General features: G+C 56.3%; 46 protein-coding genes and 5 pseudogenes (2 of these 51 only partly in view). 29 read left to right on the plus strand and 22 right to left on the minus strand.

What is annotated here, in order from left to right; genetic code table 11:
- A protein-coding gene (hemB, locus tag CAter10_RS01645) for a porphobilinogen synthase (RefSeq protein WP_061535114.1) crosses the window boundary here: on the minus strand, window positions 1–689 show its 5' portion. It extends 325 nt beyond the left edge of the window; the window shows 689 of its 1,014 coding nt (coding positions 1–689); the start codon lies at window positions 687–689; its stop codon lies off the left edge, out of view.
- Between the two features lie 439 nt (window positions 690–1,128).
- Window positions 1,129–1,842, minus strand: a complete 714-nt coding sequence (yihA, locus tag CAter10_RS01650; RefSeq protein WP_061532030.1) for a ribosome biogenesis GTP-binding protein YihA/YsxC — start codon at window positions 1,840–1,842, stop codon at window positions 1,129–1,131.
- A 210-nt stretch (window positions 1,843–2,052) separates the two neighbouring features.
- Between yihA and CAter10_RS01655 the strand changes: the two genes are divergently transcribed.
- From CAter10_RS01655 to CAter10_RS01680, 6 genes are all read left to right on the plus strand, one after another.
- On the plus strand, window positions 2,053–2,718 hold the full coding sequence (locus tag CAter10_RS01655; protein ID WP_061532031.1) for a c-type cytochrome: 666 nt from the start codon (window positions 2,053–2,055) through the stop codon (window positions 2,716–2,718).
- 71 nt (window positions 2,719–2,789) lie between these two features.
- Window positions 2,790–4,919: a cytochrome c biogenesis protein ResB gene (locus CAter10_RS01660; RefSeq protein ID WP_061532032.1), complete on the plus strand. Its 2,130-nt coding sequence runs from the start codon at window positions 2,790–2,792 to the stop codon at window positions 4,917–4,919.
- Between the two features lie 87 nt (window positions 4,920–5,006).
- Entirely contained in the window at window positions 5,007–6,152 is a 1,146-nt protein-coding gene (gene ccsB, locus CAter10_RS01665; protein WP_061535115.1) for a c-type cytochrome biogenesis protein CcsB, read from the plus strand.
- 4 nt (window positions 6,153–6,156) lie between these two features.
- A complete protein-coding gene (locus tag CAter10_RS01670) occupies window positions 6,157–6,825 on the plus strand; it encodes an HAD family hydrolase (protein ID WP_231879124.1) in 669 nt (222 codons plus the stop codon).
- Window positions 6,826–6,909: 84 nt separating this feature from the next.
- A complete protein-coding gene (msrP, locus tag CAter10_RS01675) occupies window positions 6,910–7,890 on the plus strand; it encodes a protein-methionine-sulfoxide reductase catalytic subunit MsrP (RefSeq protein ID WP_061532033.1) in 981 nt (326 codons plus the stop codon).
- Between the two features lie 19 nt (window positions 7,891–7,909).
- On the plus strand, window positions 7,910–8,566 hold the full coding sequence (locus CAter10_RS01680) for a protein-methionine-sulfoxide reductase heme-binding subunit MsrQ (RefSeq protein WP_061532034.1): 657 nt from the start codon (window positions 7,910–7,912) through the stop codon (window positions 8,564–8,566).
- Here CAter10_RS01680 and CAter10_RS01685 read toward each other — a convergent pair.
- Window positions 8,533–9,300 carry a transporter gene (locus CAter10_RS01685; RefSeq protein ID WP_061532035.1) on the minus strand — a complete coding sequence of 256 codons (768 nt, stop codon included), beginning with the start codon at window positions 9,298–9,300 and terminating at the stop codon, window positions 8,533–8,535. The genes CAter10_RS01680 and CAter10_RS01685 overlap by 34 nt on opposite strands.
- Window positions 9,301–9,439: 139 nt before the next feature.
- Complete coding sequence (gene lptM, locus CAter10_RS24435; RefSeq protein WP_128082956.1) at window positions 9,440–9,670, minus strand: LPS translocon maturation chaperone LptM; 231 nt, start codon at window positions 9,668–9,670, stop codon at window positions 9,440–9,442.
- A 74-nt stretch (window positions 9,671–9,744) separates the two neighbouring features.
- Here lptM and cyaY point away from each other — a divergent pair, with 74 nt between their 5' ends.
- From cyaY to CAter10_RS01720, 6 genes and pseudogenes are all read left to right on the plus strand, one after another.
- Window positions 9,745–10,071, plus strand: a complete 327-nt coding sequence (cyaY, locus tag CAter10_RS01695) for an iron donor protein CyaY (protein ID WP_061532037.1) — start codon at window positions 9,745–9,747, stop codon at window positions 10,069–10,071.
- Window positions 10,072–10,268: 197 nt separating this feature from the next.
- Complete coding sequence (locus tag CAter10_RS01700; RefSeq protein WP_061536900.1) at window positions 10,269–11,690, plus strand: hypothetical protein; 1,422 nt, start codon at window positions 10,269–10,271, stop codon at window positions 11,688–11,690.
- 3 nt (window positions 11,691–11,693) lie between these two features.
- The gene (locus CAter10_RS01705) at window positions 11,694–12,350 is read left to right on the plus strand and encodes a hypothetical protein (RefSeq protein ID WP_061535117.1); all 657 of its coding nucleotides are present in this window, start codon (window positions 11,694–11,696) and stop codon (window positions 12,348–12,350) included.
- A gap of 28 nt (window positions 12,351–12,378) precedes the next feature.
- Complete coding sequence (locus tag CAter10_RS01710) at window positions 12,379–13,518, plus strand: DUF2827 domain-containing protein (RefSeq protein WP_061532039.1); 1,140 nt, start codon at window positions 12,379–12,381, stop codon at window positions 13,516–13,518.
- Window positions 13,519–13,546: 28 nt separating this feature from the next.
- On the plus strand, window positions 13,547–14,692 hold the full coding sequence (locus CAter10_RS01715; RefSeq protein ID WP_061532040.1) for a DUF2827 domain-containing protein: 1,146 nt from the start codon (window positions 13,547–13,549) through the stop codon (window positions 14,690–14,692).
- Window positions 14,689–15,824 (plus strand): annotated as a pseudogene (locus tag CAter10_RS01720) (DUF2827 domain-containing protein). Before CAter10_RS01715 ends, CAter10_RS01720 begins: the two are co-directional and overlap by 4 nt.
- A gap of 82 nt (window positions 15,825–15,906) precedes the next feature.
- Here CAter10_RS01720 and CAter10_RS01725 read toward each other — a convergent pair.
- A pseudogene (locus CAter10_RS01725) lies at window positions 15,907–18,218 on the minus strand (penicillin-binding protein 1A).
- 428 nt (window positions 18,219–18,646) lie between these two features.
- Between CAter10_RS01725 and CAter10_RS01730 the strand changes: the two are divergent.
- From CAter10_RS01730 to CAter10_RS01765, 8 genes and pseudogenes are all read left to right on the plus strand, one after another.
- Window positions 18,647–19,726: a pilus assembly protein PilM gene (locus CAter10_RS01730; protein WP_231879128.1), complete on the plus strand. Its 1,080-nt coding sequence runs from the start codon at window positions 18,647–18,649 to the stop codon at window positions 19,724–19,726.
- A pseudogene (locus CAter10_RS01735) lies at window positions 19,726–20,375 on the plus strand (PilN domain-containing protein). Before CAter10_RS01730 ends, CAter10_RS01735 begins: the two are co-directional and overlap by 1 nt.
- 10 nt (window positions 20,376–20,385) lie before the next feature.
- Window positions 20,386–21,044: pseudogene (locus CAter10_RS01740) on the plus strand (type IV pilus inner membrane component PilO).
- Between the two features lie 100 nt (window positions 21,045–21,144).
- On the plus strand, window positions 21,145–21,588 hold the full coding sequence (locus tag CAter10_RS01745) for a pilus assembly protein PilP (RefSeq protein WP_335340179.1): 444 nt from the start codon (window positions 21,145–21,147) through the stop codon (window positions 21,586–21,588).
- Entirely contained in the window at window positions 21,585–23,771 is a 2,187-nt protein-coding gene (gene pilQ, locus CAter10_RS01750; protein ID WP_231879129.1) for a type IV pilus secretin PilQ, read from the plus strand. The genes CAter10_RS01745 and pilQ overlap by 4 nt, the downstream gene beginning before the upstream one ends.
- 75 nt (window positions 23,772–23,846) lie before the next feature.
- Window positions 23,847–25,574, plus strand: a complete 1,728-nt coding sequence (aroKB, locus tag CAter10_RS01755; RefSeq protein ID WP_061532042.1) for a bifunctional shikimate kinase/3-dehydroquinate synthase AroKB — start codon at window positions 23,847–23,849, stop codon at window positions 25,572–25,574.
- A complete protein-coding gene (locus tag CAter10_RS01760; RefSeq protein ID WP_061532043.1) occupies window positions 25,571–26,722 on the plus strand; it encodes a deoxyguanosinetriphosphate triphosphohydrolase in 1,152 nt (383 codons plus the stop codon). Before aroKB ends, CAter10_RS01760 begins: the two co-directional genes overlap by 4 nt.
- A gap of 84 nt (window positions 26,723–26,806) precedes the next feature.
- Window positions 26,807–27,496, plus strand: coding sequence for a DUF4197 domain-containing protein (locus CAter10_RS01765; protein WP_061532044.1), 690 nt, complete (start codon window positions 26,807–26,809; stop codon window positions 27,494–27,496).
- Window positions 27,497–27,628: 132 nt separating this feature from the next.
- Here the strand turns inward: CAter10_RS01765 and hpf are convergent, their stop codons facing one another.
- The 7 genes from hpf to CAter10_RS01800 form a co-directional block, all read right to left on the minus strand.
- Window positions 27,629–27,979 carry a ribosome hibernation-promoting factor, HPF/YfiA family gene (gene hpf / locus CAter10_RS01770; RefSeq protein WP_061532045.1) on the minus strand — a complete coding sequence of 117 codons (351 nt, stop codon included), beginning with the start codon at window positions 27,977–27,979 and terminating at the stop codon, window positions 27,629–27,631.
- Between the two features lie 155 nt (window positions 27,980–28,134).
- The gene (locus tag CAter10_RS01775; protein WP_061532046.1) at window positions 28,135–29,616 is read right to left on the minus strand and encodes an RNA polymerase factor sigma-54; all 1,482 of its coding nucleotides are present in this window, start codon (window positions 29,614–29,616) and stop codon (window positions 28,135–28,137) included.
- 144 nt (window positions 29,617–29,760) lie between these two features.
- A complete protein-coding gene (gene lptB, locus CAter10_RS01780; protein WP_197467169.1) occupies window positions 29,761–30,519 on the minus strand; it encodes an LPS export ABC transporter ATP-binding protein in 759 nt (252 codons plus the stop codon).
- Entirely contained in the window at window positions 30,516–31,058 is a 543-nt protein-coding gene (gene lptA, locus CAter10_RS01785) for a lipopolysaccharide transport periplasmic protein LptA (RefSeq protein ID WP_061532047.1), read from the minus strand. The genes lptB and lptA overlap by 4 nt, the downstream gene beginning before the upstream one ends.
- 53 nt (window positions 31,059–31,111) lie before the next feature.
- Window positions 31,112–31,669 carry an LPS export ABC transporter periplasmic protein LptC gene (gene lptC, locus CAter10_RS01790; RefSeq protein WP_061532048.1) on the minus strand — a complete coding sequence of 186 codons (558 nt, stop codon included), beginning with the start codon at window positions 31,667–31,669 and terminating at the stop codon, window positions 31,112–31,114.
- A 31-nt stretch (window positions 31,670–31,700) separates the two neighbouring features.
- On the minus strand, window positions 31,701–32,303 hold the full coding sequence (locus CAter10_RS01795) for a KdsC family phosphatase (RefSeq protein ID WP_061532049.1): 603 nt from the start codon (window positions 32,301–32,303) through the stop codon (window positions 31,701–31,703).
- Complete coding sequence (locus CAter10_RS01800; RefSeq protein WP_061535120.1) at window positions 32,303–33,334, minus strand: KpsF/GutQ family sugar-phosphate isomerase; 1,032 nt, start codon at window positions 33,332–33,334, stop codon at window positions 32,303–32,305. The genes CAter10_RS01795 and CAter10_RS01800 overlap by 1 nt, the downstream gene beginning before the upstream one ends.
- Before the next feature lie 129 nt (window positions 33,335–33,463).
- Here CAter10_RS01800 and CAter10_RS01805 point away from each other — a divergent pair, with 129 nt between their 5' ends.
- Window positions 33,464–35,452, plus strand: a complete 1,989-nt coding sequence (locus CAter10_RS01805) for a monovalent cation:proton antiporter family protein (RefSeq protein ID WP_061535121.1) — start codon at window positions 33,464–33,466, stop codon at window positions 35,450–35,452.
- Between the two features lie 110 nt (window positions 35,453–35,562).
- The gene (locus CAter10_RS01810; RefSeq protein WP_128082957.1) at window positions 35,563–36,705 is read left to right on the plus strand and encodes a PepSY-associated TM helix domain-containing protein; all 1,143 of its coding nucleotides are present in this window, start codon (window positions 35,563–35,565) and stop codon (window positions 36,703–36,705) included.
- Between the two features lie 24 nt (window positions 36,706–36,729).
- On the opposite strand, the gene CAter10_RS01815 is transcribed toward CAter10_RS01810, so the two are convergent.
- From CAter10_RS01815 to CAter10_RS24440, 5 genes and pseudogenes are all read right to left on the minus strand, one after another.
- On the minus strand, window positions 36,730–37,983 hold the full coding sequence (locus tag CAter10_RS01815; protein ID WP_061532051.1) for an FAD-dependent oxidoreductase: 1,254 nt from the start codon (window positions 37,981–37,983) through the stop codon (window positions 36,730–36,732).
- Between the two features lie 25 nt (window positions 37,984–38,008).
- Window positions 38,009–38,788 carry a phytanoyl-CoA dioxygenase family protein gene (locus tag CAter10_RS01820; RefSeq protein WP_061532052.1) on the minus strand — a complete coding sequence of 260 codons (780 nt, stop codon included), beginning with the start codon at window positions 38,786–38,788 and terminating at the stop codon, window positions 38,009–38,011.
- Between the two features lie 67 nt (window positions 38,789–38,855).
- The gene (gene uvrA, locus CAter10_RS01825; protein WP_061532053.1) at window positions 38,856–41,729 is read right to left on the minus strand and encodes an excinuclease ABC subunit UvrA; all 2,874 of its coding nucleotides are present in this window, start codon (window positions 41,727–41,729) and stop codon (window positions 38,856–38,858) included.
- A 213-nt stretch (window positions 41,730–41,942) separates the two neighbouring features.
- Window positions 41,943–43,580: a tetratricopeptide repeat protein gene (locus tag CAter10_RS23290; RefSeq protein WP_257722431.1), complete on the minus strand. Its 1,638-nt coding sequence runs from the start codon at window positions 43,578–43,580 to the stop codon at window positions 41,943–41,945.
- Between the two features lie 70 nt (window positions 43,581–43,650).
- A pseudogene (locus tag CAter10_RS24440) lies at window positions 43,651–44,289 on the minus strand (tetratricopeptide repeat protein); the annotation flags it as partial.
- Window positions 44,290–44,403: 114 nt separating this feature from the next.
- On the opposite strand from CAter10_RS24440, the gene CAter10_RS01845 reads away from it, so the two are divergent.
- Both CAter10_RS01845 and CAter10_RS01850 read left to right on the plus strand, forming a co-directional pair.
- Window positions 44,404–45,603: an MFS transporter gene (locus tag CAter10_RS01845; RefSeq protein ID WP_128083172.1), complete on the plus strand. Its 1,200-nt coding sequence runs from the start codon at window positions 44,404–44,406 to the stop codon at window positions 45,601–45,603.
- Window positions 45,604–46,193: 590 nt separating this feature from the next.
- Entirely contained in the window at window positions 46,194–46,454 is a 261-nt protein-coding gene (locus CAter10_RS01850) for an enoyl-CoA hydratase/isomerase family protein (protein WP_257722357.1), read from the plus strand.
- 69 nt (window positions 46,455–46,523) lie between these two features.
- Here the strand turns inward: CAter10_RS01850 and CAter10_RS23300 are convergent, their stop codons facing one another.
- The 3 genes from CAter10_RS23300 to CAter10_RS24445 all read right to left on the minus strand — a co-directional run bounded on the left by CAter10_RS23300 (window position 46,524) and on the right by CAter10_RS24445 (window position 49,489).
- Entirely contained in the window at window positions 46,524–48,062 is a 1,539-nt protein-coding gene (locus CAter10_RS23300; protein WP_236905470.1) for a DEAD/DEAH box helicase, read from the minus strand.
- Window positions 48,059–48,913, minus strand: coding sequence for a TOTE conflict system archaeo-eukaryotic primase domain-containing protein (locus tag CAter10_RS23305; RefSeq protein WP_236905471.1), 855 nt, complete (start codon window positions 48,911–48,913; stop codon window positions 48,059–48,061). The genes CAter10_RS23300 and CAter10_RS23305 overlap by 4 nt, the downstream gene beginning before the upstream one ends.
- Before the next feature lie 132 nt (window positions 48,914–49,045).
- Window positions 49,046–49,489 (minus strand): helix-turn-helix domain-containing protein, encoded by a 444-nt coding sequence (locus tag CAter10_RS24445; protein ID WP_061532059.1) that lies wholly within the window; start codon window positions 49,487–49,489, stop codon window positions 49,046–49,048.
- Window positions 49,490–51,365: 1,876 nt separating this feature from the next.
- Between CAter10_RS24445 and CAter10_RS23020 the strand changes: the two genes are divergently transcribed.
- The 5 genes from CAter10_RS23020 (at window position 51,366) to CAter10_RS21735 (ending at window position 56,555) form a co-directional block, all read left to right on the plus strand.
- On the plus strand, window positions 51,366–53,927 hold the full coding sequence (locus CAter10_RS23020) for an NACHT domain-containing protein (RefSeq protein WP_205630278.1): 2,562 nt from the start codon (window positions 51,366–51,368) through the stop codon (window positions 53,925–53,927).
- 172 nt (window positions 53,928–54,099) lie between these two features.
- Window positions 54,100–54,384, plus strand: a complete 285-nt coding sequence (locus CAter10_RS23025) for a hypothetical protein (protein ID WP_205630279.1) — start codon at window positions 54,100–54,102, stop codon at window positions 54,382–54,384.
- The gene (locus CAter10_RS23030) at window positions 54,381–55,319 is read left to right on the plus strand and encodes a hypothetical protein (RefSeq protein ID WP_205630280.1); all 939 of its coding nucleotides are present in this window, start codon (window positions 54,381–54,383) and stop codon (window positions 55,317–55,319) included. The genes CAter10_RS23025 and CAter10_RS23030 overlap by 4 nt, the downstream gene beginning before the upstream one ends.
- 142 nt (window positions 55,320–55,461) lie before the next feature.
- Complete coding sequence (locus tag CAter10_RS01875; protein ID WP_061532061.1) at window positions 55,462–56,190, plus strand: metallophosphoesterase family protein; 729 nt, start codon at window positions 55,462–55,464, stop codon at window positions 56,188–56,190.
- A gap of 20 nt (window positions 56,191–56,210) precedes the next feature.
- A complete protein-coding gene (locus tag CAter10_RS21735; RefSeq protein ID WP_164840401.1) occupies window positions 56,211–56,555 on the plus strand; it encodes a zinc-binding dehydrogenase in 345 nt (114 codons plus the stop codon).
- On the opposite strand, the gene CAter10_RS01885 is transcribed toward CAter10_RS21735, so the two are convergent.
- Both CAter10_RS01885 and CAter10_RS01890 read right to left on the minus strand, forming a co-directional pair.
- Window positions 56,539–56,964: a hypothetical protein gene (locus CAter10_RS01885; protein WP_061532063.1), complete on the minus strand. Its 426-nt coding sequence runs from the start codon at window positions 56,962–56,964 to the stop codon at window positions 56,539–56,541. The two genes, CAter10_RS21735 and CAter10_RS01885, sit on opposite strands and share 17 nt — an antisense overlap.
- A gap of 134 nt (window positions 56,965–57,098) precedes the next feature.
- Window positions 57,099–57,671 carry the 3' portion of a D-2-hydroxyacid dehydrogenase gene (locus CAter10_RS01890; protein ID WP_128082959.1) on the minus strand. Its footprint extends 390 nt past the window's final position, so the window shows 573 of its 963 coding nt (coding positions 391–963); the start codon falls outside the window, past its right edge; its stop codon occupies window positions 57,099–57,101.

Here is a 57,671-nt window from a genome sequence, read left to right on the forward strand (position 1 = left end):
TTCTTGTTGCTTTTGCCCAGCGTTGCCGAAGAGCCGACCGCATCGCGGAACGGTCCGTAGAACGCCGACGCATATTTGGCCGAGTACGCCATGATGCGTGTGTAGATGTGGTGATGCGATTCGAGAGCGGTACGGATCGCGCCGATACGACCGTCCATCATGTCAGACGGCGCAACGATATCGACCCCGGCTTCAGCCTGGACCAGTGCCTGTTTCACCAGGATCGCGCAGGTTTCATCATTGAGTACATAGCCGTCGGCATTCAGCACGCCATCCTGGCCGTGGCTGGTGTAAGGATCGAGGGCGACATCAGTCAGGATGCCTAGTTCCGGAAAGCGCTGCTTCAATTCACGCACCGCGCGCGGAACCAATCCCTGCGGATTGGTGGCCTCGATGCCGTCGGGAGTTTTCAGGGACGGGTTGATGACGGGAAACAGAGCAATGACGGGAATGCCCAAGGCCACGCATTCTTCGGCGACGTGCAGCAGCAAGTCTATCGAGAGGCGTTCAACGCCAGGCATCGAGCTGACTTTTTCGCGCTGGTTCTTGCCGTCCAGGATAAATACAGGATAGATCAGGTCGGCGCAGGTGATGGTATTTTCCCGCATCATGGCGCGCGAAAAAGCATCCTTGCGCATGCGGCGCATGCGGATAGCTGGGAATTGAGCAGTTTTCTGAGAGAGTGGCATGACGGTTTCTGACATATTGGGTGAGTGGAGTGTTGAACAGGTTCAAGGTCGCGCATTCTCCCGCTCATCGAACTTGCCAGGTTTCAATTCGATCTGGCGGTCGTCGATTGCCGGATCCGCCTGCAACATCGTGGCAGATAGTGCGTCCGAGTACTTGAATCCATTTTCGACTAATATTTTCGCCGAAAAGTAAAAAAATCGTGAACTTTTTCCGGCGGACCTTCTCCTAGCAATAGGTGCATCATTCGCCTCCCGCTTCCCTCCCTGAGCGGGGCCGTATCGCTTTTGGTGATAAGGCATTGTGCCCTGGAGATATTCCCCTTTCTCCAGGGCTTTTTTATTTGCGATTCTTGTTGTCGAGTCGCTTCTTGCTCCGTTTCTTGCCTCGTTCCTGCTTGTCTTTCATTCTACATCCCGATCTGCTGTCGGGTGCCGTCGCTTACTCTTCCTGATCACCTGCCGCATCTGCATCGCCATCCAGATCGTCCATGTTAGTTAGTCCGGCCAGTTCAAGGATGCGGTCATTGGCTTCTTCCAGGCCGTTGCGATTCAACGCCGAAAACAATTGGGCGGTAAACGGCAACTGCTGATTGTTTTCGTCGACGTAGCTGGCGAGGAAAGTGCGAGCCTGGCGCAGCGCGTTGGTGGCATCGTTGCGATTTAGTTTATCTGACTTGCTTAAAATGCAATGAATCGGTTTTCCGGTCGGCGCAAACCATTCGACCATTTGTACGTCAAGCTCGGTAAACGGGCGGCGTGAATCGACGATCAGCACCAGTGCGGCCAGCTGCTGGCGGCGCCGGACATAATCGCCCAATAATTGTTGCCAATGCAACTTGGCCGAGCCGGAGACTTCCGCATAGCCGTAACCGGGCAGATCGACCAGCAGGGCGCGGATTTCGTCGATCTTGGTTTCATCCTTGCGGTGCTGAGCGACATGCGCGCCGCCAATTGAAAAATAGTTAATATGCTGCGTACGGCCAGGGGTTTTCGACGCAAATGCCAATTTCTTCTGGTTGCACAGCAGGTTGATGGCGGTCGATTTGCCGGCGTTGGAGCGGCCGGCGAATGCGATCTCGGGGACTTGCAAAGTTGGCAAGTCACGAAGATGATTGACCGTGGTGAAGAAGCGGGCTTGCCAAAGTAGGGACATGGAGTGAGCAGAAAATGCGGTAAGGGGAGGCAAAAATGCCGGAAAGCTATTGTACAATAAGGGGTTATGTACTGGTGCTGAGGTTGACTATGCAAAGTATGCGACTGAGGGTCATAGGAGACTAGGCAATCGGCTGTAACAGGTGGGATCGATCATCGTATCGTCGCCGTTCGGGCAGAATTTTAAAAACAAGTCACTCAGGGTGTGTGAATGAACCGTGCGTTTTTTCCAGTAGTGAAGTCTCTCCTCGTCGCAGTACTGGCCCTTTCCTCTGTTGCTTACGCAGCGGATGAACCGAAAGCCGCTCCTGCCAAAGCCGATCCCGCCAAGGGCGAAGCACTGTATACAAACGGTGACGCCGCTCGCAACATCACGGCTTGCGTGTCTTGCCATGGCGCCGCCGGCGCTTCGACCATTACTTCGAACCCGAAGCTGGGCGGCCAGCACGCCGCCTATATCCACAAGCAATTGACTAATTTCCAGGGTGCGGATCGCAACAATCCGATCATGTCGCCATTGGCCAAATTGCTGACTGACGATGAAATGAAGAATATTGCAGCCTATCTGGATGCGCAGCCCGCCAAGCCGGGAGCCGCGAAAGACAAGGATACGGTGGAACTGGGCAAGAAAATCTATCGTGCCGGCATTGCCGAGAAGAGTGTTCCGGCCTGTGCCGGTTGCCATAGCCCTAACGGTGCTGGCATCCCGAATCAGTTTCCGCGGATCGGCGGACAGCATCAGGACTATACTGTGACGGAATTGACCAATTTCCGCAGCGGAGTACGCAAGAACGGGCCGATGATGGCAACGATCTCCAAGCGCATGTCGGACGATGAAATCAAGGCAGTTGCCGATTACATCGCAGGCCTCAAATAAAATAATAAGAAATAGCGAAAGAAGGGGTGGCTTAGGCCACCCCTTTTTCCTTTGAAAAAGATTGATTTGCCATGAGCACAAGTAATAACGAAATCAGTACCGCAGGCATACAGCTGAAGACTAGCCGTCGTTGGCTGGCCGATGCGGTTGAACTGTTGTCATCGATGCGTTTTGCCATCAGCTTGCTGACGATTATCGCCATCGCTTCGGTGATCGGTACCGTGCTCAAGCAGAATGAGCCGATGCCTAACTACGTCAACCAGTTCGGTCCATTCTGGTTTGAGGTTTTCGGCAAGCTGGGGTTGTACGCGGTGTATTCGTCATGGTGGTTCCTGCTGATCATGACTTTCCTGGTGATTTCCACTTCCTTATGCATCGCCCGCAATGCGCCGAAGATGCTGAAGGACATGCGTAGCTGGCGCGAGAATGTCCGTGAACAATCGCTGCGCAATTTCCACCATAAGGCGGAGTGGACATCGGCAGTCGCGCCCGCCTTGCTGGCGCAGCAGCTACAGGCGCGGATCGCCGCCAAGGGCTACAAGACCAAGCTGGTGGCGAAGGACAACGCGACACTGATCAGCGCCAAGCAGGGCGCAGCCAACAAATGGGGTTATATCTTCGCTCACAGTGCGATCGTTATCATCTGCCTGGGCGGGCTGCTGGATTCCGATTTGCCGATCCGTGCGCAGCAGTGGATCTATGGCAAGACGCCGTTCAACGGTAACGGCATCATCGCCGAGATCCCGGAAGAACATCGTCTCGGCCTTGGCAACCCGACCTTCCGCGGCAATACGTTGATTCCGGAAGGCTCAGCGAGCAGCACCGCCATCATTCCGCAGAAGGATGGCGTGATGATCCAGGATCTGCCATTCACGATCCAGCTGAAAAAATTCATTATCGATTTCTACAGCACCGGCATGCCCAAGCTGTTCGCCAGCGAAGTCGTGATCCGCGATAACGCCGATGGCCATACTTTTCCTGCGACAATCAAGGTCAACCAGCCATTGATTTACAAGGGAATTGCCGTCTATCAATCCAGTTTCGAGGACGGAGGCAGCAAGCTCAAACTGACCGCTTACCCGATGGCCGGCGCCAGCGAGACCAGCTTTCCGCTGGCCGGCGAAGTCAACGGCACGACGCCGTTAGTCAACAACGGCAATACCGACTATACGATTGAATGGTCTGGTTTCCGGCCGTTTAACGTGGAAAATATGGCGCAATCGGGTGACGATTTGCGCGCGGTGACCAAGAAGAGCCTCAACCAGCGCCTTAGCGACGATTTGAGCAATCATCTGGGCAACGCGGCGAAAAGCGCCAACAAGAAGGATCTGAAAAACGTCGGCCCTAGCGTGCAGTACAAATTGCGCGACAAGACCGGACAGGCGCGCGAGTTCAGTAACTATATGCAATCCATCAAGGTGGACGATGCCTATGTGTTCCTGGCGGGTGTGCGCGATACGCCGGACGAACCCTTCCGTTATTTGCGCATTCCTGCGGACGATGACGATACGGTCGGCGAGTGGATGCGTTTGCGGGCTGCACTGGAGAATCCGGAGTTGCGCGCGGCCGCTGCACATCGCTATGCCCAGCGTGCCATTCCTGAGAGCCGTGAAGGTATTGCGGCCTTGCGCGTGCAGCTGGAGCAGTCGGCGCTGCGCGGCCTGTCGTTGTTTGTCGGCGATGGCAAGCAAGCCGGCTACATGGCCATTTCCAAATTCCTGGAGCAGGTGCCGCCGCAGGAGCAGGAGAAGGCCGCGGATATTTTCATGAAGATCCTGAACGGCAGCATGTGGGATCTGTGGCAAGTCGCACGCGAGAAAGATGGTTTGAAGGAAATGCCGGCGGATGAAAAGCATGCGCGCTTCCTGCAACTGAGCACCAATGCGCTGTCGGATGCAAGCTTCTATAATGCGCCTGTATATCTCCAGATGACCGGCTTTGATGAAATCAAGGCATCGGTGTTCCAGGTAACCCGTTCGCCGGGCAAGAAGGTGGTGTACCTGGGTTGTCTGTTGCTGGTACTGGGCGTGTTTTCGATGTTGTATGTGCGCGAACGTCGGTTGTGGGTCTGGATTCGTCCAAATCAGGACGGCAGCGGCCAGTCGCACGCGTTGATGGCAATGAGCTCACAGCGCAAGACGCTGGATTTCGAAAAAGAATTTGACGTGTTGAAAACGCAATTAAAGCAGTCGGAAGCTTGATGTGAACTCGCCTCCGTCGACATCCTTGGCAATGCGGGGATGGCGACAGAGTTGTCTGGGTTTGCCTGCAATGCAATGGAGATAATGATGGAACTGACGCAAACGTATGCCCCGCCCGCTAGCTTTATCAAGCGCTTGTCGGTAATCGACTGGCTGTTCGCCATTGCGCTGGTGGCGGCCTCGCTGTTCGCGTTGAACCGTTACGGTAGCCACATGGATTACTACGAGAAAGCGGTGCTGGTGCTGGCCGCACCGACTTTCGCCTGGCTCGGCTGGCACTGGAAATCGGTGCGCTGGCTGATGGCGCTGCTGGCGGTGTTGTCGTTGTCGGCGATTGCGATGTACGGTGGCGTGCTCGACATGGCCAACCAGAAATTCATCCTCAAATACATGCTCTCCAGCCAGTCGGCGATCTTGTGGATGAGCACGCTGTTTTTCCTGTCGACCCTGTTTTTCTGGGGCGGCCTGATCACACGTTCCGATTTCGGCGCTTCGATCGGCTCCAAGCTGTGCTGGGCCGCGGTCGTGATGGGATTCACCGGCATGCTGGTGCGCTGGTATGAATCGTACCTGATCGGTGCTGACATCGGCCACATCCCGATTTCCAACCTGTATGAAGTGTTCGTGCTGTTCAGCCTGATTACGGCCTTGTTTTATTTGTACTACGAGCAGCACTACCGCACCCGCCAACTGGGCGCCTTTGTTCTGCTGGTGATCTCGGCCGCGGTCGGTTTCCTGCTGTGGTACATGGTGTCGCGCGACGCCGCCGAAATCCAGCCGCTGGTGCCGGCGTTGCAGAGCTGGTGGATGAAGATCCACGTGCCGGCCAACTTCATCGGCTATGGCACGTTTGCATTGTCGGCGATGGTGGCGGTGGCGTACCTGTTGAAATCGCATGGCTACCTGGTTGACCGCTTGCCGGCGCTGGAAGTGCTGGATGATGTGATGTACAAGGCGATTGCCGTGGGCTTTACCTTCTTCACCATCGCTACCATTCTCGGCGCCTTGTGGGCGGCGGAAGCATGGGGCGGCTACTGGTCATGGGATCCGAAGGAAACCTGGGCGTTGATCGTCTGGCTCAACTACGCCGCATGGCTGCACATGCGCTTGATGAAGGGGTTACGCGGCCAAGTTGCCGCATGGTGGGCGCTGATCGGCTTGCTGGTGACCACATTCGCTTTCCTGGGCGTGAACATGTTCCTGTCCGGCCTGCATTCATATGGAGAGTTGTAAAGCGATGGTAAAGGCAATGCGGGAAAACCTGACGCCAGTCGATCTGGTGATTTTCGATTGCGACGGCACGCTGGTGGATAGTGAGACCGTCGCTACCGACGTGATGATTGAGTACCTTGCTGAATTGGGGACACAGTTGTCGTTTGACGAGGCCTTGAGCCGTTTCAAGGGCGGCCGGATGGCCGACTGCGTGGTGGAGCTTGAAGCAATGCGCGGCCAGCCATTGCCGGGCGATTTCACCAAGATATTGCGTGAGCGTATCGCGCATAACTTGCATCAGCGCCTGCAGCCGATCGAAGGTGCGCTGGAACTGGTGCAGTCGCTGCGCGTACCGTTTTGCCTGGCGTCGAACGGCCCATTGAAGCAGATCGAACTATCGCTTGGCATCACGGGTCTGCTGCCTTATTTCGAAGGCCGTATTTATAGCGCTTACGAAGTCGGCTCCTGGAAGCCGGCGCCGGACCTGTTCCTGCATGCAGCCGGCAAGATGGGTGTCGAACCATCCCGCTGTGCCGTGGTCGAAGACAGTATCCCTGGCGTGCAGGCCGGCGTGGCTGCTGGTATGCTGGTGTTCGCATTGCAGCCGGAACAGGTCGAGCCGAATCTTCCCAAACAGGCCAAAGTGATTTCCCGACTGGCAGAGTTGCACGATCACATTGATCTCGCCGGATAAGCGGATTTTGTTTGTACTCTTGTAAGGAATGGTCGGCCGGCTTGACTAAGGTCTGTCGCCACATCAAACCTCACAGGAGTTTTTATGCCGCTCTATCGTCGCCCCAACGGGATCGATCTTCCGTTTGCCTCCGAAATTACCCCACGAGAAATATTTGAGTCGCGCCGTAGCTTTATCAAGCAGGTCGCGGTAGGCGCTGTTGGTGCTGGCTCATTGCTCGAATTGTCGACCGGCGATGCCTGGGCGCAGGCTAGCGGAGCGCAAAAATTGGCAGCCAAGGCCAATCCAGCTTACGTCGTGATGGACAAGGCCACCCCGTACAAGGACGCTACCACCTACAACAACTTCTATGAGTTCGGCACAGATAAAGCCGATCCTGCCGAAAATGCCGGCAGCCTCAAAACCCGGCCCTGGACAGTCTCGATTGAAGGTGAGGTCAAGAAGCCGATGACGCTGGATATCGACAGCTTGCTGAAACTGGCGCCGCTCGAAGAGCGTATCTATCGGCTACGCTGTGTGGAAGGCTGGTCGATGGTGATTCCATGGATCGGTTATTCGCTGTCGGCGTTGATCAAGAAAATGGAGCCGACCGGCAACGCCAAATACATCGAATTCACGACGCTCGCAGATAACCGTCAGATGCCAGGCCTGCGTAGTCCTGTGTTGGAATGGCCGTATGTCGAAGGCTTGCGGATGGATGAGGCGATGCATCCGCTGGCCCTGCTGACGTTCGGCATGTACGGCCAGGTATTGCCGAACCAGAGTGGCGCGCCGGTTCGCATGGTACTGCCGTGGAAATACGGATTCAAATCCGCCAAGTCGATCGTCAAGATCCGTTTCGTCAAAGACCAGCCGAGGACGGCATGGAATATCGCGGCTGCGCGTGAGTACGGCTTTTATTCCAACGTCAATCCGGACGTCGATCATCCACGTTGGTCGCAGGCGACCGAACGCCGCATCGGCGAAGACGGCTTCTTTACCAAAAAACGCAAGACATTGATGTTCAACGGTTACAGCGATGTCGCTTCGCTATATACCGGTATGGACTTGAAAAAATATTTTTGAGATTTGCGGGATATCCAGCATGTTTAATCCAACACCAAGGCAATTCAAAACTCTCAAGGCAATCCTGTTCGTGCTGGCGCTGCTGCCAGCGTTGCGGCTACTGTTGTACGCGTTTACCGATCGGCTGGGTGCCAACCCGATCGAATTCATCACGCGCAGCAGTGGTGACTGGACACTGTATTTTCTGTGCATTACGTTGGCGGTGACCCCGCTGCGCCGGTTTACCAACTGGAACTGGCTGGTCAAGTTGCGCCGCATGCTGGGTTTGTATGCTTTCTTCTATGCCTGCCTGCATTTCATAACCTTCCTTTGGTTTGACCATTTCTTCGATCTGGCCGAGATGCTCAAGGATGTCGTCAAGCGGCCTTTCATCACGGTCGGTTTCATTGCTTTCGTGATGTTGCTGCCGTTGGCGCTGACCAGTACCAACGGCATGATCCGGCGGCTCGGAGGCAAGCGATGGCAATGGCTGCACCGCAGTCTTTACGTGATTTCCATGCTGGGGATACTGCATTTCTGGTGGATGCGCGCGGGCAAACACAACTTCGAAAAACCGATCCTGTTTGGCGCTATCGTTGCCGCGTTGTTGCTGGTGCGGGTTTATTTCGCGCTACGTAATCGCGCCGGACAACGCGCTGCGCTTCAGAAGCGCCAAGTCACGCCAAGCCCTACCTGACGCTGGGTTTGCGACGCACATGCGCCGCAACCCAAACCGAATTTGATGCCGGCGTCGAGATCGAGATTGGGATTCGGCGAATAAATCACTCCGCTCAGGATGTAGCCTGGATTGCTACTGGCATGGCGATCGCCGCTTGTATCGCTGGCGCGTTCGGTGTTGCTGACAATGCCGGCGTCGAATGCCAGGCTCCATTTCGGATTGATCGCATAGAGCGCTGCCACGGAGGCGCGCCAGACTATGGTGCGGTTGGCTTGCTGGTCGCTTAGCAGGCGGTAGCGATTGTAGTAGGCCGCCAGGTTCCCGCTGAAAGCCCAAGAGTCGCTTTGATAGCTGCCGATCAGCGTCAGCGACATGCTGCTGTCGCCATGCCCCAAACCCTGATTGGGATCGCCGCTGGGGAAGGTCAGTTCCGGCTTCAAACCCAGGCTGAAATTATCTACTTCCAGCAGGCGCCATTTGAGTCCCAGCGCGATATCGTTGATACCTGACGGATGGGATACCGTCAGTGGCGGATTGACATAGACATCGAGATTCTGCAACAAGCCGTAGCTGTAGGTGAAATTAGCTACATGGCTGTGGATATCGTCCTGACGCAGCCAGTCCGTGTTCAGTTCGACCTGCTGATTGCTGTTGCCTTGGGTGCTGGTGTCGTCGGTTACCAACGGATGATTGGCATGAGCGGCCTGAATCAGGCAACACGACGAGATGGCAGTGACGATTAGCTGGCGCACGGTCTTCCTATCTGTCCGCTTAAGCCGATATGTTGGTTCCAGGCGACCAGACCAGCATCGATTTCAGGGGAGGCGGTATTCAGCGAGCGGTACGCCATCCCGCCTCCCCTGTATGAAAAGTGCCATGTGAAGCAAGCTGCTACTTGGTTGCCGGTGTGTCTAAAGTTTTCGGTGGGATTTCGGGGGCGGCTGGCACGGTGAATGTGGTTGCCTGGTCGGATTCTTTGGATTTCTCTTCGGAAACATTCGGCTTGGGTGCAGGTGTTGTCGTTTTGGCAGCGGGAGGTGGCAGTGGGACCGGCATGAACAGCGGCCCTTTTTGGCCGCAAGCCGCCAGTAATGCCGACAAAGTAAGCGTAGCGGCAATCATTGCGGCTCGCGAAAAATCAAAAGTGGGCTTCACGGATTAGAATCACAGTTTAACGAAACGGATTGGAGTGTAGCATGACAGAATCAGAATTCCTGGCCGCGGCCGAGGCTGCCCTGGACAAGATTGAAACTGCGCTGGAGAGCGCCGCTGAGCAGACCGACCTGGATGTAGAGTGCAGTCGTAGCGGGAATGTGCTGGAGATCGAGTTTGTGGATAACGGCAGCAAGATTATCGTCAACAGCCAGGCGCCGATGCAGGAGTTGTGGATCGCCGCAAAATCCGGTGGCTTCCATTACAAACAGAAGGGTAACATTTGGGTGAATACCCGCGACGGCTCCGAATTTTTTGCCGCACTGTCAGGAATGATCAGTTCCCAGGGAGGAGTGCCGGTAACCCTGTAGTTTTTCTTTGTGGTGGCGCTCCGCAAGTGATTTGTCGGATGCGCAATGTGTCGTAAGATACGAATGACAAGATGTTGTTTTGATACGCTCGCGCATTTCGGCTTCATAATGGACTTGATTACACGGTTCGCAAGGGCCGCATCAAGGAGAGTTGTTCAACGCTTCTCAACTATCGATCGACAACAATGAATACGATAATGATCAGGGATTCGGACGAACCAATCGATTGGCAGGGCAGTTCCGCAGGTGGCGGTTACGCCGTTGCCTCTCTATCTCCAGCCGCCGTGAAGCCGCGCGTATCAGCCCGTATCCTCTCCATGATAGGAATGGCTGGTGCCGCCGTCGGATTCACGCTAGCCGCCGCAGCGGCGCCAAGTCCTAACGTGACCAATGCGGCAAATGCAATCAACGGAGCCAATGCTGCTGCTAATGTCGCCAACACCGGCGGCTTGCCGAACGCTGTCACTGCTGCGGCCGCTGAAGCGCCGCGTCACTGGACGGCAGATACCAGCAACGGCTGCAAGATCTGGAGCCCGGAGCCGATTGCTAATGAAATTTCTGCGCGTTGGAGCGGCCGCTGCGAGAATGGTCTGGCACAAGGTCCTGGGACAGTTCGCTGGCTGAGTAACAACAAGCAGGTCGCCGAACTGACCGGCACTATGGAACAAGGCAAGGTGCGTGGTCATACCACCGGGGTCGAAGAGCCCGGCAACCGTTTCGACGGCATGTTCATCGATTCCCTGCCGGAAGGTGAGGGCAAGGCAAGCTATGCCGATGGATCGACCTATGCCGGCGAGTGGCACCGCGGCCGGCAACTGGGATATGGGATCATGACATTTCCGCCGGCACATCCGCAGTATCAGGACATGCTGAACAATGGCAAAGGCGTCAGGACCGACAACGGCATTTATGTCATGCGTGGTTGGTGGGAAGGGAAGACTTTCGTGACTGCCTGCGATAGCGAAGAAGAATGTGAAAAAGCCGTTGTGGCGTTGATGAAACAGGAGCAGGCCACCACTGCTGCCAAGGCCGTCGCAACTACGCCTGCAACCTCGCCGGCGCCGGCCGCCGCGGTACCAGCGCCATTAGCGGCGCCGGTAAAGTCGATAGCGACACCGGAGAGCTCTGCCGCGACACCCGCAATTCCCGCCGTCGAAACCGGCAATGCGCCAGCATCCCCGCCATCTGCGACGCCTGCCGTCGAGCCTGCCGCAATGACTGCCGCTCCTGTTTCGGATGTGCCTGCTACACCCGCAACCGAAGCGCCGGCCATCGAGCCAGCTGCGTCACCGATAGTTCCAGCACCGTCGACAACTGGCAGCGAGTCAGCGGTGGTGCCGGCACCGGAAGCACCTGCTGCTGAGGCGACGCAAGCCCCAGCAGCAGCGCCGGCCTCGCCTGTCGAAGCACCGGCCCCCATGGCTGAACCAGCACCTGCCGCGGCAATGCCAGCAGCCGGACCGACTGTTGAGCCAGAGGTTCCGAAGGCGCCGCCTCCCGCGGCGGAGGACCCCGCCAACATGCCGACGCCTTCGGCGCCTGCCGATCCGGCTCCCGAACAGCCTGTCCTGCCTGCAGCTTCGGCGCTGACCGGGATTTCACATTTCAAACGGACATAGTTGATGACGCGTGCACCACATTTTGGCAAGACAATCGAGTTTAATGAAACCACCGTATTACCTGCATCGGGCGAGCGCCGGTGGTCCAGGTGGGCGCTGGCATGCGTCGCTCTTCTGCAGCTGATGTCGCCCGCCTCGCACGCGCAAATGCGTGCTGACCTGCCGGCCAACAAGGCGGCCGCGGCCGGGCCGAAAAACCTGCTGGCGGAAGCTGCGCGCAGCATCGGCGTCAAGCAGTGCCAGCCGGCGATTACCCGTCTATCTGCGTTGGCGATCAACGGCACGCGTTCGCATGACGTGCTGGTTGATTGGGATCGGGCACACCCGGATCGTGGACCGTTTTTTTCACTTACCGGGATCGAGTATGCCGGGGCTTCAGCGGCGGTATCCATTACAGCCGTGCCGCAAGATGGCGGCGCCTGTTCAGTTTCGGCGGAACGGATTTCGATCGCCCCCTATTCGTGCAAGAGCATTGCCGATACCGAACTGAAAGGCTATAGCGCGACGGCACTGCTGCCGACATTTACAGTTTATGTTTCACCGACCGAGCCGGGTGGATCGGTGTCGCTGGTGGATTCGCCGCCGGGATGTCTGATTATTCGACGCTACGTACAGTACAACTGGACCGAACAGACAAAAATGGCCGTGCCGGCGCGTTAGGAAAATCATTCAATCGCTGAATCAAGACATGAAACCTTTATCCCGTACCTTGCGCATCGGTATCACCATTGGCTTGCGCCAGGAAAATGAATCCATGTGGACGAACGGCATCAAGCAGAATGCTCTCTATCTGGCTGAGAGCTTGAAGCAATGCCCGAGCGTGGCTTCGGTGCATCTGGTGAATACTACGGCGGTTGCGATCACCCCGGCGCTGCCGTGGGACCAGGCGCGCTGGCCGACCGCAACGTTCGAGCATGCCAAGGACAACCTGGATGTGCTGATTGAACTCGGCGGGCAGGTCAACGCCAATCAGACTGCGTATCTGAAAGAGCATGGATGCCGATTGATCTCCTACTGTTGCGGCGTCGAATATGTGAACGTGATGCAGTCGATGCTATTCGATAGGCCGATGTGGGGGTACGATCTGTTCGTCAACCAGCGCTACGATGCCATCTGGATGGTGCCGCAGGTGGCTAACAGCAGTCAGTCGTATTTTGAAACCTTGCGCCGCCGTCCGGCTCAGGTGGTGCCGTTTGTCTGGGACCCGATTTTCGTCAACCAACGCAGCCAGGATTTCGAGCATCATGGCGAGTACCGTCCACAGCCGGGGCCGAAGCGCCTGACCGTGATGGAGCCGAATCAGGACATCGTGAAATTCTGCATGTATCCCGTGTTTATTGCCGAAGAAGCCTATCGGCAGCGGCCGCAGGATATTGCGCTGTTGCAGGTCACTAATGCGGACCGGCTGGCGCATGAGAGCAAGGAATTTGTCGCGGTGATGAATCAACTGGATATTGTGCGTCAGCACAAGGCGGTTTTCGTGGGACGTCACGATACGCCGCAGTTTCTCAGCGAGATGACCGATGTGGTGATTTCACACCAGATCGAGAACGCGCTGAACTATTTTTATTTCGACGTTTGCTGGCAAGGTTATCCTCTGGTGCATAACGCGTACATGTGTCGCGACCTCGGTTACTTCTACGAGGGAAACGACGTGCGTGAAGGCAGCCGCAAACTGATCGAAGTGCTGACAACGCATGATGACAACTGGCAGGATTACATTGCGCGGCAGCGCCAGGTGCTTGGCCGCTATCTGCCTGCTTGCCCGGAGGTGACCGCCGAGTATGAGCGATTGCTGACTACTTTGCTGCAACAACCGTTAGTATGATCAGACGGCTTTTAATTTTTGCTAATCCATGAAAAAAATCAATGTAGGAATTTCCGTCTTTGCCGTCAATGGTGCGCAGATATGGTCGAACGGCATCAACCAGAACCTGGCGTTCCTGGTGATGCTGCTGCAGCACAGTCCGCAAGTCGGAAAGGTGTTTTTGTTGAACGGCGGCGATCTGGATCACATGCCGGCAGAGATGGGGCTGGGTCTGCTAGATGTGTCGTTGGTCAAGCCGCAGGACGTAACATTTGAAATTGATGTAGTGATTGAAATGGGCGCGCAGCTGCCGCTGGAATGGTTGCGTCATGTTCGCGCGCTGGGTGCCAAGATCGTCACCTTGTTTGTCGGCCATACCTATGCCGACAACGCCGAGGCACCAATGTTCGGTGGCGCGAGCGGGCAGATTTTCAATGGCACGCCATGGCATGAGATTTGGACACTGCCGCATCACATGAAAACCAGCGGGCCTTTACTGCGTACCGTGTCGCGTGTTCCTGTGCATGCTGTGCCGCATATTTGGGCGCCGCTGTTTTTGCAAAAGCAGATCGACGTGGTGGAGAAAGACGGCCATCGGTTCGGCTACAAGGCGAGCCGCGGCGCAGACCGGCCCGGTTGGCGCACGGCGATTTTCGAACCAAATATTTCGGTCGTCAAAAGCTGCTTCATTCCGATGCTGGTTTGCGAACAGGCATTCCGGCTGGATCCGCGCTCGGTCAGCATGATGATGGTGATGAACACGGTGCAGATGAAAGAACACCTGACGTTCAACCGTTTTGCGATCAATCTTGATTTGACCCAGCAGCACAAGGCGACCTACGAGCCGCGCGTATCGTTTGTCGATTGCATGGCGCAGCAAAAGATGGATGCAGTGGTGTCGCATCAATGGGAGTGTGGTCTCAACTACCTGTACTACGACGCTCTCTACGGCGGCTATCCGCTGATCCATAATTCAGAGTATCTGAAGGCCGACGGTATCGGCATCTATTACCCGGATTTCGAAGCCAGTGTTGGCGGGCAGGTGCTGCTCGATGCCTGGCATCAGGAACCCGAATTCTGGGATGACTATAAAAAAACCGGGGCGGCCTACTTGAGCAAGCTTGATCCGGCCAACACGGACAACGTGGACGCATTTGTGAAAAGACTTCAACACCTGGTGGAGGGCCAGCCATGAGCACCTCGTTGCCACAACGGAAATTACGTGTCGGCGTAACGCTGCATGTGCGGTCCGGGCCGCAATCGATCTGGGAAAACGGCATCTTCCAGAACTGTGCTTTCCTGGTACAACTGTTCAACCAGTCGCCGGCAGTCGAGCGGCAGTCCTGGTGCTGGACGGTCAGCCCGATCAGGTCAACGACGCCATGATGCTGGGCGATCTCGGGATCGACATGATTGGCCTCGACCAGGCGATGCAAACGCTTGATGTCGTGGTTGAAATGAGCGCGCAACTGAACGAAGACTGGGTGCGCCAATTCCGCGAACGCGGCGGCCGCTATGCGTGGATGCGGGTCGGCAACGATTATGTGATCGATATCGAACGTGCGATGTTCAACAAGCCGCATGGCGGCCTGTGCAGCAACAAGCCCTATGATGCAGTGTGGACCTTGCCGGAGTACTTGCGTAGCTGCAAGGATTATTTCGGCCTGACCGCGCGGGCGCCGGTGCACATCGTGCCGCATTTGTGGACACCGCTGTTTTTTCAAAAGGGCATTGACACGTTGCCGAGTCATCTCAGCTTCGGCTATCAGCCTGGCAAGCCGCGTTGGCGAGTGTGCAGCTTCGAGCCGAACGTCTGCATGGTCAAGACTTCATTGCTGCCGATGCTGGCATGTGAGGAGGCGTATCGCGCGCAACCGGGATTCCTGGATTCGCTGCGTGTATGCAATACCTTGCACCTGAAGGAGCATCTGAAGTTTACCCAGTTCGCGCGTTCGCTCGATGTCGTGAACCATGGCCTGGCGTCATTTGAAGGTCGTTTTGCAGTGTACGAATTCATGGCCAACTATGGCGACTGCATCATTTCGCATCACTGGGAAAACGGTCAGAATTATCTGTATTACGAAGCCTTGTACGGTGGCTATCCGCTGATCCACAACTCGGAATTCATTCGCGACTACGGCTACTATTATCCTGAGTTCGATTCGTTCGCTGGCGGCCAGGCGGTGTTGAAAGCATTTGCCACGCATGACGCGCAGTTGGATGATTATCGCCAGAATGCAAAGAAGTTGTTACGCACTCTCGATATCAGTTATCCGGAAAATATCGAGATCTATACACTGCGCTTGCTCGATTTGTATTCCAAGTAAAACAGCCGCTCTCTGGTCAATCCAGGGAGCGGCTGTGGTGTGGTTGGCCGATAGCGTCTGACTTTTGTCAGTCTCCGCACGATCAGAACAATTCGTTCTTGACTTCGTCCTTGGCTTTTTCTTCTTCTGTCGGTTCTGTCGTACCGCCGCCCAGGCTTTGGGTGGCGACTCCCGGTGGGTACTCCGCGTAATAATATTCGCTGCCTGAGTGGATCAGTCCATCTGGCACCACGCGGTCTTCGATCGGAACGCCTTTCAGCGCCTGTTGCATGAAACTGATCCAGATCGGCAGCGCCAGGCCGCCACCAGTTTCCTTGTCGCCCAGGCTCTTCGGCTGATCGTAGCCCATCCAGCCGACCGCGACCAGCGAGGGCTGATAGCCCGCGAACCAGGCATCCAGCGAATCGTTGGTCGTGCCAGTCTTGCCTGCCAGGTCGGTGCGGTTGAGCGATAAAGCCTTGACTGCGGTGCCGTAGCGCACCACGTCGCGCATCATGCTATCCATCAGATAGGCGTTGCGCGGATCGATCACCCGATTGGCTTCGTCGCCGGCTACTTCCGGATGTACCTGAGATAGCACGTTGCCGTTGGCGTCGGTGATCTTGCTGATGATGTAAGGACTGACCTTGTAGCCGCCGTTGGCGAATACGGCATATCCGCCGACCATCTGCAGTGGTGTGACGGCGCCGGCGCCCAGCGCCAACGTCAGGTATGGCGGATTTTTGTCAGCATCGAAGCCGAAACGCGTCACATACTCCTGACCGTATTTGGCACCGATCTTGTCAAGGATGCGTACCGACACGACATTCTTTGACTTCGTCAATGCCCGCCGCATGCTCATCGGGCCTTCGTACTTGTTGCCATAGTTCTTCGGCTGCCAGATCTGGCCACCGGTCTGGCCGCCGCCGTAGGTGAGCGGCGCGTCATTGATGATGGTGGCCGGTGACAAGCCCTTTTCCAGCGATGCCGAATAAATGAAAGGCTTGAATGACGAGCCTGGCTGACGCCACGCCTGCGTGACGTGGTTGAATTTGTTACGGTTGAAATCGAAGCCGCCGATCAGCGCGCGGATGGCGCCGTCCTTGGTGTCGGCGGCGATAAACGCCGATTCCACTGCGGGCATCTGCGTAATGGTCCAGTTTTTCCCTTCCAGCATGACGCGGATGATGGCGCCGCGCTTGACCTTGCGCTGTGGCGGCGCCTTGTCGCTCAGCAGATTGGTGGCGATGCTCAGGCCGGCGCCGCTGACGCTGATTTCCTGGCCCGACGACAGCACCGCGCGCACCAACTTGGCGTGGCTTCCAGTACTACTGCTGCAACGATTTCATCGCTGTCAGGGTGGTCTGCCAGTTCCACCTCAATTGCGTCTTCTGCTGCCTCCTTGGTGCTGTCCGGGATGTCCATATAGCCTTCGGGGCCGCGGTAACCGCGCCGCTTTTCGTAATCCATGACGCCGCGTCGCACAGCAATATAGGCGGCATCCTGATCGGCCTTGGTGATGGTAGTGAACACATTCAGGCCGCGCGTGTACGTGTTTTCCTTGAATTGGTCGTACACCAGCTGACGCGCCATTTCGGAGACGAATTCCGCGTGAATGCCGAATTCGCTGGCGCCGGTCTTGGTATGCAGTGGCTCGTTCTTGGCTTGTTCGTATTGGGCCTGGGTGATGTAGCCGAGTTGCAGCATTCGCAGCAAGATGTATTGCTGGCGTACGGTTGCCCGCTTCGGATTGACGATCGGATTGTTGGCTGACGGCGCCTTTGGCAACCCGGCCAGCATCGCTGCTTCGGCAACCGTGATGTCCTGCAGCTTCTTGCCGAAATAAATCTGTGCTGCCGAGGCAAAGCCGTAGGCGCGCTGTCCCAGATAGATCTGGTTCATGTAGACCTCAAGGATCTGGTCCTTGGTCAGGTTGCGCTCGATTTTCCAGGCCAGCGGAATCTCATAGAGAAATTTGCGCGAAGCTTTCTGGAAGAAGGTCGGTTCATTGCTGGTCAGGAAAAAATTACGCGCCACCTGCTGCGTGATCGTGCTGGCGCCGCCGCCGCCGCCGGTCAGGTTGGAAAAGGTGGCGCGCAGGATGCCTTGGTAATCGACTCCACCGTGCTGGTAGAAACGATCGTCTTCGATCGCCAGGACGGCCTTTTTCATGACGTCGGGTATCTCGTTGATATGCACCAGACTGCGCCGCTCTTCGCCGAACTCGCCGATCAGGACGCCGTCAGCGGAAAAAATCCGCAATGGGATCTTCGGTTTGTAATCGGTGAGCGAGTCCAGTTCCGGCAAATTCGGATAGGCCATAGCCAGCATCAGCAGAAAAGTTAGCGCGCCGATAATGAACAGACCGGCAACAATGCCAAAAAAACCAAGCAGCAATCGCAACAGCAGTGGCATGCGACGGTGAGGTGCGGGGAAATCGGGGTGTCGCTAGCTGAGTCTGTAGGCGTCATGCGAGGCGTTTTTGAAGTAGGAATGCCACGCATTATAGCGGCACAGCAGTTGGCTCAAAACTTGCTCTGCATCATGCGGTCTTGATGCTGGTGCAATTTCGTTGCGAAATTCAGACAAAATTTGTCGGTGAAAAACAAATTACCATGGATGGAGTGCGTGTGGCGCAACATTACATAATATATAGGCAATTGCCCACAGGAAAATTTCTTTACAGTACCGTCCTCTTATTGCTACGATTTCACGTTACTAAATTTAACATTGCTGTAAGCCCTGTTTTACAGGTTTTTCCTAACTTCGAGACGGTACTCTGTTTATGCGACCGCCTTGTAGGCAGAATGTTCCCCAAATAATACATACAGGGAGAAATGCTCTTGGCATTCGATCTTGGATCGCTGATCGGTAAAAAGAACCCACCCTTGGTGGGCATTGATATAAGTACATCGGGCGTGCGGCTGGTGGAGCTGTCCGAGTCCGGCAAGGATCAATTACGCCTTGATCGTTACGCCTCTGAACCGCTGCCACGCGGTGCGGTGGTGGACGGCAATATTGAAAACATCGAGCAGGTCACGGAAGTGGTCCGGCGGCTTTGGAAAAAAAGCGGCTCGAACACCAAGCTGGTGGCTTTGGGGATGCCGCCAGCATCGGTGATCACCAAAAAGATCATTCTTGCGAGCGGCATGCTGGAAGAAGAGCTGGAGATGCAGGTCGAATCCGAGGCCAGCCAGTACATTCCGTTTGCCCTGGATGAAGTCAGCCTCGATTTCGACGTCATCGGTCCGGCGCAACATTCGCCTGACGACGTCGAAGTGCTGCTGGCAGCGACGCGCAAGGAAAAGGTCGAGGACCGGGTGGCGGTGATGGAAGCTGCGGGCCTCAAGCCGACTGTCATGGATATCGAATCCTATGCAGCGCGCGCAGCGATCAATCGCATCATCGGCCAGTTGCCGAAAGCCGGGCAAGGCCAGATCGTCGGCCTGTTCCAGATCGGCACCCAGACTACTCATGTCTCTGCGTTGCTGGACGGCCAGTTGATTTATGAGCGCGAACAGCCATTCGGCGGCAACCAGCTGACGCAGGATATTGTGCGCGCTTATGGTTTGTCTTATGAAGAGGCAGATTTGAAGAAGCGCACCGGCGACCTGCCAGAAGGTTATCAGCAGGAAGTGCTGAATCCTTTCCTGGAGAGCGCGGCGCTGGAAGTCACGCGGGCGATCCAGTTCTTCTTCACCTCGACGCCTTATACCCGTCTGGACCAGCTGTTCCTGGCCGGCGGTTGCGCAACTATCCCCGGTCTGGTGGAAGTGGTTGCCGGCCGGGCCAAGATTTCGACATCGGTCGTCAGTCCTTTTACCGGCATGCAGCTCGGCCCGAATGTGCGGGAAAAACAATTGCGCCTTGATGCGCCGTCCTATCTGGTTGCTTGCGGCCTGGCCATGCGGAGGTTCGGCTGATGATCAAAATTAATCTTTTACCGCATCGCGAAGCCAAGCGGAAGCAGCGCAAGAATGCTTATTTCGCCATGCTGGTGCTGTCCGCGATTGTCGGTCTGATAACGGTATTGCTGGTGGGGCATTTTTCGCCAACAGCATCTCCAAACAGAATGAGCGGAACAGCTTCATCACTGCAGAAAATGCGCGTCTTGATGGTGAAATCAAGGAAGTGGCGACACTCCGGCAGGAAATCGATGCATTGAAGGCACGGCAGCAGGCTGTTGAGGATCTGCAAAGCGATCGTAATCAGCCGGTGTACCTGATGGACGAGTTGGTCAAGCAAGTGCCGGAAGGCGTCTACCTGAGTTCCTTCAAGCAGGACGGGCAGCGGGTCGCCTTGAACGGCTATGCGCAATCGAATGAGCGGGTTTCCGAGTTGCTGCGCAACTTGGGCAACAACTCGGCCTGGCTGGAACGTCCGGACCTGATTGAAATTCGGGCAGCCAACATTGGCGGTACCGGTCGCGACAGCAAGCATGTGTTTGCGTTCACCGTTAACGTCGGCATCAAGCGTCCTTCTGACAAGGATGCGAAGGATGCGGGGGCGATACCGAAAAAAGCTGGCGCCGGCACCATTGCCGCAGCCGCGCCACCCGCAACCATCAAATGAGAGACGCGCAATCATGGATTTGAATAATTTGGGCGCCTCGCTGGGGGCGCAGTTCCGCGGACTGAATGGCCGCCATCCTGGCCAATGGCCGATCGTTCCGCGCATCTTGTGCGGCGTCGGTGTCTTTTTACTGGTGTTGGTGGTCGGCTGGTTTTTTACTGGAGCGACCAGCAGGACGAACTGAATGCCGGCGAGCAGAAGGAAGTCCAGCTGAAGGAGCAGTACAAGTCAAAAATCCAGCAAGCCATCAACCTCGATGCCCTGCGTAAGCAGAAGCAGCAGGTCGCCGAATATGTGGTTACGCTGGAGAAGCAGCTGCCGAGCAAGGCGGAGATGGATGCGCTGTTGTCCGATATTAACCAGGCTGGTTTGGGACGGGGTTTGCAGTTCGAACTGTTCAAGCCCGGCCAAGTGGTAGTGAAGGACTACTACGCGGAACTGCCGATCAATATCAAGGTGAATGGCAATTACCATGACGTCGGCTCGTTTGCCAGCGACATCGCCAATCTGCCGCGGATCGTGACCCTGAACAACATGAATTTGGTAGCAGGCAAAGATGGCTCGCTGAGCCTGGATGCGATTGCCAAGACCTTCCGTTATCTGGATAAGGACGAAGTCGCGGCGCAGCGCAAGGTCGCCGATTCAGCTAAACAGAAAGGTCAAAAATGACGTTTTTTCGCATTGGGCGTCTGACCCAGGTGACATTTTTTGTCGCAATCATCTCAACTTTGTCAGGTTGCGGCGACAGCGGCGTCCAGGACGTGAAGGAGTGGATGGCCGACGCCAAGAGCCATGCCAAGGTCGGCATCCCGAAGCTCACCGAGCCGAAGAAGTTCGTACCTTTCGTGTATGGCGGGCGACCAGCATCGATCCATATAATCCCAGCAAGCTGTTGGTGGCGCTGGCGAAGTTGCAGGGTAAATCGAACGGCCTGAAGCCGAATCTGGATCGGCGCCGTGAAACTCTGGAAAACTACCCGTTGGACACGATCAAGATGGTGGGTACATTGCAGAAAGTCGGCTTGAGCTACGCCTTGCTGCAAGTCGACAAGACCGTGTTCCAGGCCAAAGTGGGGAATTACATCGGACAGAATTTCGGCATGGTTACAGCCATCAATGAATCCGAAGTAACTTTGAAAGAAATCGTACAAGATGCGTCCGGCGAATGGGTCGAGCGCGATGCCAAGTTAGCGTTGCAGGAGAGCACAAAATGATTGCAGCAGGAAAAAAATTCGTTAACCTGAGCGTAGGCCGGCTGAGCGCGATTCGACAGAAAGCGTTGATGCTATGCGCGTTGCTGTTCCTGGCAGGAGCCGGAACTGCGGCGCTGGCGGCGGACAATAACGCCATCACGTCGATCAATGCCAATCAACAAGGCGCCAACGTTATTGTTCGCGTCAATTTCAAGCGGCCGTTGACTGCCGCGCCAACCGGTTTTTCGATTATCAGCCCGGCTCGCATCGCGCTGGATTTTATTGGAATCGATAATGCCACCGGCAAGACTTCGCAAGACATCAGTCTGGGCGATGTCCGCAATGTAGTCCTGGCACAGGCGGACGACCGCTCGCGCCTGGTCTTCAACCTGAAGCGTTCCTTGTCTTATGCAACGGCGTTGGATGGCAATACCCTGGTCGTCACTATCGACGGTTCAGGTGGCCTGGCCGCACCGGTCAATGCAGCAGGAATTCCTGCAAGCCCGGCAGCAGCTACAGCGAACGCGGCCGCAGCACCGGCGCCAGCACCATTGTTGAACGGCAAACCGGCTTTGCGCGATATTGATTTCCGCCGTGGAACAGCAGGAGAGGGCCGCGTGGTGATCGATCTGCCGAATACCCAGGTCGGTGTCAACGTGCATCAACAAGGCCAGACGGTCGTGGTCGATTTCCTGAAAACCGCCTTGCCGGAAGTCTTACGCCGCAAGCTGGATGTCGGTGATTTCGGCACCCCGGTAAAGACCATTACGACGGTAACCCAAGGCGACAATGTGCGCATGATCATTGAGCCGAAGGGTCTGTGGGAGCAAAGCGCCTACCAGACCGACAGTCAACTGGTGATCGTGGTCAAGCCGCTCAAGGAAGATCCGAACAAGCTGGCGCAAGGCACGCAAGGCTATCGCGGCGACAAGCTGTCGCTGAATTTCCAGAACGTCGAAGTGCGCTCCGTGCTGCAGGTGATCGCTGACTTTACCGGTCTCAATATCATCACCAGCGATACCGTTGGCGGCAATCTGACCTTGCGTCTGAAAGACGTGCCTTGGGATCAGGCGCTGGATATCGTGATGCAGGCCAAGGGTCTCGACATGCGCAAGAACGGCTCCGTCATCTGGATCGCGCCGAAAGACGAGTTGCTGACCAAAGAGAAGCTTGAACTTGAGCAACGTTCGCAAATTGCCGAACTGGAGCCATTACGCACCGAGTCTTTCCAACTGAACTATCAAAAAGCCGAAGCCTTCAAGAAGGTATTCGGAATTGATGATGCAGGTGGCGGTGGCGGCGGCGGCAAGAAAAACAGCATTCTGTCATCGCGCGGCAGTGCCGTGATCGATCCACGTACCAACCAATTGTTCGTGACTGATACGCCGACTATCTTGCAAAACATCCGCAATCTGGTTTCGAAGGTCGATATTGCTTCACGTCAGGTATTGATCGAAGCGCGGATGGTGGAAGCGAATGACGGTTTCAGCCGCAATCTTGGCGCCAAGCTCGGCTTTGGTTTCAGCAGCACTAATGTGGCAGCCGGCGGCCAGCAGGCCACGACGACGACCACCACGACCGGTAGCAATCTGGCACCAGGCGTAACCGGCAACTCGGTGAACCTGCCTGCGGCGCCAAGCACCGGCACCGCTGGTTCGGTCGCCTTGAGCCTGTTCAATGCAGCGGCATCCAAGTTCATCAGCCTGGAATTGTCGGCTTTGGAAGCAGATGGCCAAGGGAAGATCATCTCCAGCCCGCGCGTCGTTACAGCTGACCAGCAAAAGGCATTGATCGAGCAAGGTACTGAAATTCCTTATCAAAATGCTACCAGCAGCGGTGCCACCTCGGTTGAATTCAAGAAAGCCAACCTGAAACTGGAAGTCACGCCGCAAATCACGCCTGACGGCAACGTTATCCTGACGGTTGACGTGACCAATGATAGCGTGGGCGCCGTCGTTCCTGGCGGTGTCTCGATCAATACCAAGCACGTCCAGACCCAGGTTCAGGTTGAAAATGGCGGTACAGTGGTAATCGGCGGTATTTATACCCAGACAATTTCAAATGATGTTAATAAAGTGCCACTGCTTGGAGATATTCCGGTTCTGGGTTATCTTTTCAAACAATCGGCAGTTACTAACAAACGAACTGAATTATTGATTTTCCTGACGCCGAAAGTCGTTGTTGACCGGATTGCTGCGCACTAATTGCACAGGGACACCGGCTCAGCGCCGGTGTCCGCATTTGAGCAAAAGGTTGAGTGGTGAAATGGTGCGTTGCACATGAAAGGCAATATCTTTCTGGTCGGCCTGATGGGCGCGGGCAAGACTACGGTTGGCCGTGCCCTGGCAAAGAAACTCAACAAGTTATTCATTGATTCCGATCATGAAATCGAGGCGCGTACTGGCGTCTCGATTCCGTTGATCTTTGAGATTGAAGGCGAAGAGAGCTTTCGGCAACGCGAAGCCGAAGTGATACGCGATCTGAGCGCACGGCGCGGGATCGTGCTGGCTACTGGTGGCGGCGCCATCCTGAAGCCGGAAAATCGCGCATATCTGAAATCCCGCGGCACCGTCATTTACCTGCGGGCCAGCGTCCATAACATTCTCCAGCGCACCAGCCGCGACAAAAGCCGGCCGTTGCTGCAAACCGCGGATCCGCGACGGCGCCTGGAAGAACTGTCTCGGCAACGAGAGCCGTTTTATCGCGAGGTGGCCGATATTGTCATCGACACCGGGCGACCTAACGTACAATTCCTGGTACACAGTATCCTGAGCCAACTTGACCTGTTGCCGGATGATCCCGACACTGAGGCAGATATTGCCCAATCTGTCGGCAGTCAGGTGAGCGGCGCAACCAATATTTCACCGAATTTTCCTATGACTCAACCGGTTTCTTCCCAGAACCACGCCCCAACCATCAGTCTGCAAGTGGAGTTGGGAGAACGCAGCTACCCGATCGAGATCGGCTCCTCACTGTTGGGCGATCGCGAGCGTATTGCGCGCCTGATCAGCGGCCGGCAGGTCGCCGTGGTGACAAATACTACAGTGGCGCCGTTGTACCTGCAGCGTTTGACCCAGACCTTGCAGGAGGCCGGTAAGAGCGTGCTCGAAATCATCTTGCCGGATGGCGAGGAAGAAAAGAACTGGGCCAGCCTGATGCAGATCTTTGATCGTCTTTTGGCTGCCAAATGCGACCGCAAGACCACCCTGATTGCCTTGGGCGGCGGAGTGATCGGCGATCTCACCGGATTTGCTGCGTCCGCATACATGCGCGGAATTCCTTTCGTGCAAATTCCGACCACGCTACTGGCGCAGGTCGATTCTTCGGTGGGCGGCAAGACCGGCATCAACCACCCGCTCGGCAAGAACATGATCGGCGCCTTTTACCAGCCGCAAGCGGTGATCGCCGATACCCTGACGCTGCATACACTGCCGGATCGTGAATTGTCGGCCGGCCTGGCCGAGGTCATCAAATACGGCGCCGTGATCGATGCCGCATTCTTCAAATGGATCGAAGACAATATCGATAAATTGATGGCGCGCGATAACGCTGCGCTGGCGTATGCAATCCGTCGCTCGTGCGAACTCAAAGCTGACGTAGTGCGGCAGGATGAGCGCGAAGGCGGTTTGCGTGCGATCCTCAATTTCGGCCATACCTTCGGTCACGCGATCGAGTCCGGCCTTGGCTACGGCAAATGGCTGCATGGCGAGGCGGTCGGCTGCGGCATGGTCATGGCCGCAGATCTATCGCATCGCCTGGGCCACATCACGGCGATCGACAAGGAGCGCTTGTGTGCTTTGGTGCGCGCTGCCGGCCTGCCGACCGAGGCACCGAATCTTGGCGTGCAGCGCTGGCTGGAATTGATGCAGGTCGACAAGAAGAACGAAGGCGGCCAGATCAGATTCATCCTGATGAAGCCCTTGGGCAGTTATCTGATCAGTGCCGCGCCGCAGGACGCGTTGCTGGCGACCATCCAGCAACTTGCCTCGGGAGATATGTCGCGATGAATCCGGAAGCGTCTCTCGCCACTTACGCCGCACATTCTGCGCAGTCGCGAGGACGCTTGTTTGACGAAACGCCGCCCAGCGCCCGCACCGAATTCCAGCGAGACCGTGATCGCATCGTCCATTCCACCGCTTTCCGCCGGTTGGAGTACAAGACCCAGGTGTTCGTCAATCACGAAGGCGACCTGTTCCGCACGCGCCTGACCCACAGCATCGAAGTAGCCCAGATCGCGCGCTCGATTGCGCGCAACCTGCAACTGAATGAAGACCTGGTGGAGGCGATTTCGCTGGCCCACGATCTCGGTCACACACCGTTTGGCCATGCCGGCCAGGATGCACTGAATGCCTGCATGGAGCCGCATGGCGGCTTCGAGCACAACCTGCAAAGCTTGCGCGTGGTGGATCAGCTGGAGCAGCGCTACGGTGCGTTTGACGGCTTGAACCTGATGTTTGAAACCCGAGAGGGCATCCTCAAGCATTGCTCGCTGGCGAATGCTCGCAAGCTCGGCGATATAGGCCAGCGTTTCATCGACCGCAAGCAGCCGACGCTGGAAGCGCAAGTGGCCAACCTGGCCGATGAGATCGCTTACAACAATCATGATGTCGACGATGGCTTGCGCTCGGGTTTGCTGACGCTGGAGCAAATGAACCAGATCGATTTCTACGCGTTGCACAGCCGCGAAGTAGAGCGGATTTTTCCTGGATTGACGGGGCGGCGTGCGATCAATGAAACGGTGCGGCGCATGATCAATGCGTTGATCACCGACCTGATCCAGACATCGCAGGAGCGAATCCAGGACGCGAAGGTGCAGACGCTGGACGATGTGCGCAATGCGCCGCCGCTGATCGCATTTTCCGACGGCATGGCGCAGCAGGCTGCCGTTCTCAAGCGCTTCTTGCGCGAAAACCTGTATCGGCATTATCTGGTCAATCGAATGACCAGCAAGGCGCGCCGCATCGTCGTGGAATTGTATGAGTGTTTTACCGATGAACCCGCATTACTGCCGCCGGACTATCAATTGCCGGCCGATGGCCAGCACAGTCCGCAGCAACAGGCGCGACAGGTTGCCGACTACATCGCCGGCATGACCGATCGCTATGCCATACGTGAACATAGGCGCTTGTTTCTGGTGGACGAAGGACATCTCTAAAGGTTGCGCTGAAGCCAAGCGCATCATCGCAGCAGCTTGGGTTAGACTTGGTTGTTATCTACTTAACTTCATCAAGGATCAATTATGCGTCGCGTATACCAAACAGCAGTGACATTGACTCTGGCCTTGTCGGCAACTGCCGCGCTGGCTCTATCGTTGAGCGACCTGAGTAACCAGGACGCCAGCAGCGGCCTGAAAGCCGCGTTGCAAAAAGGAGCGGACGTTGCCGTCTCCAAGCTGGGCGTGGAAAACGGCTTTCTGAATAACGACAAAGTGAAAATCGGTTTGCCGGGCATACTTGAGAAGGCGCAGCCAATACTGAAAATGACTGGCAAGGGCCAGCAGCTGGATGACCTGGTGGTGTCGATGAATCACGCTGCAGAATCTGCTGTACCGCTGGCCAAGCCGCTGTTGATGAATGCGGTCAAATCGATGTCGGTGACGGATGCAAAAAATATCCTGACAGGCGGCGATACTTCCGTGACCGATTTTTTCAAGCAGAAGACCTCGGCTGAATTGGGCCAGAAATTCCTGCCCATCGTCAAAGGCGTGACCGATCGCAATGGCCTGTCGGCGCAATATAACGCGATCATGGGACAAGTCGGCAAGACCGGCATGGTGCCGGCCCAACAAAGCACGGTAGAAGGTTATGTGACCCAGCGCGCGCTGGATGGGCTGTACACTATTATCGGTGAAGAAGAGAAAGCGATTCGCCAGGATCCGGTTGGCGCAGGCAGCGCGATCATCGGCAAGGTATTCGGTGCGCTGAAGTAATTATCGGCGTATGGGCAATCCGGGGTAATGATTGTTCCCGGAAAAATAACAAAGGGCGCATTGACTGCGCCCTTGTTCATTCATTGGCGCGAGCCATGCAGCTCGTACGCCTGGGTTCGATTAACGGCCGGTTCAGGTCGCGGCGGGTAGTTCTTCAGGAAGATGCTTGATGGCATCGTGCTGGTGATCCTGCATCTTGTCCTTGTATTTGATCACCTGGCGATCGAGCTTGTCGATCAGTGCATCAATGGCGGCATACAGGTCGTGAGCGATGCTTTCAGCATGCAGGTCCTTTCCTTTTACGCGCAGATTGATTTCCGCTTTTTGGCGCTTTTCTTTTTCAGTGATTTTGTCGACGGTCAGAATCACACTGATATCGATGACCTGGTCGAAGTGGCGTTTGATACGTTCCAGCTTGCTTTGTACGTATTCGCGAATGGCAGGGGTTAATTCGAGGTGATGCCCACTGATGGTGAAGTTCATACAGCGCTCCTATGAAGAATATTGCTGGCGGTTCTGAACAGGTTGCGTTGAATCTTTAGGCGAGCAATCAAGAGCGGACTGCTCTGGCAAGAATCGGTAAAACCCGCTTTGTCTGAACACAGCAAGGGTAAGCTCTACAATCAAACCACAAAAAACTACAAGGCCTTGCGCAAATTAACAGACGGAATCTTTAGTGCTTCGCGATATTTTGCGACGGTGCGGCGGGCGACCACCATACCTTGTTCCGCAAGCATGTCGGCAATCTTGCTGTCAGAGAAAGGATTTTTTGAATCTTCTGCTCCTATCAGTTGTTTAATGAGTGCCCGTATCGCTGTTGAGGAAGCCTCTCCACCTGCCTCAGTAGCAACATGGCTGCCGAAGAAATACTTCAGTTCAAACATCCCGTGGGGAGTGAGCATGTATTTCTGAGTGGTTACACGAGAAATAGTGCTCTCGTGTAGACCCAGTGTATCAGCTATTTCACGCAACACAAGCGGCCTCATTGCGACCGCGCCGTGTGAAAAGAAGTTCCGCTGGCGCTCGACAATTGCCTGTGCCACTCGCAGGATAGTGTCGAAACGCTGCCGCATATTCTTGATCAGCCATTTGGCTTCCTGCAGCTGAGAAGTCAGCGCGCCTTCCCCTTTGCTTTGACGCAAAATGTTGGCATATAGAGCATTTACGCGCAGTCTTGGCATGACGTCATTGTTCAACATGACCTGCCAGCCTTGCTTTGAGCGCCTGACGATGACGTCCGGCACTACGTAGTCGGAGGTGTTGGCGGCGAACGGCGCGCCGGGGTGAGGATTACATTGCTTGATGATGGTCTGCGCTTCACGCAGGTCCTCGTCATCACATTCAAGCGCTTTCTTAATCTTATTGAAATCACGTTGCGCAAAAAGCATCAGGTGATCTTGCACAATCGCCAATGCCAGGCGACGCGTGACAAATGGCACTTTGACAAAGCGATTGATTTGCAAGGTCAGGCATTCGGATGCATTGCGCGCGCCGACGCCGGCCGGATCGAAGCTTTGCACCATGCTCAGTGCCGTCGACAGTTCCTCGATGTCAATTTCCAGCTCGGCCGGCAGGCGCTCATGGATTTCCTCCAGCGACTCTTCCAGGTAGCCGTTGTCGTCCAGCGCATCGATCACCAGTTCGACCAGCGCCCGATCGCGCAGATCGGAGACGGTTTCTCGCATCTGCTGCTGCAGGTGTTCGCGCAATGTCGATTCGTGAGCTTCCAGCTGTGGCCGCGCATCTTCGTCGTCCGGAGTCTTTGCGTTGCGGGCGACATCGTCGAAACTCCATTCGCCTTCACTGCTTTCTGGCGTGCTTTCGCTGGCGGCAGGGGTATCGAAACTGGCTTCGCTTTCGGTCGGCGAGCTGCTCACTTCACTGTCCCCAACCGGTGCATCCATGGTCGAGGTCGAGCCGCTGATGGCGCCGTCGGCCAGCAGGCGCACGGAGTTGTCGAGTGGGTCATCGACCCGTTCCAGCAGCGGATTGTCTGAGAGAATTTGTTCCAGCTCCTGATGCAGTTCGAGCGTGGACAATTGCAATAGTCGGATCGACTGCTGCAACTGAGGTGTCAGCGCAAGATGCTGCGAGGTGCGTAGCTGGAGTGATTGTTTCATAGCTCTCGTGCGGACAATTCACTTCTATTCTTAACTGCGGGACCGAACTTGAAGACTGCAGCAGCACAGCCCATCAATCTGCCCACGACTCATTGGACAACGGAAAATTTATTCAGAAAATAACCAGCAGAATTTCAGGCATGGCTACATGCGGAAATGCTCGCCCAGATACACGCGCCGTACCGACTCGTTGGCAATGATGTCGTCCGGACTGCCGCTGGCCAGCACGCTGCCTTGGTTGATGATGTAGGCGCGGTCGCAAATGCCCAGCGTTTCACGCACGTTGTGGTCGGTGATCAGTACGCCGATGCCGCGTTCTTTGAGGAAGCGCACGATGCGTTGGATCTCGATGACGGCAATCGGATCGATCCCGGCGAAGGGTTCATCCAGCAGCACGAAGCGAGGATTGGTCGCCAGTGCCCGAGCGATTTCGACGCGCCGGCGTTCGCCGCCGGAGAGCGACAACGCCTGGCTCTCGCGCAATTTTTCAATCTGCAATTCATGCAACAGCTTCTGCAGTTGTTCGTCGATTTCTGCCTTGGTGAGTGGCTTGCCGTTGGGCTGCTGCAGCTCCAGCACGGCGCGAATATTGTCTTCCACCGTCAACTTGCGAAATACCGATGCTTCCTGCGGCAGGTAGGACAGGCCGAGCACTGCGCGGCGATGGATCGGCAGGCGCGAAATGTCTACGCCGTCGAGGTCGATTTCGCCGCCGTCCGATGGCACCAGACCGACGATCATGTAGAACGACGTGGTTTTGCCGGCGCCGTTCGGCCCCAGTAAACCGACCACTTCGCCGCACTGGACGTTGAGTGAAACGTCATGCACGACCTGGCGCGCACCGTAGCTCTTCTGCAGGCCTTTAACGATCAGGTTGCTTGGCTTACCGGGCATGGCGCTCATTGGGCGACTTTCGGGCGTGGCTGGATCACCGCGCGGATGCGGCCGGCGCCAGGCTGGCTATTGCCGTTGACCGTATTGTTGACGGAATAGAATTCGGTGCGGCTGTCGTAGGAGATGAATTCGCCGTTGACCTCATCGGTCGGCTTGTCACCCTGCAGGCGACGCATCTGCGCCTTGGAAAACAGCTTGGTGACTTCCGTCTTGCCGTCATATTCGATACGTTCGGCGTGGCCATCGATCCACAGGTCCGGGCCGCCATCGCGTTTCTGCTTGAATGTGGCGAGCTTGCCAGGATCCGCGTACAAGACCGCATACTGATAGCCGGACGGATCGGTGGTCACCACCACGCGGTCGGCCTTCATCAGTAGTGTGCCGCGCGTCAGCACCACGTTGCCGGTGGCAACGTTGACCTGCTTGACGTCATCATACGTGAGCTGGTCGGAATCGATCAGCGTCGGCTTGTCGGAATCGGCTTTTTCCGCATGGGCAATGCCTATGGCGCTGAGCAACAACAGAGAAAGCAAAAATAATCGTTTCATGAAAAATCCTGGATAAAGGATGGAACCGCATACATAAATTGTGTGCCTTGCGCTTAATGCGGCTTTGGCGGAAAGACGCCGTGGACCTTGCTGAACATTTTCAGCACGCGCGTGGAATTATTGAAATACATGCCGGTGCCGTTTAGTTTCGATTGCCCCAGCGTGATTTCTGCCGGCAGATCGGTTTGCATGACATCGTCGTCCGGCAGCAACAACAGGTACTCCGATTTCAAGTGAAAATTGTCGGCCATCGCAGTCTTCGGGCGATCGGCGTTGACATCGCCATACAGGTGCACCTTGCTGTTGTCGTCTTCAACCTTGCCGCGGTCGGCGCGCAAGTTCATCGGTGGCTTTTCCTTGTCCAGGCTGTGCACGATCGGTTTCTGAATGTCGAAAGAGTCGTCGACCGGATTGTGCGTCAGCAGGTCGCCGGAGATGTTGTAGCGTGGCTGTCCGGTGGGTGACATTTGCACGTAGTTGAAAGTTTCCACGTAATAATCCGGCTCCACGCGCGCCGGCTTCGGCAGTAGTTCGTCGGTATCCTTGTGCATCACTTGCACCAGCCAGAAACTGCCCAGCGCAAATATCACGAACAGGACCAGCAGCAGCATGAAGCGGAAACGGTAAGTGGAGCGGAGATTTTCATGCCGGGGCCGAGCCTTGTGGAGTGGGGCGCAGATAGGCTGCCAGCGCCGCTTCATAGGTGTTCTGCGCCTGCATGATGAGATCGCACACTTCACGCGCCGCGCCCTGGCCGCCGGCGGTTTGAGTGACATAGTGGACGCGCGCCCTGACTTCACGATGGCCATTTGGCACGCTTGCCGCGAAGCCGACTTGCGACAGGATCGGCAGATCGATCACGTCGTCGCCGATGAAGCCGCAGGCTTCTGCGTCGAGCTGGAGCTGCGCCAGTAATTGGATAAATGCAGAGTGTTTGTCGTGCACACCCTGTTGGACATGGGCGATGCCGAGATCTGCAGCGCGTCGGCTGACGACTGCGGACTTGCGTGCGCTGATGATCGCGGTGGCGACGCCGCTTTGCTGTAACTGCTTGATGCCGTGACCGTCCAACACATTGAAGCGTTTCAACTGCTCGCCGTCGGCGCCGTACAATAGCCCGCCATCGGTCAGGATGCCGTCGACGTCGAAAATCATCAGGCGCACGCGCGCGGCACGCGCCATCAGTTCCGCCTCTGGCAGAGCCGAATTAACTGACGCGCTGTTGTACGGAATGCCGGCTGCCATCAGATAACCTTGGCGCGAGTCAGATCATGGATATGCAACGCGCCGACCAGCGTGCCGTCGGCATCGGTCACCAGCAACTGGTTGATGCGGAATTGCTCCATCATGTGCACCGCGTCGACCGCCAGTTGATCGGCGCCGATGGTGCGCGGATTGGCATGCATGACATCGGCGATGGTCAATTTGGTGAAATCCTGCACCTGTTCGATCAGGCGGCGCAGATCGCCATCGGTGAACACGCCGACGGCATGAAATTTGTCGTCGACCACAGCGGTCATGGCGATTCCCTTGCGGGTGATCTCAAGCAGCGCAGTTGATAGCGATACATCCGCAGTCACGGCTGGAATCGCTTCGCCGCTGCGCATCACGTCACGCACATGGGTCAGCAGCCGACGGCCGAGTGCCCCGCCCGGATGCGAACGGGCGAAATCTTCTTCGCGGAAGCCGCGTGCGTCCAGCAGCGCCACTGCCAGCGCGTCGCCCATCGCCAGCGTGGCGGTGGTGCTCGCGGTCGGCGCCAGATTTAGCGGGCACGCTTCCTGCTCCACGCCAACATTGAGGTGGACGGTCGCCAGTTGCGCCAATGCCGATGCATCGTTGCCGGTCATTGCGATCAGGCTGGCGCCCATGCGCTTGATGATTGGCACAATTGCCATCAGTTCGGCGGTTTCACCGGAATTCGAAATGGCAATGAAGGCGTCGTCTTCCGTCACCATGCCGAGATCGCCGTGCGCTGCTTCGGCCGGATGGATGAACAGCGCCGGCGTGCCGGTAGAGGCGAGCGTGGCGGCGAACTTGCGGGCAATATGTCCCGACTTGCCGATGCCCGAGACCACCACCCGGCCGCTGCAGGTGAGCAGCAGCGACACGGCTTGGGCGAAGGGATCGCTGGCGCTGTCGGAAATCCGGTTTTTCAATGCAATGATGGCATCGGCTTCGATTTGCAGGGTGCTGCGGGCAAGCTCCAGCGCACGGCCGGCATCGAACGTCTTGGGCAGGGTTTTTGGCAAAATTTTGGTATCGGTTAGACTCATCCCGAAAGTATAAACGAATTCCCAAAGCAAAAAACTTGCCAGTGACGATCAGAAACAATTAATCTGTCTTCAATGTACGCTGTTAGCGTTGCAGCAACAAAACACTATTCTCATGCCAATTGATCAATGATGCTTTCCGGACTTGAACTGACCATCCTTCTGCTGGGCTCCGCCGTATTGGGCGTTGTGGCATTTCGCAGCTTTCATTTGCCGCCGATGCTCGGCTATCTGGTGGTGGGTATCCTGATTGGCCCGCATGCGCTCGGGTTTGCTGAAGACAATGCCACCACCCACGCGCTGGCCGAATTCGGCGTGGTGTTCCTGATGTTCTCGATCGGCCTCGAATTTTCGTTACCCAAGCTGACAGCGATGCGCCACATCGTGTTTGGCCTTGGAATGGCGCAGGTGCTGCTGACGATCGCCGCTACCATGCTGTTTGGCTGGGTGTTGGCGCTGGTCTTGCCGCATGTGATCAATATCAGCTGGCAGGCGGCGTTTGCATTGGGCGGTGCGTTGACCATGTCGTCGACGGCCATCGTTTCCAAATTGCTCACTGAACGACTGGAGCTGGAAACCGAGCACGGCCGTCGCATCATCGGCATCCTGCTGTTTCAGGACCTGGCGTTGGTGCCGCTGCTGATCGTCGTGCCGGCGCTCGCCGAGCATAGCGGCAACCTGCTTGCCACGCTGGCCTGGGCCAGCGGCAAGGCGATACTGGTGCTGGTCCTGCTGCTGTTTTTCGGTCAGAAGCTGATGCGCCGCTGGTTCCAGATCGTGGTGCGACGCCGGTCGCAGGAACTGTTCATGCTGAACCTGCTGCTGATCACGCTGGCTTCCGCCTGGATCACAGAGCGCGCCGGGCTGTCGCTGGCGCTGGGCGCGTTTATCGCCGGCATGCTGATTTCGGAGACGGAATACAAGCATCAAGTCGAAGAAGACATCAAGTCGTTCCGTGATGTGCTGCTGGGTTTGTTCTTCATCACTATCGGCATGCTGCTCAATCTGCGGCTAGTGATTGAGCACTGGTGGCTGGTGCTGCTGTTGCTGATTGGCCCGGTGTTCCTCAAGTTCGTGCTGATCGCCGCTTTGGCTAAGCTGTTCCGTTCTTCTACCGGCGTGGCGCTACGCACCGGGTTGGCGCTGGCGCAAGCCGGTGAATTCGGTTTCGTGTTGCTGAACCAGGCCGGCGGCCTGCAGCTGGTCGATCCCTTGCTGGTGCAGCTGATCCTGGCCTCGATGGTGCTGTCGATGCTGGCGGCGCCGTTCATCCTGGCCAAGTCCGATGCGATCGTGATGAAGCTGTCGGCCAATGAGTGGATGATGCAATCGTTGGCGCTGACGCAGATTGCGACGCGCACCATGGCAACCAAAAAGCACGTGATCATCGCTGGCTTTGGCCGCAGTGGCCAGAGCTTGGCTAAGTTGCTGGAAGAAGAAGGCATCGGCTACCACGCGCTTGATCTCGATCCGGATCGTGTGAGCGAGGCGCGCGCCGCCGGCGCGCATGTGTCGTATGGCGATGCTTCGCGCCGCGAGAGCCTGGTGGCGGCCGGTGTACACCGTGCGGCCGCACTGGTGATTACCTATGCCAGTACGCCCTCGGCCCTGAAAGTCTTGCATCATGTCAGCGAGCTGGCGCCGACCTTGCCGGTGATCGTGCGCAGCTACGACGATACCGATCTCGACAAGCTGCGCGCCGCCGGCGCCACCGAAGTGGTGCCGGAAGCGATGGAAGGCAGCCTGATGCTGGCTTCGCATGCACTAGTCATGCTGGGCGTGCCGCTACGGCGCGTGGTGCACCGGGTGCAGGCGTCGCGCGACGAGCGTTATGCGGCGCTACGCGGCTTCTTCCATGGCGTCGACGATGCGCCGGATGCCGCCGATCATTTGCAGGTGCGTCTGCATACGGTGGCGTTGCCGGAAGGCGCCAAGGCCATCGGCAAGACGCTGGCCGGGCTGGGTTTGCCGGAAATCGGCGCCGAGGTCACAGCCGTGCGGCGTGGCCGTAGCGGCATCGACGCAACGCCGGAGACGGTGCTGCAGGTGGGGGATGTGGTGGTCTTGCGTGGCGCGGCCGAAGCTATTTCCAGGGCAGAGGGGCGCTTGTTGCAAGTTTAGTAATGTTGTCGCAGTGGCGGCATTGCTGTTTGTAAATTATTGGAAATAATACCCATTCTCATTCAATCGAGAATTACAATACACATCTTTTGTCGGCTGGGTGTGGGATTGTGAATAAAGCAATACGTCATTGGTTGGTCAAGCTGCACCGCTACAGCGGTTTGTTGCTCTCCCTGTTTATCGTCATGGCCGGCCTGACCGGCAGCGCGTTGGCTTTCAACGACGAAATCGACGCCTGGCTGAATCCGCAGTTCTATCACGTGGCTGGAAACGGCGAGCGCTTGCCGATAGATAAACTGGTCGGCGTGATCGAACATGACTACCCGCATGCGCGTCTGGCATTCTTTGGCATCGATGCCGAGCCCAATGCACCGCTGCAAGCGCGGTTGCGTCCAAAGAAAGCGGAAGATACGCTGGCTGCCGATACGGTCTTTATCGATCCGTTCAGCGCCGCCGTGGTCGGCGAGCGCAATTCGAAGGCGCTCAGCATGGCGCCACAAAACCTGATGCCTTTCCTGTTCCGGCTGCATCGTTACCTGTTGTTGGACAAGACCGGTGCGATCATTTCCGGCAGCCTTGGCTTGCTGTGGCTGGCGACGCTGCTGATTGGCTTTGCGCTGGCCTGGCCCAAACATCGCAATGGCTGGCGCAAGGCGCTGTCAATCAAGCGCGGTGCCGGTGGCTTCCGTCTGATGTACGACCTGCATCGTTCGGTCGGTTTGGTAGCGGGCGTGTTGCTGGTGATTACCGCGTTCACCGGCGCCGTGATGAATTTACCTGACGTGGCGCGGCCGATTGTGTCGAGCATTTCGCCATTGACGTCGCCACCCAAATCTTCCACCAGTTCAGGTGACACCCGGATCGATTGGCAACAGGCGTTGACGCTGGCGCAGGCGAGCATGCCGCAAGCAACGCCGACACGCATTGCGCGCGACGACAAGCATGGTATTTATCAGGTCCGCATGCGTAAGTCGAATGACTTGCAGGACGGCGGCAGCGTGCGGGTATTTCTCGACGCCGGCGATGGCCATGTGTTGCACTCGCTGGATCCGCTCAAAGGCTCGTCCGGCGATGCCTTCATCGGCGTTCAGTACGGCTTGCACACTGGTCAGCTGCTGGGTTTGCCGGGCAAGATACTGGTTGCGTTCCTCGGCCTGCTGCCGCTGCTGTTCACGATTACGGGGATACTCATCTGGCTGCAAAAACGCAAATCGGAAGCGTTGGTGCGCAACCGGCGCTTGCATAAAGCCTGAGTCCGAGGGCGTGCCGTTTGGAACTCATTCTGTTTCCAATATCGGCCGTTGAAAGGAAGCGATATTGGGCTGCCGCAAGCTGCCGAACAACCAGCCGGTTTTGCCGCCGCTGAGTGTCATGGCCATTTGCTGGCGTGCGATCGGCATCCGGCACAACGGACCGAGGGCGATGTCGCGCAAGGTGCTGGCGATGCGCGAATCGGATTGGAAAAATGGCGTCAGCAATTTGCTGGCTCCCTGGTAATAGCGCAAATGGGTGCGCCGTCGTGTCGAATACAAGGCCAGCGCCTGCTCCACCTTGGGTTCCTCGGCAAGGCATTGCGCCAGCGTCATCGCATCGACCAGCGCCAGATTGGCGCCTTGCCCCAATTGCGGACTGGTGGCGTGCGCACAATCGCCGATGCAGACTACGCGGCCATCGTGCCAGTGGCGCATCTGCACATCTGCATAGCGGGCAAAGGTCAATTGTTCTGGCCGCTGAATATGCTGCAGCACCGATGTGATCGGCGCCAGCTCCAACACCGTTTTCTTCCAGGCTTCAAGCCCCTGATCCTGCCATTGCTGCAAGCGATCTGCGCGCAGGCTCCAGAACAGGCTGAGCACTGGGCTGTTCATTTGTTGATAGGCAAATCCGGTCGGCATCAATCCGAGCATTTGCTGCGCATGGCGGAACCATTGGCGCAAGCCGCCTTGCAGCGAACCGTCGTCGGGCAGCAGCGCCCATAACGCGCCCCACGGATAGGCCGTCACCTTTTGCGGAATCGGCAGCGCTGCCCGTAACTGCGAGCGGGTGCCGTCGGCGATGACGGTGCAGTCGAATTCGCCGACCGCGGAATCGGTTTCATGCGATTGCAGGTTTAGTGCAAACAGCAGCGTTTTACCGCCGCGCTGTTCGATGCGGCGGATTTCCATGCCGGTGCGGACCTGTATCCCGGCCGTTTGCAGCGCACGCCACAGCACCGAAAACAAGGCTCCGCGATGCAGGCCGAGGCCGAAGGATTCGGGATCGTGATGGCGGTAGCGAACATCCAGCACAATGCGGCCGGAAGCCGTGGTGCCGAACAGGCGATCGCTGCGCGCGCCGTGCTCCAGGATCGGATCGAGCAAGCCGAGCGCCGCCAATACATGCATTCCGGTCGGCTGCAGCAGGATGCCGGCGCCGACCGCATCCGGTTGCGGCACGCGCTCGAACAGTGTCACATCGTGACCGGCGCGCGCCAGGAATAGAGCGCTCGCAGCACCCGCCGTGCCGCCGCCGACGACGGCTATGCGCAGCATGGCGCGCCGACGCGAGAGAGCGGCTTCAATGGCTTAGCAGGATGTTTTCGGAGGCTGCGGAACGGCTGCCTGGTAACGGCGGATTGCTTTCGCCGTGGTAGGCAAACACCACCGATTCCTTGACCGCTTCGGTATTGTTTCTGCCGGCCGCATGGAACAGGCCGCTATGGAAAAACACCACGTCGCCCTGTTGCAGCGTGACTGCTTTGCCTTGTGCGAACAAGGCCTGATTCTCGGCGACTTCAGGGCGCAGGAAATCCAGCTGATCCATCTGCTCCGGCTTGATATCGAAACGATGCGAGCCGGGAATGAAACGCAGGCCGCCGTTGTTTTCGTTTTCGTTGTCGAGCGCCAGCCAGACCGAGATCAATTCGTTGCGCGGGAACGACCAGTAGCGAATATCACGGTGCCAGCCGGTCGCGGTGCCGAATTGTGGATGCTTGGTCATCACGCAATTGTGGTGCGACAAGGTCAGGCATACGCGCTCGCCCAGCAGTAGCTCCAGCATCGCCACTAGCTGCGGGTTGGTTGCCCAGGCGCGATACGAATCGTGCCGGTGGTAAGCGTCGCGCAGGCGGCGCGCGGTACGACCGCCGACGCTATCGAGCGATTTCGGCGCACCGGCATAGCCGACTTCTGATTCATATTCCAGCGGCGCCACGGCTTGTGCCAGGTGTGCGTTGGTGGTGGCCGCCATCAGTTCGCAATCGGCTGCGGAGACCATGCGCGGCAAAATCAAATAGCCGTCTTTTTCGAAAGCATCAATCTGCGCTGCCGACAGCGCCGGGGTGGTATTGGTGGACATCGTTATCTCGCGATCGTACTTTATCGCATGCCCCGACCGTGGTGGTGTGGTGGCCGGGACTGCCTGTTTATTTTTTCTTTGGTTTTTCCAGCAATGGTCCCAGATACTTGCCGGTGACGCTGGCCGGGTTTGCCGCCACCTGTTCCGGCGTGCCGGTGGCGATGATGCGGCCGCCGCCGGCGCCGCCTTCCGGACCCAGGTCGATCAGCCAATCTGCCGTCTTGATGACATCCAGGTTGTGCTCGATGATGACCACGGTATTGCCCTGGTTGCGCAGGCGGTGGATCACTTTCAGCAGCAAATCGATATCGTGGAAATGCAAGCCGGTTGTCGGCTCATCCAGTATGTACAGGGTGCGTCCGGTATCGCGCTTCGACAGTTCGAGCGACAGCTTGACGCGCTGTGCTTCACCGCCGGACAGCGTGGTGGCGCTTTGACCGAGGCGGATATAGCCGAGGCCGACATCGAGCAGCGTGTGCAGTTTGCGCGCGATGACCGGCACCGGCTTGAAGAACTCATGCGCTTCTTCAACCGTCATGCCGAGGACTTCCGTGATGTTCTTGCCTTTGTACTGGACTTCCAATGTCTCGCGGTTGTAGCGTTTGCCATGGCAGACATCGCATGGCACATAGACGTCCGGCAGGAAGTGCATTTCGACCTTGATCACGCCATCGCCCTGGCAGGCTTCGCAGCGGCCGCCCTTGACGTTGAACGAGAAGCGGCCTGCATTGTAGCCACGCTCCTTGGCCATCGGCACGGTCGAGAACAAGTCGCGGATCGGTGTGAACAAGCCGGTGTAGGTGGCTGGATTGGAACGCGGCGTGCGGCCGATTGGGGCCTGGTCGACGGAAATGACTTTGTCGAAATGCTCCAGGCCGCCGATCGATTCATGCGCTGCCGGCTCCGCTTGCGAACCATACAAATGGCGCGCTGCGGCGTGGTACAGCGTGTCGTTGACCAGCGTCGATTTACCCGAGCCGGAGACGCCGGTGACGCAAGTCAGCAAGCCGACCGGCAGGTTCATCGTGACGTTCTTTAGGTTGTTGCCAGTGGCGCCGGTGATGATGAACTGACGATCCGGATCAGCCGGGGTGCGTTTTTCCGGCACGGCGATTTTCAAGGTGCCGTTCAGGTATTTTGCGGTCAGCGATTTCTTGTTCTTGAGGATCTGCTCCAACGTACCTTCGGCGATCACGTCGCCGCCGTGGACACCGGCGCCGAGACCCATGTCGACGATATAGTCGGCAGTACGAATCGCATCTTCATCGTGCTCAACCACCAGCACGCTGTTGCCGATGTCGCGCAGGTGGCGCAGGGTTTCGATCAGGCGGTCGTTATCGCGTTGATGCAAGCCGATCGACGGTTCGTCCAGCACATACATGACGCCGGTCAGGCCGGAACCGATTTGCGAAGCCAGCCGGATTCGTTGCGCTTCGCCGCCGGACAAGGTGTCGGCGCTGCGTTCCAGCGACAGGTAATCGAGGCCGACATTGTTGAGGAAGGTCAGGCGCGAGACGATTTCCTTGATGATGCGGTCGGCGATTTCTTTCTTAGCGCCGGTCAGCTTCAGTTTTTCGAAGAACGACAAGGTTTCGCGCAGCGGTGTTGCTGCGACTTCGTAGATGGCTCTTTCCTGTTTGCCGCTGCCGACCTTGACGAAGCGTGCTTCGACGCGCAGTCGCGCGCCGTGGCAGGACGGGCATTCTTTCTCGTTGATGAACTTGGCCAGTTCTTCCTTGACCGCCATCGAATCGGTTTCGCGATAGCGCCGCTGCAGGTTGTTGACCACGCCTTCAAAGGTGTGTTCCTTGACCACGGTGCGACCGCGTTCGTTGATGTAGCTGAACGGAATGGTTTCCTTGCCGGAGCCGTACAACACCGCCTGCTGGGCTTTTTCCGGCAGCTTCTCGAACGGCATGTCGATGTCGAAATTATAGTGCGCCGCGATGTTGGTCAGCATCTGGAAATAGAACTGATTGCGTCGATCCCAGCCTTTGACCGCGCCGCTCGCCAGCGACAGGTTAGGGAAGGCGACAATCCGCTTCGGATCGAAAAATTCGATATGGCCCAGGCCATCGCATTCCGGGCAGGCGCCCATCGGATTGTTGAACGAGAACAGGCGCGGCTCCAGTTCCTGCAACGAATAACCGCAGGTCGGGCAGGCGAACTTGTTGGAATACACGTGCTCGGCGCCGCTGTCCATTTCCAGCGCAATTGCGCGGCCTTCGGCCAGGCGCAGCGCCGTTTCAAAACTCTCGGCCAAGCGTTGCTTGCTGTCGTCCTTGACCTTCAAGCGATCGATGACGACATCGATGGTGTGCTTCTCGGTCTTCTTCAGTTTCGGCAGATCGTCGACTTCATAAATCTTGGCGGTGCCGGTGCCGCTCTGAATGCGGAAACGCACAAAGCCGTGCGCCTGCATCTGTTCGAACAGGTCGACGTGTTCGCCCTTGCGATTGGCCACCACCGGCGCCAGGATCATCAGCTTGGTCTCGTCCGGCATCGCCAGCACCGCATCCACCATTTGCGACACCGATTGCGCCGCCAGCGGCTTTTCCGGGTGGTCAGGGCAGTACGGCGTGCCGACGCGCGCATACAGCAGGCGCAGGTAATCGTGAATCTCGGTGACGGTGCCGACGGTAGAGCGCGGATTGTGCGACGTGGCTTTCTGCTCGATCGAGATCGCCGGCGACAGGCCTTCGATCAGGTCGACATCCGGCTTTTCCATCAGTTGCAGGAATTGCCGGGCATACGACGACAGCGATTCGACATAGCGCCGCTGGCCTTCCGCATACAGCGTATCGAATGCCAGCGACGATTTGCCGGAGCCGGACAGGCCGGTAATCACGATCAGCTTGTTGCGCGGTAAATCCAGATTGATGTTCTTGAGGTTGTGCGTACGTGCACCCCGGATGCGGATTTCTTCCCGATTCTTATCCATCTACAGCTTTCAGCGTAAGTTTAAGGCCGTGTTGGCTTGTTGGAATTGCAATTTTCGCGTCTGGAAGGCTTGCTGTTGCCGTCGGCGGCAAAATCTGGCCGACGCTGTGCGTGCCATATCAAACGGATCAACCTACTACTATATCAGGGTCGGGATTTTGGAGTTTGCTCACCCGTCATGGTGGCGAATGACCGCGATGAGCAACGTGGCTGCCTACTTCTGTTCCAGGCGCAGCAGCAAGCTGCTACGGACATTGGCCACAGGCGTTTCCCAATCACCGGGAGACGTTTGCCGGAGCAAGCGCATGGCGCCGGGATACCATGGTGAATCTTCGCGCTCTTCCAGCCATCGCCAGCAACTGTCGAACCTTGACAGCACCCAGACCGGCCTATTCAGGGCGCCGGCCAGATGCGCGACTGAGGTATCGACGGTGATCACCAGATCGAGATTCTGAATGATGGCCGCCGTATCGCCGAAGTCCCGAACATCGGCCATCAAGTCCAGAGGACGTAAATTCTCGGGCAACTCTTCCAGCTGCGCATGCGCCGGCCCGCCCTTTTGCAAACTGACGAACGTGATGCCCGGCAGTTGCAGCAACGGCACGAACTGCCGCACATGCATCGAACGTCGCTGGTCGATGGCATTGGCGGTGAAGTCGCCGATGCGCGGATTGCCGGACCAGACCAGACCCACTTTCAGATGTTGCGAAGGTAGTCGCAGCCGCCACGCGGTTACCCGCTCGGGGTTGGCATGCAGGTACGGCAATCGATTGGGAATCGTTTCAAGAGTGGTGCCGACGTGCGGCGGCACACTCATCAACAGCGACCAATAGTCATGCACGGGTATGGTCTCGGTTTCGGTGAGTACGGCGTCCACGCCTTCGATTGTTTCCAGCAAGGACTTGAGTGCCGGGGCGCAAACCAGGGTAATGCGGGAGGCGCCGCGTTGCTTGAGCACGGAGGCATACCGGGAAAACTGGATCTGGTCGCCAAACCCCTGTTCCGGCAAAAGCAGCAACGACTTTCCGGTCAAGCATTCTCCATGCCATTGGGGGAATGGCAGGCGAGGGAGAACAACGTCCTGGCTTGTTCGGTTCGGGCTGTAGCGCGATTCATGATGGGGCCAGGCTTCCGCATAGCGGCCGGTGGCAAGCAGCAACAGGCTCAAGCCATAGCTGGCTTCCGCGTAATCCGAATTCCACGCCAATGCATTGCGGTAGGAAGCTTCTGCTTCCGAAAACCGATTGGTTTCATGGAATAGTTTTCCGAGATTGCCATGTGCCTTCACGAAATCAGGTTTCAGTTCTAGCGTGCGGCGGTAGGCGGCTTCCGCTTCGGCGAGCCGTGTGGTTTCGAAGAACAGGTTGCCCAGGTTGTAATGCGCCTCCGCCAAATGCGGATCAAGCTCAAGGGCGCGTCGCAGGACGCTTTCCGATTCGGCAAATCTTCTGGCTTCGTTGAGCAGGTTGCCCAGATTGTTGTATGCGCTTGAAAAGTCGGGGCTCTGCTCCGGTACGGCGCGAAAGGCGATTTCAGCCTCGGAAAGCCGCCTGGTCTGGTAGAGCAGGTTGCCGAGATTGTAAAGGGCCTTTGTGTAATCGGGGTTGAGTTCCAGCGCGTGGCGCAAACTCAATTCCGCTTCGGCAAACTGTCCGGTTTCCTGGAGCAGAATGCCGAGATTGCAGTGCGCCTCGACGAAATCGGGGTGATGCAGCAGCGCAAGGCGCAAGCTGCCTTCGGCTTCGGCAAACCTGCCGGTCTGGAGAAACAGATTGCCCAGGTTGTTGTGCGCTTTTGCGAAATCGGGCTGCAATTCCAGCACACGACGAAAGGCAGCTTCCGCCTCCGCTATCCTTGCGGTTGCGTGAAAAAATTACCGAGGTTGTAGATGGCCTCCATGTAATCGGGTTAAGCGCTAGCGCACGGCGCAAGCTATCTTCCGCTTCGTTAAATCTTCCAGCCTGATTGAGCAGATTGCCCAGATTGTTATGCGCTTCAATGAAATTCGGGGCCAGTTCCAGCGCTCGCCGGAATGCAGACTCTGCTTCGGCCTGTCGCCCCGCTTCAAAGAGCAGGCTTCCCAGGTTGCCGATGAAAGCAGCTTCTTCGCGGCATGCAAGCGCCTTGCGGATCAGCATTTCTGCTTCGGTCAGATTACCTTTTTGCAGCGCAATGATTCCTAGCAGGTGATTGGCATCGGCATGGGCCACATCGCTCGACAGAATTTGCCGATAACCGGCCTCGGCCTCTACCAGCATGCCCGCTCGATGCGCAGCAAGAGCAGATTCAAACAGTTCTACGACAGGTTGCGGCGACGTGGCAGGCGGATGAGTGCCATCAGACAATGTTGTAGGCGAAATATCTTGTTTGTCTGGCATAAAGGCGTTTGAGGGTGGGGAATGGCTAGCGCTGCCGATTGTACCCCAGCGGATCGGCGTCAATAGGCCGGCCGCAGTATCCGCCTTGACGAAAGCAATGGCAGTTGCGCCAGGTCCAGTACCTGCGCGGGTTACGAGGCATCTAATCCTGCTACTATACTGGGTTGCGATTGCTGTCACCATGCAGCCTGCGGGCCGCAACGAGCAGTATCTGTCCGCCAGGCTCGAACATGTCTTCTGGTCATACTCAACATGAATAGTTTGTCTACTTCCACCGATAGTGAAATCAGCAGTGGCATGAGCCGCGCCGAAGTCAAGGCGAGCGCGTCGCTGGCTTCGATCTTTGCCTTGCGCATGCTGGGCCTGTTCCTCATCCTGCCAGTGTTCGCAGTGCACGCCAAGACCTTGCCCGGCGGCGACAATGCCACCCTGGTCGGGCTGGCCATGGGTATCTATGGACTGGCGCAGTCGTTCGGGCAGATCCCGTTCGGCGTCGCTTCCGACAAATACGGCCGCAAGAAGATCATCGTCATCGGCTTGCTGCTGTTTGCGTTGGGATCGTTCATTGCGGCCGGCGCCGACAACATCTATTGGGTCATCATCGGCCGCGCGATCCAGGGCGCAGGCGCCATCTCGGCCGCTGTCACCGCCTTCATCGCCGATTCCACCCGGGAGGAACATCGGACCAAGGCGATGGCGCTGGTCGGCGGTTCGATCGGCTTGACCTTCGCCCTGTCGCTGATCGTTTCGCCGTTACTGTATGAATGGATCGGCATGGGCGGCATCTTCGGCCTGACCGGTGCCTTGTCGCTGGCCGCGATTGCGGTGGTGTTGTGGCTGGTGCCGTCGGCGCCGCTGGTCAAGGCCAAGCGCGTAGCGTGGTCGGAAATACTGCGTAACGGGCAATTGATGCGTCTCAATTACGGCGTATTTGCGCTGCACATGACGCAGATGGCGATGTTCGTGGTGATGCCTGCGGCGCTGGTCAAATACGCCGGCTTACCGGTCGAGTCGCACTGGAAGATCTATTTGCCGGTGGTCCTGGCGTCTTTTGCGCTGATGCTGCCGCCGGTATTCGTCGGTGAGAAGCAGGGCAAAATGAAGCAGGTCCTCGTGGCGGCCGTCGCCCTGTTGTTGATCGTGCAACTTGGCCTGCTACTGACTTTTTCGCTGGAAATCATTCGCTGGCAATGGCTGGTGGTGTTGCTGCTGGGATTTTTCATTGCCTTCAATGTACTGGAGGCCAGCCAGCCGTCGCTGGTGTCGCGCATTGCGCCGCCGGCCGCCAAGGGCGCTGCCCTCGGTGTCTACAACACCATGCAGGCATTGGGTTTGTTCTGCGGCGGCGCCGTAGGAGGACTTCTTAAACAGCATGTCGGCGCGCCATCGGTTTTCATTTTAGGAGCGGCGGCAACCCTGTGCTGGCTTATAATCGCATCCAGCATGAAAAATTTACCGCGTCGCGGCCAGACATCAACCACGGCCGCAGCAGCGTAGCTCACACCGCGCAGTATGTTCCACCGGGCAACATCAGACAACGAACGTCTGCGGGCGCAATGCATCAAGCGCAGTTTTCAACGCATTTTCAAGATATTGGTATTTAGTGGTAGGGGACAAAATAATTTGTCCAATTTTTCCTCTCTAGAGACAATTTATTTTGTCCAAAAAATAGCGAGGACAATTAAATTTGTCCAAACGGATTGCGAGCGCACTTGTTCTGACGAGAATAGCGTGTCTGGGCATGGGCGCTGTCGTAAGCAATTGAGCTATCTCACCCAGATCAAAAAATGCCAAAAGAAAATTGGTAAAATGACTTTTTTATACAATTAACCGCTCTAAGGATTTAACTTCTTTCGGGCGGTAATGAGATGTTCCCATCCACCCTGCAAGGTACTAATCTTGTAGGGTGTTTTCATTTTTGAGGAGGAACATGAGTGGTGCAGTTATCGTTTTTTAAGAAAATGACAGAATTATTTAAGAATATTGATGATTAACAATTAGTTTAATGACAATTTTTGTTAAACACATGCCATCAAGCTTAGATTAAATACCAGTATCACAAATGCTAGGCACCGCTGGCAGCCGTTATCGCCGCGGTGAACGGCTTCGCGTTAGGTGCAGGAGCGGAGATGGCGATCTCGGCCGACTTTATTGTGATGCGAGACGACGGCCAGATAGGGTTGCCTGAAGTAAGCATCAGAACCCATGCGGGGGGGACGTCAATCCTGCCGCGGTTGGTTGGACTGGGCAAAGCACGTGAACTGATTTTCCTGGGAAGTCGTATCAACGGAGTGGAAGCCAAGCGCATCGGGCTTGCACATGACAGCTCACCAGACGAGGCATTCTAGGTAGCAGTGCGCGCACTTGCCTCGGCACTAACGGAAAAAGCACCGTTTGAAGGGGCATCGACGCGCTCATCATAGTGGTCCAAGTCGAAATTGCTGTTGATCCGAATCTACCCGGTAGCCCATCGCTCGGTAACCCCTCTGTCGCTTTTCCCACATCCTGTAGAGCTGCGGATGATCCAGCTCTACATAATCATAAATCAGGATGTCGGTTTTGTTCGCATGGTCACGATGCAGACGGCCGGCATATTGTTGCAGTGTCCCTGCCCATGAGATCGGCAGTGTCAGAATTAACGTGTCCAATGGCGCATGGTCGAAGCCCTCGCCGACCAACTGGGCGCTGGCTAGCAGTATATGCGGTACGCCCTCCGGCAACTCCGCCAGGGCCTTGACTATCGCCTTGCGCTCTTTTACCTTCATGCGGCCGTGCAGCATGAAACAAGGGTATTCGACGTTCAACAAGTGCGCGTGTAACAGGTCAAGGTGTTCTGTCCGTTTTGTCAGCAATAACACTTTCCGTCCGTTTTTTAATGCACTGATCGCGTCGGCGACAATGTGTGCGTTTCGATCGTCGTCCTCAGCCAACAGCCGGATGACCTCTTGAATGCTGGCATGCGACGGAATTGACGGCGTTGGAAGATGCCGGACCCGAACCGTCAATTGGTCCGGGACGTGTGCCGGACGCTTGGCGATATGCCTGACGGGCCCGGACTGCATGAAGATGATCGGGTGGTGCCCGTTGCTGCGAACTGGGGTCGCGCTGAGCCCGAGGACGTAGCGTGAACTGGCTTGCTTTAAAACGGCCTCGAATGTCTCGGCGGTCAAATGATGTGCTTCATCAATTATGACCTGCCCGTATTGGCTGAGAAGTTCAGGTAGGTCTTCGCGGCGCGCCAAGCTTTGGATGACCGCGATGTCGAGCAGTCCAGTCGGTTTCTTCTTGCCGGCACCGATCAAACCAATTTTTTGCTCGTCCAGTCCAACAAAGCTGCTTAGGCGCTCTTGCCATTGCCGCATCAGGTCAGCGCGGTGGACAATCACCAAGGTACTGACCTTTCGTTTGGCAATAACAGCCGCTGCGGTGACCGTCTTTCCAAATGCGGTGGGCGCAATCAGCATGCCGAAATCATGCTTTGTGACGGCTTCGAGTGCCTCTTGCTGATCAGGGCGAAGCACCCCGAGGAATTTCGCGCTCATTGGGCGCCCGATTGAACGCTCGTCGTCCAGGCGGAGCTCAATTTTGTTGACGGTAAGCAGGGCCTCAACGTCGCTCAGGCAACCTCGCGGCAACGACAGAAATTTCTCGTGGTTTTCAGCGCGGCTGATGATCCTGGGCGTGTTCCATGTGGATCTGAGCGTGGCCTGAAGCTTGTAGAAATCTGGATTTTGGAATGCCGCAATGCGGATAAGCCGATTCATCAGTGATTGAGGCAGACCAGCTTTCTCGATGAACAATTGGGCCGCGATCGTCGCTTTTACTGCTTTCGGCATGATGCCGTTGAGTTTGACATCCGGTTTGGCGGGTCGTACCCAAGGCGCATCGGCATTCTCTTCCGGCACTTCGGCGTAGGCGATGTCGAGCGGATGGCGGTCCCCAATCAGTTTTGTCATTGCCGTTTCGATACGGCTTTGCGGAAGCGGTTTGATATTTCCAGAAACGCCCATTGATCGGGAAGCTGTTGCATATTCGCATCGACAAAGACGCTGCGTCCAAGGTCACGGGGTTCCTTTTGCAACGGCAGGGCGATCAGGTTGCCAAATCCACCTTTCGGCATGGTGTCTTGATTGGGGAAGAGGCGGTCATACGATTTAAGAGCCAATTGCCGGGTACGGGCACAGGTCGCGCTGATCAGCGCTGCCCCAAGGCGCCGCACATCTCGTGCCGGCGTCGCGTTCGCAAAAAAAAGCCAAAGATGCGCGCCCGAGCCGGAGCGCGAGATTTCCAATGCTGCGGGGAGATCATTGTCGAGGCAAGTTTGCAGAACCGCACGGGCATCTTCGCGCCAGTCCGCGTCATCAAAATCGATGGCAAGAAAATGACATCGGTTGTCGACGAGCAATGGATACACGCCGGCAGTGATCTCCCCTCTGAGATGTTGGCGAATGACGAAGTCGGTAACGGGCGAATAGAGGCTATGACTGCACTCGCTGCATTTTATGGTGGGCAATTTGCAAATACCCGGCCGCCATTTGTTGGCGCATTGGGGCGAATACCCAGGCTTTCCCGTTGTCTTGCTTATCCAGCGGACTGGATAGATATCCTCCCTCCCACGAAAGAGCCGTCGGAAGAGCTTGACCTTTGCATCGGGAGATAATTCGTTGCCGTTGGATTGCAGCGTTGAATCGCCGGTGTCGGCGGGGATGAATTGTTGCGGCATCGCAATGCCATGCTGCGCAAGAAGGGCCTTCAGAGCGACATTTTCCGCACGTAACTGGATGAGTTCGGCTTCGGTCTTTGACATGCTAGGCTCGTTTTGCGATCATAAACACTATGGGCCACCTACAACGTAGGGGGCGTTTTCCGAGGCCGGAGCGGCATCACGGAAATTGTCTCAACAACTTCTGATATTTGTCTCGCCAATTTCCGGATGAAATTACGAATCTCCAGTGAGAGTTGTACGTCGTAGCCTACTGGACAGAATTCTACTCAAGGCTGAGCTTTGCAGTTCTCCATCCGTCGGCACCATATTTGCTACTTCTTTTCTGACCAGGACGACGTCTAAACCAAGTTGGTTGCATAGGGCAATCAACGTGTTCAGTTCTACGTTAGCGGTGCCGGCTTCCAATCCCGCGAGCGTGTTCCGGTGAACGCCACTGGCTTTGGCCAATTTCGTCTTGGGTTTCTTCTGGTGCACTCGCTCTGTGCGCAGGCTCTGACCGATTTGAAGGAGGGTTGTCATGTCATTTAAAATGAATGCTTGTTTAAACAGGCATATAGCCAATATGCACAGTATAGGCAGCATTATGCCGTAAATTAAAAATTTCTCTTTATACTTAACATTCCTCAATATGCTCAACATAATATGCATTAAATGCATTCTATATTGGGCGTTTTGTTAAGTTGTGATAATTGCAACATGACAGTTTGCGCCGGCCGTAAGTGCTCATGCAGGTCTTGATAAAGCCGTTTTCTCGTCCTTGGCGCCGAGCAACCCGCAAATCTGATAAAGCGTGGCGCCGATGGATTTCATGATGCCTCCGAAGGGAATCACTCACTAATTCCCTACGGTGTCGTTCAGTTGCGCTTGGGACGAAAAAGCAGCTTACACTTGAGCGGCTTTTTACATCTAGGTAGACAAGGGGTCGTCATTTATGAAAAACCGAACCAAAAAGCATCGTATTTATGCACTGTACGGAAGTCGCGACAGTTCTTTGACGGCTCGACGAAAGAAATATTACAAGCTTGAAGATTTGTTGGCTGAGATACCTGCGGGGTTGCCTATAGATGAAGCCCGGGACCAAATATCTCCAATAGGTCGAGAGTTCGGAAGTAGGGACTATGAGCGCTTGGCTGAGCTTGATGCTCGGGTCGGGACAGCGAAGGCGGCATTCGATGCAATGAAGGTGAGTCGGGGCGATACACTTAATCAAGTAATGTTTTCTAAAATGCGTAAGCACGGGCGCCACCAATAAGCTGAAAATCTTCGCCCGAATAATCGACAGTGAGTTTCACAAAAACTTCTGATATTGACGTTTTCAATAATGTCAAATAATCATCTTATTTTTGCGGAAATTTCCAGAGTTCTCGTCAACCCTCTCATCATCCAGCAAATCCGGCTTGTAGAGATTGAATATTGTGTATCAACGATTCTGGTCGCCCCCTAAGGAACAAGATTCTGCGGGTTCTTACGGCCGAACGCGGGAAGTGGACAGTTTTTGAACCAAAAAATGACCATCGCAATATCACCTGCAACGTCAACTGCTGCGCGTATGATGCGGACGCGATTCGCGTAGATAGCGTTGCACGCTTTCCGGAGATGGCACCCTGCTAATCATGCTCCGATCGACATGTGCCTGAACCGCCTACGTTTGCATGTCGGTCCCAAACGACGGGCTAAAACGCTTAGGTGAAATCGATACCGGCCTGGCGTCGACATCTTGCAAATAACAGAAGACGCATTCGAAGTTGTGCTCAAAGACAGGGACAGTCACAGTAGTAATCATCTTGGCCACGACTCATTGTGTAGGCCCTATTTCGGTAAAGATCGCATCTGCTAGGCGATGCGTAGCATCATTGATCGGGGTACTACAACAAGCAGATTTTCATCAAAAATCAATCCCAACGAGTGAATACCTAGAACACTAAAGCGCGAGCGGAAAATATGAATCGTCCTAACCGGGACTTAACATGACAACAATTATCAGATGAGTTAGAGTTTCAAAACTGTCCGTTGTCGACCCGAAGCCAGAAGCGGCCCCTGATGCTCCAACCGTTTTTTTCAAGACTGCAGTTGCTGGCAGCCGAATTTCTCGAAAAAAGGTTTGACGGAATTGCTATGACCAGTCCTTTTGACGAATTTATACCCTCGAGCGAACTTTCCATGAACTCACAATTGATGCTGGCGCGAATGACGATTCAGATCTGACTCGACTGTTTGGACAGCGCAACGCCATTAGCTGGCCAGATCTTCTATGCGAGCATCGCGTCATCTTGCTATCCGAAGCCGGTTCGGGCAAGACGACGGAAATCCGTAATATTGCCCTCTTGCTGCGACAGAATGGCAAGCCTGCCTTCTTCGTGCGTATCGAGCATGTCAGCCAGAGTTTCGAGGACGCTTTCGAGGAGGGAAGCTTCGAGGAGTTCGATGCCTGGGCGGCGTCCGGTGAGGAGGGGTGGTTGCTTCTCGACTCAGTCGACGAGGCCCGATTGCGAGATCCCAAGGATTTCGAGCTTGCCATTAGGAAGCTAGGCGGTTGCTCGCGCCGGTGCTTCAGCAGGCACACATCGTCATTACCGGCAGAACGACCGCTTGGCGAGCGAAGACCGACCTACTGCTGTGCCGGACAGCGCTCCCCTATCGCCCTGCGGAGAAGGCGGCCGACGAAGATGCATCAGTGGACGAAACGCAGGATATCGCTACCAAGAAAACGGACACCCGGACGAACCCGACCGCCCCATTCAGGATCGTTGCGCTCGATAATCTTCATGGTAGTCAGATTGACGAGTTCTTGCGCGGCAAGAAGGTTCTGGATATTAAACTCTTCCGCGACGCGGTTGATCGTAAGGATGCTTGGTCGCTGACTACCCGCCCGCAGGACTTAGCCGAGTTGATCGAGTTCTGGAACGATCATCAAAGGATCGGATCTCGTCTCGAACTCTTGCAGAGCAGCATCTCCCGCCGCTTGGAGGAGCGTGACCAAGATCGCTCGGAGGCACGTCCGATCACAGCCGAGAGATTGCGTCTCGGTGCGCGCTTGATCGCTGCGGCGGCCACGCTCACTCAGGAATCCGACATTCGGGTACCCGATGGTACCAACAATGCGAAAGGCATCGCGATCCGGGAGGTTCTCACCGATTGGAACGACATAGATTGCGCGACCTTGCTCAGTCGGCCTATTTTTGACGAAGGTATCTATGGTACGGTCCGCTTTCATCATCGATCGGTACGCGAATACCTCACGGCCGAATGGCTGCATGCGCTGATTGTCGACGAAGGCTCGCGTGCAAGCATTGAAAATCTGTTCTTCCGGTCGCAATATGGTATCGACGTGATCGTTCCGACGATGAGGCCTGTGCTTCCCTGGCTGGCCGTCCTCGATGAACGAATCCTTGCCCGCGTTTGTCGATTGGCGCCTGAAGTCATCTGCGAGGGTGGTGATCCGAGCCAACTACCTCGTGAGACGCGAAGTAACATTCTGCGCCAAGTCTGCGAGCAGCTGACACAGCCCGCGCATGGTCGGTCACTGACCGATTACGCTGCTGTTCAACGTTTTGCAAATGTCGATCTTACTGATGACATCAAGGCGTTGCTCGCCCAATATGGTGAAGACGATGACATTGCGTGGTACCTGCTGCGTATGGTTTGGCAGGGTCAAATTGTGGGTGCCGCAGCTGAAGCCAAACACTTCGCGCTCGCCTCACGTGCGAAATATGCGCGGATCGCGGCCTTCCGAGCGCTAATGGAGGTCGGTTCCGCCGCGGATCAAGCGGAGGTGCGGCTGGCCTTCCTGGCCGAGGATGAAGATATCAACCGCGACTGGCTCGCTGAACTTATTCCCAGTCTCCCACAAGACGACGAATCCATCGCATGGCTGCTCGACGCGCTCAAGCGCGCGTCGGCCAAGAACCAATTTGAAGTTGACAGTCTCATGGGTGCAATGTCGCAACTGGTTTCCGACTGGCCCTTGCCCCTGCTGCCCAAGCTGGTAGCTGGGTTCCATGCCTTGCTGGAAACGCCACCGGTCATTGAGCGTGGCTATTATGAGATTTCTCAGCGTTACAGTTGGCTGGCACAAGCTGCCGCCCAGTCCATACTTCGCCTGATTGATGTGCAGGATCCGCGCACCCTTGAACCAGCGGCGCTATCGATCTTGCGCAAGCTCCCAATCGCCGCTCAAAATGGTGAATACGAACTTCGCGACATAAGGGGCGACCTACCGAAGCACGTCGCCGAATGGCCTGCACTCAATCATGCCTTGTTTTGGCACGACGTAGCCGAGACACGCGCTGGCCGCCATCTCCAAAAAGGCGAGCGCGTCACCGACTATTGGCAGATAGGTATCTTCGGTCATTTCTGGACATTCAGTATCGACAAGTTTGACACCATCTGCGACGACATCCTCATGCGGCCATTGCTCGATGATAAGCTCGTTGCACTCTCACTTGCTTTCGCGATGTACCGGGAGAATAACCGTCCTACCGCATGGCGCACGCGGCTGAAACGCCTGACCAAAGACGAGCCCGAGCTCAAATCAAAGCTTGAGACGCTATTGCATCCGTCGCCGCAGGGCCTGCAAAACTGGCGGCGGCAAGAGGCACGCTGGAAGAAGCGGGCGGTGCGGGAGGTCGCACGCCAGGATGCGAACAAGCGTAGTTGGAAGGAGTATCTCGACGCGAACGTTGGGGCCCTACGTGATTCGGGCGAGCCCGACATTGTCACTAACGCCCAATACTATTTGCACGGGCGAATGCGTGAGAGTAAAGACGGTTCAGGAAATTGGAGCGACGGCGACTGGCGCTCTCTGATTTCAGAATTCGGTGAACCGATCGCGCGTGCGTTTCGCGACGGTGCGGTTCGTTTCTGGCGCGGTCACCAACCACAATTGCTTTCTGAAGGCGCACAGGCCAACAGTACACCGTTCAGTGTCATTTTTGGATTGACGGGCCTGTCGATTGAGGCGCGGGAGGAACCCGACTGGCCAAAAGGACTTTCGCAGGCGGATGTAGGACGCGCGACCCGTTTCGCGCTCCGCGAGCTCAATGGTTTTCCCGGCTGGTTGCCGGGTCTTTACGTCACCTATCCCAAACAGTCATAGATATCATACTCAGAGAGATCGACCATGAGCTCGAAACCGAAAATCCTGAAAGCGGAAGCCGCAACGTGCTCTATGCTGTAAGTTGGAGCGGCGATTGGATTTGGGCCAGCTTGCGCCGTATATTGTGACTCGACTGCGGAAGTCGCCTAGGAGCGTCGACAATCTGCGCTACATGATCAACATCGTACAGGGCTCATCACTCGACGACTCAACTATCGCGATACTCGCCGCACAAAAGGCGAAAGCGACCAAGAATTTGACGACAGCGCCGATGTGGTTCGCGATGTGGACGGGCGTTGATCCAGTGGTGGCAATTCCAGCAATTGCGGCGCGGCTTGCTGAGATCAAGGCGGACGGCAATGAGACTCTATTCGCGATGCGCTTCATAACTGCGCTCGTTGGTGGTCGTCGAGAAGCCGCAGCGCGCGCCAAGCCTATCGAACGGTCGAGTATATGAAGGCGCTCTACCTACTGATGCAGGACTATGTACGCGAGGAAGACGATATTGACCGTGCCGGCAGGGGTGTCTATTCACCTGAGTTGCGCGACGATGCGCAAGACGCGCGAAATGCGCTGGTATCTTTCATTCGCGAGACGCCCGGTAAGGAAGCCTTCCTCGCACTGCTAGACATTTCACGCGAGCATCCCACCGAAACGGCGCGGTCTTGGATGGCGTTTCACGCCAAGGAAAAGGCAACACTTGATGCCGACGCGCCTGCCTGGTCTCCGCACCAGGTGCGTGATTTCCATGACCGGCTCGACCGAACGCCGGCGAATCATCGCGATCTCTGGTACCTCGTCGTAGACCGACTCCTCGATCTCAAGCACGATCTCGAGGAGGGCGACTCGAGCATCGCATCGATCTTGCAGCCGATCGCTAAGGAAACCGAAATCCGCAAATATATCGGCAATTGGTGCCGTGACCGCTCAGGTGGTCGATATGTGATTCCGCAGGAAGAGGAACTTGCCGACGCCAAGCGCCCTGACCTGCGCTTTCATGGCGTCGGCTTTGACGGGCCGGTGCCGACCGAGCTTAAACTCGCCGACAAGTGGACCGGGCCACATCTTTTCGAGCGGCTCGAGATACAACTCTGCGGCGATTATCTGCGCGATAAGCGATCAAGCCGCGGTATCTTCCTGCTCGTATACCATGGGACCAAGACTAGTTGGGACCTACCGAATGGCAAACGCGCCGAGAGCTTCGACGCCGTGATCGATGCGCTACAAAATCATTGGGCGATTCTCTCTCCGCAGTTCCCCGGTGTTGAAGATATTAAGGTGATCGGGATTGATCTCACGAAGCGCGGGCTAGATGCCAAAGCGGCGTCTAAGAAGCAGGGCAGGAAGAAGCAAAGGGCGAGTGGGTATACGGGATTGGGGGCGTCGGGCTGAATTTCCCCGCCCGCTTATGTCAGCGGCATGCCAATGTACAGCGCGTATCGCTTTCCTGTTTAACCTAAATATAGGTAGTCGACACGGTTTGTTCCTTCGTGACTACCCGTGTCCGACGGTAGTTATTTGACGGTGAGAGTTTATGGGACGAATTTTCTTCTGCGGCGATGTACACGGCCGCTTTCAACATGTAATTGAAGCCGTCAAGGCGCATAGGCCGGCGGCTGTAGTGTTCTTGGGCGACCTACAGTCCCCGCAGGCGTTAGACGACGTGCTGGCAGAAATCCTCGATTTGACCGACATTTGGTGGATTCACGGCAATCACGATACCGATAGCGATGCCGATTACGATCACCTTTTCGGCTCGACGCTGGCCGATCGCAACTTACATGGCCGCGTTGTAGAAATTGCCGGCGTGTTTGTCGCAGGCCTTGGCGGCATCTTTCGCGGACAAGTATGGGCACCGCCAGGGCAATTCGCATTCGAGACGCCGGAGGATTTCACCGCTCGATGCGGTAAAGGCAATTTGTGGCGAGGTGGATTGCCGCGAAAGCATCGCAGCTCGATTTTCCCCAGTGACTATTTCAGGCTGGCGGGTGAGCGCGCGGATATCCTTGTGACGCATGAAGCACCGAGTTGCCACCCCCACGGCTTCGTGCAAATCGACGAACTGGCGCGCAGCTTGGGTGTACGTGCGACCTTCCACGGCCACCACCATGACCGCCTGGATTACAGCAGCCACCGCGAGCGCTTGGGATTTGATGCCGTCGGCGTTGGATTCTGCGGTATCACCGACGAAGACGGTCGCGTAATCTATGAACACACAATTTCCTCTCAAAAGAGGAAGTCGATGCGTACGTCCGGCGCCTGACGGCAGGCCGCGGGTTTGACGTGGTCATCGACACCGTTGGTGGCGTTAATCTGGACCGTAGCTTTGTGGCAGCAGCTACATACGGCCGTGTCGCAGTAACTGCCGCTCGTAGCACTCATGACCTTTCTCCATTGCACGCAAAATCGCTATCGCTGCATGTAATCTTCATGTTGCTGCCGATGTTGCGGGACGTCGGGCGAGAAAGGCACGGCAATATTCTGCGCTCGATCGCTGAGCTTGTCGAACAGGGAAAACTCAAGCCTCTGCTCGACAAAAACAATTTCAGCCTGGCTCAGGTGCCGGACGCCCATAGACATCTCGAATCAGGTAACGCAATCGGAAAGGTCGTCATTGACATCGAATGATGTGATCGCTGATCTTGAATTGTCCCGTCTGTTCGGTGAATAGCTGATCCGGAACTTTCATTGGAAGGACCTTAAGTATTGCATGCTTACACGGGGATTTTTTACTAAACGCAACAGATGTCGTACAGGATCTTTGCAGCAGCCCCGTTCTTTTGGGGGCTCTGGCTCGTCTACAAGGTCTTGCCACGATCTTGCCCGTTTGTAACAGAATGACAGTGGCAAATGTTTCGCCGATGCCTGGCACCGTGTTAAACAACCGATAACCAGGAATGCCGCGGCAGTGTGCCAACAGCACCTTCTCGATGTCTTCGATCTGAATTTGCAATGCCTGCATTACCGTCGCATGGGCTTTCATGCCGATCACTTCGGTTCGACCGAGCGGCATCTTGTCAATGCCCTCGTCTGTCAATTGCTTAGCCGGGTTTCAATACAATTCAACGATGAGGAGGTTGATTGCAGTAGCTCCCTTTATTCTCCTGCCGGTCTGTAGACGGAAAATCCGACCATAGTTATCTGGAGCCGGCGGAGGTATCGTTGCATTGCCTATCCTACGATATTCCGTGGTTGCCCTTTAGCGAACAACTCAATGTTGTCAATTAGCTGGTCCGCCAGAGTTTGCGTCGACTGGGTACTGGCCCACGCAATATGCGGCGTCAGGATGAAATTGGGTATCCCGAGAATTTCAACGAAAGGATGATTCGCGGGCATTGGTTCGATGGTTGTGACATCGAAGCCAGCGCCGCTAATTTGCCCACTTCGAAGGGCCTCCACCAATGCCGGCTCGTTGACCAGTCCACCTCGGGCGGTATTGATGATCAAGGGGCGCCGGTGCATTTTTGCGAATTCCGGCGCGCCGATGAGGTTTTTTGTTTCGGCAGTCAATGGGCAGTGCAGGGAAATGATATCCGCAGTACGTAGCAATTCATCGAACGGAATAGCGCCGTCGATTTCGCGAGTTTCGTCCTTGCGTGCGGAAAATACCACCTCCATACCGAGCGCTCTACCGATGTCGGCCGTGGCCATACCTAAGACGCCCCGGCCGATGATCGCCAGTCTGCTGCCGCGCAAGTCATTGATAGGGTAATCAAAAAAACAAAACTGATCCGAGTCCAGCCA

This window comes from Collimonas arenae (genome assembly GCF_001584165.1).
Lineage (GTDB): Bacteria > Pseudomonadota > Gammaproteobacteria > Burkholderiales > Burkholderiaceae_D > Collimonas > Collimonas arenae.

Coding starts and splice junctions, on each gene's coding strand:
- yihA (WP_061532030.1), bottom strand. CDS start 1,842: ATGTCCCTACTTTGGCAAGCCCGCTTCTTCACCACGGTCAATCATCTT.
- CAter10_RS01655 (WP_061532031.1), top strand. CDS start 2,053: ATGAACCGTGCGTTTTTTCCAGTAGTGAAGTCTCTCCTCGTCGCAGTA.
- CAter10_RS01660 (WP_061532032.1), top strand. CDS start 2,790: ATGAGCACAAGTAATAACGAAATCAGTACCGCAGGCATACAGCTGAAG.
- ccsB (WP_061535115.1), top strand. CDS start 5,007: ATGGAACTGACGCAAACGTATGCCCCGCCCGCTAGCTTTATCAAGCGC.
- CAter10_RS01670 (WP_231879124.1), top strand. CDS start 6,157: ATGGTAAAGGCAATGCGGGAAAACCTGACGCCAGTCGATCTGGTGATT.
- msrP (WP_061532033.1), top strand. CDS start 6,910: ATGCCGCTCTATCGTCGCCCCAACGGGATCGATCTTCCGTTTGCCTCC.
- CAter10_RS01680 (WP_061532034.1), top strand. CDS start 7,910: ATGTTTAATCCAACACCAAGGCAATTCAAAACTCTCAAGGCAATCCTG.
- lptM (WP_128082956.1), bottom strand. CDS start 9,670: ATGATTGCCGCTACGCTTACTTTGTCGGCATTACTGGCGGCTTGCGGC.
- cyaY (WP_061532037.1), top strand. CDS start 9,745: ATGACAGAATCAGAATTCCTGGCCGCGGCCGAGGCTGCCCTGGACAAG.
- CAter10_RS01700 (WP_061536900.1), top strand. CDS start 10,269: ATGATCAGGGATTCGGACGAACCAATCGATTGGCAGGGCAGTTCCGCA.
- CAter10_RS01705 (WP_061535117.1), top strand. CDS start 11,694: ATGACGCGTGCACCACATTTTGGCAAGACAATCGAGTTTAATGAAACC.
- CAter10_RS01710 (WP_061532039.1), top strand. CDS start 12,379: ATGAAACCTTTATCCCGTACCTTGCGCATCGGTATCACCATTGGCTTG.
- CAter10_RS01715 (WP_061532040.1), top strand. CDS start 13,547: ATGAAAAAAATCAATGTAGGAATTTCCGTCTTTGCCGTCAATGGTGCG.
- pilQ (WP_231879129.1), top strand. CDS start 21,585: ATGATTGCAGCAGGAAAAAAATTCGTTAACCTGAGCGTAGGCCGGCTG.
- aroKB (WP_061532042.1), top strand. CDS start 23,847: ATGAAAGGCAATATCTTTCTGGTCGGCCTGATGGGCGCGGGCAAGACT.
- CAter10_RS01760 (WP_061532043.1), top strand. CDS start 25,571: ATGAATCCGGAAGCGTCTCTCGCCACTTACGCCGCACATTCTGCGCAG.
- CAter10_RS01765 (WP_061532044.1), top strand. CDS start 26,807: ATGCGTCGCGTATACCAAACAGCAGTGACATTGACTCTGGCCTTGTCG.
- hpf (WP_061532045.1), bottom strand. CDS start 27,979: ATGAACTTCACCATCAGTGGGCATCACCTCGAATTAACCCCTGCCATT.
- CAter10_RS01775 (WP_061532046.1), bottom strand. CDS start 29,616: ATGAAACAATCACTCCAGCTACGCACCTCGCAGCATCTTGCGCTGACA.
- lptB (WP_197467169.1), bottom strand. CDS start 30,519: ATGAGCGCCATGCCCGGTAAGCCAAGCAACCTGATCGTTAAAGGCCTG.
- lptA (WP_061532047.1), bottom strand. CDS start 31,058: ATGAAACGATTATTTTTGCTTTCTCTGTTGTTGCTCAGCGCCATAGGC.
- lptC (WP_061532048.1), bottom strand. CDS start 31,669: ATGCTGCTGCTGGTCCTGTTCGTGATATTTGCGCTGGGCAGTTTCTGG.
- CAter10_RS01795 (WP_061532049.1), bottom strand. CDS start 32,303: ATGGCAGCCGGCATTCCGTACAACAGCGCGTCAGTTAATTCGGCTCTG.
- CAter10_RS01800 (WP_061535120.1), bottom strand. CDS start 33,334: ATGAGTCTAACCGATACCAAAATTTTGCCAAAAACCCTGCCCAAGACG.
- CAter10_RS01805 (WP_061535121.1), top strand. CDS start 33,464: ATGCTTTCCGGACTTGAACTGACCATCCTTCTGCTGGGCTCCGCCGTA.
- CAter10_RS01815 (WP_061532051.1), bottom strand. CDS start 37,983: ATGCTGCGCATAGCCGTCGTCGGCGGCGGCACGGCGGGTGCTGCGAGC.
- CAter10_RS01820 (WP_061532052.1), bottom strand. CDS start 38,788: ATGTCCACCAATACCACCCCGGCGCTGTCGGCAGCGCAGATTGATGCT.
- uvrA (WP_061532053.1), bottom strand. CDS start 41,729: ATGGATAAGAATCGGGAAGAAATCCGCATCCGGGGTGCACGTACGCAC.
- CAter10_RS01845 (WP_128083172.1), top strand. CDS start 44,404: ATGAGCCGCGCCGAAGTCAAGGCGAGCGCGTCGCTGGCTTCGATCTTT.
- CAter10_RS23300 (WP_236905470.1), bottom strand. CDS start 48,062: ATGACAAAACTGATTGGGGACCGCCATCCGCTCGACATCGCCTACGCC.
- CAter10_RS23305 (WP_236905471.1), bottom strand. CDS start 48,913: ATGTCAAAGACCGAAGCCGAACTCATCCAGTTACGTGCGGAAAATGTC.
- CAter10_RS24445 (WP_061532059.1), bottom strand. CDS start 49,489: ATGCATTTAATGCATATTATGTTGAGCATATTGAGGAATGTTAAGTAT.
- CAter10_RS23025 (WP_205630279.1), top strand. CDS start 54,100: ATGATCAACATCGTACAGGGCTCATCACTCGACGACTCAACTATCGCG.
- CAter10_RS23030 (WP_205630280.1), top strand. CDS start 54,381: ATGAAGGCGCTCTACCTACTGATGCAGGACTATGTACGCGAGGAAGAC.
- CAter10_RS01875 (WP_061532061.1), top strand. CDS start 55,462: ATGGGACGAATTTTCTTCTGCGGCGATGTACACGGCCGCTTTCAACAT.